Origin of the sequence: Streptomyces sp. NPDC052721 (genome assembly GCF_040678315.1) — a bacterium.
Classification (GTDB): Bacteria; Actinomycetota; Actinomycetes; order Streptomycetales; family Streptomycetaceae; genus Streptomyces.
This window is the reverse complement of record NZ_JBFATL010000016.1, coordinates 1-55,412: the sequence shown is the minus strand read 5'-3', so window position 1 is coordinate 55,412 and position 55,412 is coordinate 1. Positions and strand designations below refer to the sequence as shown.

The 55,412-nt window shown below is 74.0% G+C and carries 51 protein-coding genes, 3 pseudogenes and 1 riboswitch (1 of these 55 running past the window's edge); of the genes and pseudogenes, 28 read left to right on the top strand and 26 right to left on the bottom strand.

All coding sequences use genetic code 11. The features are described 5' to 3' along the window. From AB0L21_RS17565 to AB0L21_RS17555, 3 genes are all read left to right on the top strand, one after another. On the top strand, window positions 1-259 hold the 3' end of the coding sequence (locus AB0L21_RS17565) for a hypothetical protein (RefSeq protein WP_365784894.1). Its footprint begins 956 nt before the window's first position; the window shows 259 of its 1,215 coding nt (coding positions 957-1,215); the start codon falls outside the window, past its left edge; the stop codon is at window positions 257-259. Window positions 260-323: 64 nt separating this feature from the next. Next, window positions 324-611: a YkvA family protein gene (locus AB0L21_RS17560; protein ID WP_365705795.1), complete on the top strand. Its 288-nt coding sequence runs from the start codon at window positions 324-326 to the stop codon at window positions 609-611. Between the two features lie 42 nt (window positions 612-653). Continuing rightward, window positions 654-1,352: a 2-phosphosulfolactate phosphatase gene (locus AB0L21_RS17555; RefSeq protein ID WP_365705793.1), complete on the top strand. Its 699-nt coding sequence runs from the start codon at window positions 654-656 to the stop codon at window positions 1,350-1,352. A gap of 63 nt (window positions 1,353-1,415) precedes the next feature. Here AB0L21_RS17555 and AB0L21_RS17550 read toward each other — a convergent pair whose 3' ends face one another. Beyond that, window positions 1,416-2,615 carry a hypothetical protein gene (locus tag AB0L21_RS17550; RefSeq protein WP_365784892.1) on the bottom strand — a complete coding sequence of 400 codons (1,200 nt, stop codon included), beginning with the start codon at window positions 2,613-2,615 and terminating at the stop codon, window positions 1,416-1,418. Window positions 2,616-2,878: 263 nt separating this feature from the next. On the opposite strand from AB0L21_RS17550, the gene AB0L21_RS17545 reads away from it, so the two are divergent. The 3 genes from AB0L21_RS17545 (at window position 2,879) to AB0L21_RS17535 (ending at window position 9,626) form a co-directional block, all read left to right on the top strand. Further along, window positions 2,879-5,389: a SpoIIE family protein phosphatase gene (locus AB0L21_RS17545; RefSeq protein ID WP_365784890.1), complete on the top strand. Its 2,511-nt coding sequence runs from the start codon at window positions 2,879-2,881 to the stop codon at window positions 5,387-5,389. A 107-nt stretch (window positions 5,390-5,496) separates the two neighbouring features. Further along, window positions 5,497-8,235, top strand: a complete 2,739-nt coding sequence (locus AB0L21_RS17540) for a SpoIIE family protein phosphatase (protein WP_365705787.1) — start codon at window positions 5,497-5,499, stop codon at window positions 8,233-8,235. A 62-nt stretch (window positions 8,236-8,297) separates the two neighbouring features. Beyond that, window positions 8,298-9,626, top strand: a complete 1,329-nt coding sequence (locus AB0L21_RS17535) for a hypothetical protein (protein ID WP_365705785.1) — start codon at window positions 8,298-8,300, stop codon at window positions 9,624-9,626. 12 nt (window positions 9,627-9,638) lie between these two features. Here AB0L21_RS17535 and AB0L21_RS17530 read toward each other — a convergent pair whose 3' ends face one another. The 3 genes from AB0L21_RS17530 to AB0L21_RS17520 form a co-directional block, all read right to left on the bottom strand. After that, window positions 9,639-9,875 (bottom strand): hypothetical protein, encoded by a 237-nt coding sequence (locus tag AB0L21_RS17530; protein WP_030640804.1) that lies wholly within the window; start codon window positions 9,873-9,875, stop codon window positions 9,639-9,641. Continuing rightward, window positions 9,872-10,405, bottom strand: coding sequence for a hypothetical protein (locus tag AB0L21_RS17525; protein ID WP_365784987.1), 534 nt, complete (start codon window positions 10,403-10,405; stop codon window positions 9,872-9,874). The genes AB0L21_RS17530 and AB0L21_RS17525 overlap by 4 nt, the downstream gene beginning before the upstream one ends. Before the next feature lie 66 nt (window positions 10,406-10,471). Next, a complete protein-coding gene (locus tag AB0L21_RS17520; protein WP_365705782.1) occupies window positions 10,472-12,310 on the bottom strand; it encodes a glycoside hydrolase family 15 protein in 1,839 nt (612 codons plus the stop codon). Window positions 12,311-12,530: 220 nt separating this feature from the next. Here AB0L21_RS17520 and AB0L21_RS17515 point away from each other — a divergent pair, with 220 nt between their 5' ends. Continuing rightward, window positions 12,531-12,737: a hypothetical protein gene (locus tag AB0L21_RS17515; protein ID WP_171150396.1), complete on the top strand. Its 207-nt coding sequence runs from the start codon at window positions 12,531-12,533 to the stop codon at window positions 12,735-12,737. A gap of 124 nt (window positions 12,738-12,861) precedes the next feature. Here the strand turns inward: AB0L21_RS17515 and AB0L21_RS17510 are convergent, their stop codons facing one another. The 5 genes from AB0L21_RS17510 to AB0L21_RS17490 form a co-directional block, all read right to left on the bottom strand. Further along, window positions 12,862-13,350 (bottom strand): DUF5709 domain-containing protein, encoded by a 489-nt coding sequence (locus AB0L21_RS17510; RefSeq protein ID WP_365705780.1) that lies wholly within the window; start codon window positions 13,348-13,350, stop codon window positions 12,862-12,864. 81 nt (window positions 13,351-13,431) lie between these two features. Further along, a complete protein-coding gene (locus tag AB0L21_RS17505) occupies window positions 13,432-14,499 on the bottom strand; it encodes a HoxN/HupN/NixA family nickel/cobalt transporter (RefSeq protein ID WP_365705778.1) in 1,068 nt (355 codons plus the stop codon). A 252-nt stretch (window positions 14,500-14,751) separates the two neighbouring features. Further along, the gene (gene prcB / locus AB0L21_RS17500) at window positions 14,752-15,606 is read right to left on the bottom strand and encodes a proteasome subunit beta (protein ID WP_365705776.1); all 855 of its coding nucleotides are present in this window, start codon (window positions 15,604-15,606) and stop codon (window positions 14,752-14,754) included. 72 nt (window positions 15,607-15,678) lie between these two features. After that, complete coding sequence (locus tag AB0L21_RS17495; RefSeq protein WP_365705774.1) at window positions 15,679-16,626, bottom strand: lysylphosphatidylglycerol synthase domain-containing protein; 948 nt, start codon at window positions 16,624-16,626, stop codon at window positions 15,679-15,681. Continuing rightward, window positions 16,623-18,332 carry a hypothetical protein gene (locus AB0L21_RS17490; protein WP_365705772.1) on the bottom strand — a complete coding sequence of 570 codons (1,710 nt, stop codon included), beginning with the start codon at window positions 18,330-18,332 and terminating at the stop codon, window positions 16,623-16,625. Before AB0L21_RS17490 ends, AB0L21_RS17495 begins: the two co-directional genes overlap by 4 nt. A gap of 173 nt (window positions 18,333-18,505) precedes the next feature. Here AB0L21_RS17490 and AB0L21_RS17485 point away from each other — a divergent pair, with 173 nt between their 5' ends. The 3 genes from AB0L21_RS17485 to AB0L21_RS17475 are packed head-to-tail and all read left to right on the top strand — an operon-like array spanning window position 18,506 to window position 19,806. After that, window positions 18,506-18,889 carry a BlaI/MecI/CopY family transcriptional regulator gene (locus tag AB0L21_RS17485; protein WP_365705770.1) on the top strand — a complete coding sequence of 128 codons (384 nt, stop codon included), beginning with the start codon at window positions 18,506-18,508 and terminating at the stop codon, window positions 18,887-18,889. A gap of 24 nt (window positions 18,890-18,913) precedes the next feature. Continuing rightward, window positions 18,914-19,036: a hypothetical protein gene (locus AB0L21_RS17480; RefSeq protein WP_365784889.1), complete on the top strand. Its 123-nt coding sequence runs from the start codon at window positions 18,914-18,916 to the stop codon at window positions 19,034-19,036. Further along, a complete protein-coding gene (locus AB0L21_RS17475; protein ID WP_365784887.1) occupies window positions 19,012-19,806 on the top strand; it encodes a M56 family metallopeptidase in 795 nt (264 codons plus the stop codon). Before AB0L21_RS17480 ends, AB0L21_RS17475 begins: the two co-directional genes overlap by 25 nt. A 228-nt stretch (window positions 19,807-20,034) precedes the next feature. On the opposite strand, the gene AB0L21_RS17470 is transcribed toward AB0L21_RS17475, so the two are convergent. Next, on the bottom strand, window positions 20,035-22,410 hold the full coding sequence (locus AB0L21_RS17470; RefSeq protein ID WP_365711260.1) for a glycosyl hydrolase family 65 protein: 2,376 nt from the start codon (window positions 22,408-22,410) through the stop codon (window positions 20,035-20,037). Next, complete coding sequence (locus AB0L21_RS17465) at window positions 22,407-23,147, bottom strand: beta-phosphoglucomutase family hydrolase (protein ID WP_365711258.1); 741 nt, start codon at window positions 23,145-23,147, stop codon at window positions 22,407-22,409. The genes AB0L21_RS17470 and AB0L21_RS17465 overlap by 4 nt, the downstream gene beginning before the upstream one ends. A gap of 84 nt (window positions 23,148-23,231) precedes the next feature. Between AB0L21_RS17465 and AB0L21_RS17460 the strand changes: the two genes are divergently transcribed. The 5 genes from AB0L21_RS17460 (at window position 23,232) to AB0L21_RS17440 (ending at window position 30,317) form a co-directional block, all read left to right on the top strand. Next, entirely contained in the window at window positions 23,232-23,882 is a 651-nt protein-coding gene (locus tag AB0L21_RS17460; RefSeq protein ID WP_365711256.1) for a nucleoside/nucleotide kinase family protein, read from the top strand. A 423-nt stretch (window positions 23,883-24,305) separates the two neighbouring features. Further along, window positions 24,306-26,033 (top strand): phospholipid carrier-dependent glycosyltransferase, encoded by a 1,728-nt coding sequence (locus AB0L21_RS17455; RefSeq protein WP_365784885.1) that lies wholly within the window; start codon window positions 24,306-24,308, stop codon window positions 26,031-26,033. Between the two features lie 78 nt (window positions 26,034-26,111). Next, window positions 26,112-27,029: a MurR/RpiR family transcriptional regulator gene (locus AB0L21_RS17450; RefSeq protein WP_365711250.1), complete on the top strand. Its 918-nt coding sequence runs from the start codon at window positions 26,112-26,114 to the stop codon at window positions 27,027-27,029. Between the two features lie 342 nt (window positions 27,030-27,371). Next, entirely contained in the window at window positions 27,372-27,752 is a 381-nt protein-coding gene (locus tag AB0L21_RS17445; protein WP_365711248.1) for a hypothetical protein, read from the top strand. A 177-nt stretch (window positions 27,753-27,929) separates the two neighbouring features. Then, on the top strand, window positions 27,930-30,317 hold the full coding sequence (locus tag AB0L21_RS17440; RefSeq protein ID WP_365711264.1) for a SpoIIE family protein phosphatase: 2,388 nt from the start codon (window positions 27,930-27,932) through the stop codon (window positions 30,315-30,317). Window positions 30,318-30,395: 78 nt separating this feature from the next. Here the strand turns inward: AB0L21_RS17440 and AB0L21_RS17435 are convergent, their stop codons facing one another. From AB0L21_RS17435 to AB0L21_RS17420, 4 genes are all read right to left on the bottom strand, one after another. Then, window positions 30,396-30,914: a flavin reductase family protein gene (locus tag AB0L21_RS17435; protein ID WP_365711246.1), complete on the bottom strand. Its 519-nt coding sequence runs from the start codon at window positions 30,912-30,914 to the stop codon at window positions 30,396-30,398. 74 nt (window positions 30,915-30,988) lie between these two features. Beyond that, window positions 30,989-31,660, bottom strand: coding sequence for a peptidoglycan-binding protein (locus AB0L21_RS17430; protein WP_365784883.1), 672 nt, complete (start codon window positions 31,658-31,660; stop codon window positions 30,989-30,991). Window positions 31,661-31,779: 119 nt separating this feature from the next. Continuing rightward, window positions 31,780-33,990 (bottom strand): prolyl oligopeptidase family serine peptidase, encoded by a 2,211-nt coding sequence (locus AB0L21_RS17425; RefSeq protein WP_365784881.1) that lies wholly within the window; start codon window positions 33,988-33,990, stop codon window positions 31,780-31,782. Next, window positions 33,987-35,771 carry an N-acetylglutaminylglutamine amidotransferase gene (locus AB0L21_RS17420; RefSeq protein ID WP_365710016.1) on the bottom strand — a complete coding sequence of 595 codons (1,785 nt, stop codon included), beginning with the start codon at window positions 35,769-35,771 and terminating at the stop codon, window positions 33,987-33,989. Before AB0L21_RS17420 ends, AB0L21_RS17425 begins: the two co-directional genes overlap by 4 nt. Window positions 35,772-36,020: 249 nt before the next feature. On the opposite strand from AB0L21_RS17420, the gene AB0L21_RS17415 reads away from it, so the two are divergent. Both AB0L21_RS17415 and AB0L21_RS17410 read left to right on the top strand, forming a co-directional pair. Continuing rightward, window positions 36,021-36,605: a DUF488 domain-containing protein gene (locus tag AB0L21_RS17415; RefSeq protein WP_365710018.1), complete on the top strand. Its 585-nt coding sequence runs from the start codon at window positions 36,021-36,023 to the stop codon at window positions 36,603-36,605. Window positions 36,606-36,824: 219 nt separating this feature from the next. Beyond that, window positions 36,825-37,133 carry a hypothetical protein gene (locus tag AB0L21_RS17410; protein ID WP_365710020.1) on the top strand — a complete coding sequence of 103 codons (309 nt, stop codon included), beginning with the start codon at window positions 36,825-36,827 and terminating at the stop codon, window positions 37,131-37,133. Between the two features lie 28 nt (window positions 37,134-37,161). On the opposite strand, the gene AB0L21_RS17405 is transcribed toward AB0L21_RS17410, so the two are convergent. After that, window positions 37,162-38,004, bottom strand: a complete 843-nt coding sequence (locus AB0L21_RS17405; RefSeq protein WP_365784879.1) for a hypothetical protein — start codon at window positions 38,002-38,004, stop codon at window positions 37,162-37,164. 210 nt (window positions 38,005-38,214) lie between these two features. On the opposite strand from AB0L21_RS17405, the gene AB0L21_RS17400 reads away from it, so the two are divergent. From AB0L21_RS17400 to AB0L21_RS17390, 3 genes are all read left to right on the top strand, one after another. Then, window positions 38,215-38,961, top strand: coding sequence for a TetR family transcriptional regulator (locus tag AB0L21_RS17400; RefSeq protein WP_365784877.1), 747 nt, complete (start codon window positions 38,215-38,217; stop codon window positions 38,959-38,961). 156 nt (window positions 38,962-39,117) lie between these two features. Beyond that, the gene (locus tag AB0L21_RS17395) at window positions 39,118-39,534 is read left to right on the top strand and encodes a zinc ribbon domain-containing protein (protein WP_365710026.1); all 417 of its coding nucleotides are present in this window, start codon (window positions 39,118-39,120) and stop codon (window positions 39,532-39,534) included. 459 nt (window positions 39,535-39,993) lie between these two features. Next, window positions 39,994-40,242, top strand: coding sequence for a hypothetical protein (locus AB0L21_RS17390; RefSeq protein WP_365784875.1), 249 nt, complete (start codon window positions 39,994-39,996; stop codon window positions 40,240-40,242). 22 nt (window positions 40,243-40,264) lie between these two features. Here the strand turns inward: AB0L21_RS17390 and AB0L21_RS17385 are convergent, their stop codons facing one another. Further along, window positions 40,265-40,651 (bottom strand): PPOX class F420-dependent oxidoreductase, encoded by a 387-nt coding sequence (locus tag AB0L21_RS17385; protein ID WP_365710030.1) that lies wholly within the window; start codon window positions 40,649-40,651, stop codon window positions 40,265-40,267. Window positions 40,652-40,839: 188 nt separating this feature from the next. On the opposite strand from AB0L21_RS17385, the gene AB0L21_RS17380 reads away from it, so the two are divergent. The 3 genes from AB0L21_RS17380 to AB0L21_RS17370 all read left to right on the top strand — a co-directional run bounded on the left by AB0L21_RS17380 (window position 40,840) and on the right by AB0L21_RS17370 (window position 44,374). Further along, complete coding sequence (locus tag AB0L21_RS17380) at window positions 40,840-41,940, top strand: hypothetical protein (RefSeq protein ID WP_365784985.1); 1,101 nt, start codon at window positions 40,840-40,842, stop codon at window positions 41,938-41,940. Between the two features lie 88 nt (window positions 41,941-42,028). Beyond that, a complete protein-coding gene (locus AB0L21_RS17375; protein ID WP_365784873.1) occupies window positions 42,029-42,859 on the top strand; it encodes an SAM-dependent methyltransferase in 831 nt (276 codons plus the stop codon). Window positions 42,860-42,997: 138 nt separating this feature from the next. Continuing rightward, window positions 42,998-44,374 (top strand): S1 family peptidase, encoded by a 1,377-nt coding sequence (locus AB0L21_RS17370; RefSeq protein WP_365784871.1) that lies wholly within the window; start codon window positions 42,998-43,000, stop codon window positions 44,372-44,374. Between the two features lie 105 nt (window positions 44,375-44,479). Here AB0L21_RS17370 and AB0L21_RS17365 read toward each other — a convergent pair whose 3' ends face one another. Both AB0L21_RS17365 and AB0L21_RS17360 read right to left on the bottom strand, forming a co-directional pair. After that, on the bottom strand, window positions 44,480-44,665 hold the full coding sequence (locus AB0L21_RS17365; RefSeq protein WP_030640852.1) for a hypothetical protein: 186 nt from the start codon (window positions 44,663-44,665) through the stop codon (window positions 44,480-44,482). Between the two features lie 170 nt (window positions 44,666-44,835). Continuing rightward, window positions 44,836-45,027: pseudogene (locus tag AB0L21_RS17360) on the bottom strand (MarR family transcriptional regulator); the annotation flags it as partial. 13 nt (window positions 45,028-45,040) lie between these two features. Here AB0L21_RS17360 and AB0L21_RS17355 point away from each other — a divergent pair. Next, a pseudogene (locus AB0L21_RS17355) lies at window positions 45,041-45,193 on the top strand (gfo/Idh/MocA family oxidoreductase); the annotation flags it as partial. Window positions 45,194-45,208: 15 nt separating this feature from the next. Here the strand turns inward: AB0L21_RS17355 and AB0L21_RS17350 are convergent. Then, the gene (locus AB0L21_RS17350; RefSeq protein ID WP_365784869.1) at window positions 45,209-45,904 is read right to left on the bottom strand and encodes a L,D-transpeptidase; all 696 of its coding nucleotides are present in this window, start codon (window positions 45,902-45,904) and stop codon (window positions 45,209-45,211) included. Between the two features lie 203 nt (window positions 45,905-46,107). Between AB0L21_RS17350 and AB0L21_RS17345 the strand changes: the two genes are divergently transcribed. Then, window positions 46,108-46,416 carry a hypothetical protein gene (locus tag AB0L21_RS17345; RefSeq protein WP_365784867.1) on the top strand — a complete coding sequence of 103 codons (309 nt, stop codon included), beginning with the start codon at window positions 46,108-46,110 and terminating at the stop codon, window positions 46,414-46,416. A gap of 3 nt (window positions 46,417-46,419) precedes the next feature. Here AB0L21_RS17345 and AB0L21_RS17340 read toward each other — a convergent pair whose 3' ends face one another. The 4 genes from AB0L21_RS17340 to AB0L21_RS17325 form a co-directional block, all read right to left on the bottom strand. Beyond that, entirely contained in the window at window positions 46,420-47,211 is a 792-nt protein-coding gene (locus AB0L21_RS17340) for an SDR family NAD(P)-dependent oxidoreductase (protein WP_365784865.1), read from the bottom strand. 52 nt (window positions 47,212-47,263) lie between these two features. Then, window positions 47,264-48,178 carry an SDR family oxidoreductase gene (locus tag AB0L21_RS17335; RefSeq protein ID WP_365710044.1) on the bottom strand — a complete coding sequence of 305 codons (915 nt, stop codon included), beginning with the start codon at window positions 48,176-48,178 and terminating at the stop codon, window positions 47,264-47,266. 108 nt (window positions 48,179-48,286) lie between these two features. Then, window positions 48,287-48,916, bottom strand: a complete 630-nt coding sequence (locus AB0L21_RS17330) for an MBL fold metallo-hydrolase (RefSeq protein WP_365710046.1) — start codon at window positions 48,914-48,916, stop codon at window positions 48,287-48,289. Continuing rightward, entirely contained in the window at window positions 48,916-50,004 is a 1,089-nt protein-coding gene (locus AB0L21_RS17325) for an S-(hydroxymethyl)mycothiol dehydrogenase (RefSeq protein WP_365710048.1), read from the bottom strand. Before AB0L21_RS17325 ends, AB0L21_RS17330 begins: the two co-directional genes overlap by 1 nt. Window positions 50,005-50,308: 304 nt before the next feature. On the opposite strand from AB0L21_RS17325, the gene AB0L21_RS17320 reads away from it, so the two are divergent. Together AB0L21_RS17320 and AB0L21_RS17315 are read left to right on the top strand one after the other, a co-directional pair. After that, entirely contained in the window at window positions 50,309-50,674 is a 366-nt protein-coding gene (locus AB0L21_RS17320; protein ID WP_365710050.1) for a nuclear transport factor 2 family protein, read from the top strand. Between the two features lie 76 nt (window positions 50,675-50,750). Then, a riboswitch (ZMP/ZTP riboswitch) is annotated at window positions 50,751-50,831 on the top strand. A gap of 26 nt (window positions 50,832-50,857) precedes the next feature. Further along, window positions 50,858-51,706 carry a bifunctional 5,10-methylenetetrahydrofolate dehydrogenase/5,10-methenyltetrahydrofolate cyclohydrolase gene (locus AB0L21_RS17315; RefSeq protein ID WP_365710052.1) on the top strand — a complete coding sequence of 283 codons (849 nt, stop codon included), beginning with the start codon at window positions 50,858-50,860 and terminating at the stop codon, window positions 51,704-51,706. A 90-nt stretch (window positions 51,707-51,796) separates the two neighbouring features. Here the strand turns inward: AB0L21_RS17315 and AB0L21_RS17310 are convergent, their stop codons facing one another. Both AB0L21_RS17310 and AB0L21_RS17305 read right to left on the bottom strand, forming a co-directional pair. Next, a complete protein-coding gene (locus AB0L21_RS17310; RefSeq protein WP_365784863.1) occupies window positions 51,797-52,771 on the bottom strand; it encodes a CU044_5270 family protein in 975 nt (324 codons plus the stop codon). 766 nt (window positions 52,772-53,537) lie between these two features. Then, window positions 53,538-54,029 (bottom strand): annotated as a pseudogene (locus AB0L21_RS17305) (sigma-70 family RNA polymerase sigma factor); the annotation flags it as partial. Window positions 54,030-54,135: 106 nt separating this feature from the next. Between AB0L21_RS17305 and AB0L21_RS17300 the strand changes: the two are divergent. Then, on the top strand, window positions 54,136-55,412 hold a 1,277-nt coding region (locus tag AB0L21_RS17300; protein WP_365784861.1), incomplete at its 3' end, for a cbb3-type cytochrome c oxidase subunit I.

Below are 55,412 nucleotides of genomic sequence, written 5' to 3'. Positions count from 1 at the left end.
GGCCGCAGAGCAGGCGCTGGAGGCCCTGGCGGCGTACCGCGACGTCCCCGCGCCCGCGCTCCCCCAGCAGCGGCCCGCCTCCCGGACCCCGGGCGCGCTGCAGCAGCTGACGCGGACGTTCGAACGGCTCAAGCTGACGACCAGGGGCAGGGAGCAGCAAGGATCTGCCGCGGATGCCTCACCGCACGGCACGGCGCGGGAGGACGACGGTGGCGGGGGCACGGGCGCCGGCAGCGATGCGGACGGCCGTTCGTCGTAGGAGTTCGCCGGGTACCCGGACGGTCCTGCCGTGCGTAGGCGCCCTACTCGGACAAGGAGCCGGAATGGACACGACCACGACCCTGCTGGTGATCGCCGCCGTCGTCGCGGCGGTGCTGCTCGCCGTCGCGGTCCGTCTGCTGGTACGGCTGGTGCGGGCGCGGCGGACGCTGCGGCGGGCGGGGCTGCCGACGGGGCCCCGGTGGGTGTTCTGGGGCGCGGTCGCGTATCTGGTGCTGCCCACCGATCTGGTGCCCGATCCGGTCTACCTGGACGACATCGGCGTCCTGCTCCTCGCCCTGCGCAGCCTGCGCTCCGCCCGGCCGCTGCCGCGCGGGACGACCGAGCCCTGACCGGCCGGGCGCGGTATGCCGCACCATGGGGCGACGCAACCCGTGTTCACCGGGATACCCGGTGCCCCGGCGGCCCCCGACGTGGCCGTGGTCGTCGACGTGATGCGCGCGTTCACCGTGGCCGCCTGGGCGTTCCGGCGCGGCACCGAGCGGATCGTCCTCGCCCGCACGCGGCGGGAGGCGCTGGCGCTGAAGGCCCGTCATCCCGACTGGCTCGCCTGCCAGGACGGGGCGCCGGTGCCGGGGTTCGACCTCGTCAACTCGCCCGCCCGGTTGCGTGCGCTCGACCTGCGGGGCCGTACGCTCGTCCAGAAGACCACCGCGGGGACGGCCGGGGCGCTGGCCGTGGCGGACGCCGGACTGCTGCTGTGCGCGAGTTTCGCCGTGGCCGGGGCGACCGCCGAGGCGCTGCGACGGATACGCGCGGAGGCGGTGACCTTCGTGGTCACCGGGGGCGGCGGGCGGGCCGAGGAGGATCTGGCCTGCGCGCAGTACATCGCGGAACGCGTGCGGACGGACGACGCCGACGCGGGCCCCTACCTGGCGCGGGCCCGGCGCTCCACCGCCGCCGCACAGCTGGCCGACGGCGCGCGGCGCGGCTGGACCGGTGTCGATCCGCAGGACGTGGCCGTGTGCCTGGAGACGGACACGTTCCCGTCGGCCATGGCCGCCACCCGGGAGGACGGCCACCTGGTGCTGCGCCCATGGGCACCGTGCGAGCGTCCGGCCGCCTTGCCGTAGAGGGATCCCGGCGGCATCGGCCCGGACACCCGTCCGTCGGCAGGGCCGGCCCACGGGCCGGTCTCAACCGGCGTCGTCCGGCTGTGCGGTGCCCAGGGTCAGGGCCGTGAGCAGGACCGCCAGTGCGCCGAGTGCCGCTGCCGCGGCCGTCGGGCCGGCCAGCCACGGCGGTGCCAGGGTCGCCGCCTGCAGCCGGGCCGGGTCCGGCAGGCCGAACCGGCCGCCGAGCACCTGTCCGGCGGCCAGCACCGCCGTGACTCCGACTGCGGCCGCCGCCGCCACGAGCCGGGCCGCCGCCGCCCGCGCGGTGAGGGCGAGCGCCAGCAGGCCGCACAGCGCCGAGGCGAGCAGGGTGACCCCGAGGACGCCGTGGGACGGCCCGGTCCAGTAGCGCGGGGCGTGTGCCGTCCCGCACAGGAACACCAGCAGCGCGGCCCAGCGGGCAGCCCGCAGGCACGCCGTCGGCGTCCGGTCGGCCCCGGCGCGGTCCGCAGCCGCCTGTCGACTTTCCACCCGCCCTTCCGCAACGGACCGCAGTGTCTTCGCCCGCCCTACGACGACGAGCCGCCGCGTCTTCAGCGGCCTTCCCGCAGCCGTCCGTTCCGCCGTCGCCGGCCCCTGCGCGACGGACCGCCCCGCCTTCGCCGGTCCCTCCGGGGCCGACCGCCCCGCCTCCGGTACGACCACCGGTGTCACGGCGGCGGACCCCGACCCCTCGTCGGCCTCCCCCGTCTCCCGTTCCGCAGCCAGCCGACCGATCAGCTCGGCGAGTTCCTCCACGGGCAGGTGCGCCGCCACCGCCCGCACGGCGGCTTCTGCGCAGTGGGGTTCCACCGGGCTGCGGTGCAGCAGCCGCACCAACCGGGACACGTCCTCCAGAGGGCGGCCCTGAGCGGCGGCCCGGATCGCCTCGTCGGCGCTGCCGCTGTCCCGAGGCGGTTCGGTCAGCAGCGTCACCAGACGGGTGACGTCCTCCACCGACCGGTCGACCGCGACCGCGCGCAGCGCGTCAGCTGTCATCCGGGCCAGCTCCGGCGAGCGCTCCAGCAGCGTGACGAGCCGGGCGACGTCCTCCACGGGGCGGCCGGTGACGGCCGCGTGGACCAGGCCGCGCAGGGGGTCGCCGTGCGCGGGTTCCTCCACGGGAAGCGGCCGTACGGGCAGCGTCAGCAGGTGCGGGAACGAGGCGGGGACGCCGGGGGCAGCCGGTGCCGCGGGTATCACCGAGTCGTCGGGACGGGGGGATGAAGAGCAGGTCGTCATCTCGGCTCCAGGAGAAGGGTGCGACCGCACCTGCGCCCCGTCTGCGGTCGCCGAGCTACGGAGTCCATTACTAGGAGCGGGTCCCGGAGCCCGCCACTCGGGTGGGCCACTGGTGTGAGCCGGCCCGGTGCCCCCCCTGCCGTGTCCCTGCCCGCGCCCGCTCCTGCCCGGCCCGCCCACTCCGCCCAGGTGCGTTCCGCGCGTCTCGTGGCGCATTCTTGCTGTGTCATCCACCCGGAGGCGCACGGGACGAGGTAGGGCCGATGGCCGGGAGCGACGAGCAGGCGGTCCGTACGCGGGCCCGGCTGACCGCGCTGCTGGCCGACGCCTCGACCGGCGCCCTCACCGCGGCCGGCGGCCGGGTGGCGGGCGTGTACCTGCGCTCCCGCACGCCGGGCCTGCTGCGCCTCGCGGTGCTCACGGGGCTGCCCGGCCCGCTGTTCAGGTCCTGGTGGCGGCTGCACGTCGGCCGGCCGTTCCCGGTCGCCGACGCCTACCGGCTCGGCGTCCAGGTGGTGCTGCCCAACGCCACGGAGACCATGCGCCGGTATCCCCAGTTCGCGGCCGGTCTGCCCTTCCCGTTCGGCTCGGTGCACGTGCCGGTGCCCGGCGGGACCGAGCCGCTGGGGGTGCTCACGGTGCTGCACCCGGCGGTCACGGACACCGTGGACGACCTGCTCGACCGGGAACTGCTCGGCCGGCTGGCCGAGGGCCTGGGCGCCGAACTGCTCGGCCTGGCCGACGGGGACGAGAGCGGGATCGTCTGGGACGGCGAGCCGCTGTGCGTACGGCCGCCCGCGAGCCGGCCCGCCCGGGCCGCCGTAGGGCGCTTCAGCTGTGACCCGGCGACCTCCGTGGTCCGTGCGGACGACCGGTTGCACGCCCTGCTCAGGCTGGGCCCCGGCGAGTTCGCGGGGACGATGACGGCGCTCGCGAACGCCGTGGCCCCCGCCGACGCGCACCGGGTCCTGGCCGCGCTGCGCGACACCGCCGCCGGGAAACCGCCGAGCGCGCCGCTGAGCCTGCGCGCTCACGACGGCACACCTCGGCTGCTGGACCTGTGGCCGGCCGGCGCGGACCGCGCGGACGGCGCCGGGACGGCGGTCCACGGGGTGGTGTTCGACCCCGGTACGGCCGCCTCCGCCGACGGCGCGGCCGACCTGCTGCCGGAGGGCGTGTTCTGCCTGGACCGGCTGGGGCTGATCGTGTACGCCAACCCGGCCGCGGCCCGGCTCACGGGCCGGGCGCGGGAGCGGCTGATCGGGCAGGCGCTGTGGGACGCGCTGCCCTGGCTGTCCGGGCCTCCGTACGACGACCATCTGCGCGGCGCCCTGCTCTGCCCGGAGCCGGTGCACTTCCACGCCCGGCGGCCGGCCGGCGACCGGGACGAACCCGGTGAGGGCGACTGGCTGGCCGTGTCGGTGCACCCCGGCACGGACCTGCTGACCTGCGTGCTCGTCCCGGCCAGCCGGGTGGACGCCGCGAGTGAGCCGGTCCCCGAGGTCCAGGTCCCGCAGAACACGGTGGCGGCCGGCCACGGGATGACGCCGCTGTACCGGCCGATCGCGCTGGCCATCGCGCTGACGGACGCGGTGACCGCGCGGCAGGTGTCGGCGGTGGTCATGCAGGAGCTGCTGCCCGCGTTCGGCGGCCGGCGACTGGCCATCTACCTGCTCCAGGACCGGCATCTGTACCTGGCCTGGGAGACGGGGTTCCCGCAGGGCTTCCTCGCGGCGTTCGAGGGCGTCGGCCTCGACGCGCACCTGCCCGGTGTGGAGACCCTGACCACCGGCCGGCCGCTGTTCTTCGAGTCCATGGGGCAGATCGCTGCGGCCTACCCGGGGATCGCCCTCGACGCGCACGAGGGGGCGCGTGCCTTCCTGCCGTTGATCGCCTCAGGCCGGCCGGTGGGCTCCTGCATCCTCGGCTTCGACCGCGAGCGCGCCTTCAGCACGGAGGAACGTACGGTCCTCACCGCGCTCGCCGGGCTGATCGCGCACGCGATGGAGCGGGCACGGCGCTACGACGACGAGGCGGCCCTCGCCCGTGGCCTGCAGCAGGCCCTGCTGCCCCGGCGGCTGTCGACGCATCCGCGGGTGGAGACCGCGGGCCGGTATCTGCCGGGGACGCAGGGCATGGACGTCGGCGGTGACTGGTACGACGTGGTGGAGGCCGGGGACGGGCTCGCGCTGGTCATCGGTGATGTGCAGGGGCACGGGGTGCAGGCGGCGGCCACGATGGGCCAGTTGCGCAGCGCCGTGCGCGCGTTCGCGCTCGGCGACCGGCCGCCGGACGAGGTGCTGAGCGGCACCAACCATCTGCTGATCGACCTGGACCCCGGCCAGTTCGCCAGCTGCTGTTATCTGCGCCTGGACCCCGCCACCGGCCGGGCGCGGATCGCGAGGGCGGGCCATCCGCCGCCGCTGCTGCGCTGCCCCGACGGCCGGACCCGGCTGCTGGACGTCTCCGGGGGTGTCGTCCTCGGAGTGGATCCGCATGCCCGGTACCCGGTGACCGAACTGTGGCTGGAGCCCGACGCGATCCTCGCCCTGTACACCGACGGCCTGGTGGAGCGGCCCGGCGCCGACATCGACGAGGGCATCGCGTCGCTGCGGCTGGCGCTCGCCCAGGCCGGTGCCGGCCGGCACGGCGGGCGGTCCCTGTCCGGGGTCGCCGACCGGCTGACGGCCACCGCCCGGCACGCCACCGACCGCCCCGACGACGTGGCCCTCCTCCTGGCCGCCCGCCGCCCGCCACCCCCTCCGGGCCGGTGACCGGCCCGCCCCACTCACCCGACCCCACCCCTTCCCCTCCGCTCCGGCTGTCGTCGCCTCGGGTGATGGTCTCGCCTGACGGCGCCGGGCAGTGTAGACATGGGCACATGGTGCGACTGCCCGGCCGGCCCGTCACTCGGCCGCCCCGATCTTTCGGGTACCCGCGCGCACCGCACAGCCCGCCGCCGGCGGACCGCCGCGCGGGCGACAGCCGGCCGGGGGTGCTCCGGTCGGCCGTGTCCGGGCGCAGCGTGGCCGGGCAGGTGTTCGTCCTGCAAGTGGTGATCGTGCTGCTGCTGGTCGTCTCGGCGGTGGTGGCCCAGGTGCTCCAGGTACGGCACGACAGCGACACCGAGGCGAGCAACCGTTCCCTCGCCGTGGCCGAGACGTTCGCCAACGCGCCCGGCACGGTCGCCGCCCTGCGCTCCCCGGACCCCACGGCCGTGCTCCAGCCGCGCGCGGAGGCGGCCCGCAAGGCGACCGGCGTGGACTTCATCGTCGTGATGAACACCGACGGCATCCGCTACACGCACCCCAAGGCCGACCGCATCGGCAAGAAGTTCGTCGGCACGATCGCCCCGGCCCTGGCCGGCGGCACGGTCACCGAGCACATCACCGGCACCATCGGCCCGCTGGTGCAGGTCGTGGTGCCGGTGAAGGACTCCGGTGGCCAGGTGGTGGGCCTGGTGTCGGCCGGGATCACCACCGCGCACGTGGGCGGGGCCGCCGACCAGCAGCTGCCGCTGCTGCTCGCCGCGGCGGCCGCCGCGCTGGCGCTGGCGACCGCGGGCACGGCCCTGGTCAGCAGACGGCTGCTGCGCCAGACGCACGGCCTCGGGCCGTACGAGATGACGAGGATGTACGAGCACCACGACGCGGTGCTGCACGCGGTCCGCGAGGGCGTGCTGATCGTGGGCGGTGACGGCAGGCTGCTGCTCGCCAACGACGAGGCCCACCGCCTGCTGGACCTGCCGGCGGACGCCGAGCGGCGGCATGTGCTGGAGCTGGGCCTGGACGACGAGACGGCGGGGCTGCTGGCCTCGGGGCGGGTCGCCACGGACGAGGTGCACCTGGTCAAGGACCGGTTGCTGGCGATCAACCAGCGGCCCACGGACCTGCGCGGCGGCCCGCCGGGCAGCGTCACCACGCTGCGTGACTCCACCGAGCTGCGCGCCCTGTCGGGCCGTGCCGAGGTGGCCCGGGAGCGGCTGAACATGCTGTACGAGGCCGGGGTGGGCATCGGCACCAGCCTGGACGTGACCCGGACCGCGGAGGAGCTGGCCGAGCTGGCGGTGCCCCGGTTCGCGGACTTCGCGACGGTGGACCTGTTCGACGCGGTGCTGGGCGGGGAGGAGCCGCGGCCGGGGACGGCGCTGCGGCGCACGGCCTGCGCGGGCATCCGCAAGGACGCCCCGCTGTATCCGCTCGGCGAGCGGATCCGGTTCGTGGCCACCTCGCCGCAGGCGCGCGCCCTGACGACCGGGCAGTCGGTCGTGGTGCCGCGGCTGCGCGACGCACCCGGCTGGCGGGCGCAGGATCTGGAGCGCACCGACCAGGTGCTGGCGTACGGCATCCACTCGATGATCACTGTTCCGCTGCGGGCGGGCAGTCTGGTGCTGGGCGTGGCGAACTTCTGGCGGGCGGAGAAACCGCAGCCGTTCGACGCCGAGGAACTGGCCCTCGCGGAGGAGTTGGTGGCGCGGGCGGCGGTGTCGATCGACAACGCCCGCCGGTACACCCGCGAGCACAGCATGGCGGTCACCCTCCAGCGCAGCCTGCTGCCGCGCACCCTGCCCGAGCAGGGCGCCCTGGACATCGCCTACCGCTATCTGCCGGCCCAGTCGGGGGTGGGCGGCGACTGGTTCGACGTGCTGCCGCTGTCGGGCGCACGGGTGGCCCTCGTCGTCGGGGACGTCGTGGGGCACGGGCTGCACGCGGCGGCGACGATGGGCCGGCTGCGTACGGCCGTGCACAACTTCTCCTCGCTGGACCTGCCGCCGGACGAACTCCTGGGCCTGCTGGACGAGCTGGTCGGCCGGCTCGACCAGGACGAGGTCCCGGCGACGGGCGCGTCCGTGGTGACGGGCGCGACCTGTCTGTACGCGATCTACGACCCGGTGTCCCGGCTGTGCACGATGGCCCGGGCCGGCCATCCGCCGCCCGCGCTGGTGGGGCCGGACGGCGCTGTCGAGTTCCTGGACGTGCCCGCGGGTCCGCCGCTGGGCCTGGGCGGGCTGCCGTTCGAGACGGCGGAGCTGGAACTGGCGGAGGACAGCCGGCTGGTGCTGTACACCGACGGTCTGGTGGAGGACCGGGAGCGGGACATCGACGAGGGGCTGGGCCTGCTGCGCGACGCGCTGCTCCGGACGCCGGGTGCCTCCCCCGAGGACACCTGCCGTACCGTCCTGGACCGGCTGCCGGCCCGGCCGAGCGACGACGTGGCGCTGATCGTCGCCCGCACCCGGGTGCTGGGCGACGACCGGGTCGCGCAGTGGCAGGTGCCGTCCGACCCGGCGGCCGTGTCGGAGGTGCGGGCCTCGGTGACCCGGCGGCTGGCCGACTGGGGACTGGACGAGCTGGCGTTCACGACGGAACTGATCCTGAGCGAGCTGGTCACCAACGCCATCCGCTACGGGCGCGGCCCGATCGGGGTACGGCTGCTGCGCGACCGCACGCTGATCTGCGAGGTGTCCGACCGCAGCACGACCTCGCCGCACCTGCGGTACGCGGCGAGCACCGACGAGGGCGGCCGGGGCCTGTTCCTGGTCGCGCAGGTCGCCGAGCGCTGGGGTACCCGGTACACCCCGCACGGCAAGGTGATCTGGGCGGAGCAGCCGCTTCCCTGAGCGTGCGGAGGCGCGGGGAAATCGTTTGAGGACCTGTCGGCCGGCGGGTGATGATCTCCGGCATGTTCTCGCGCAGGAATCGCCGCACGGCCCGGCCGACGTCCCCCGCACTCCGCACCGCCTGGGAGACCCTGGACGCCGGGGACGTGCCCGGTGCGCTGCGGCAGGTGCGGGCGGCCGGGGAGGATCAGCCGCTCGCTGAGGTGGCCCTGGTGGTGGGGCGGGCGGCGGGCTCGGCCGGGTTCGACGACCTCGCCGGCGCCTCGGCCGCGCTGGCCGCCGCCCCCGAAGACCCCCGGGCCCTCTACGACTTCGGGTACGCGTGCGTCGAGCGCGGGGTGCCGGATCTGGCGATTCCCGCGCTGCGTGCGGCACTTCGCCTCAGCGGCGGGGCGCTGCCGGTGCTGCGGGAGCTGGTGTCCGCGTACGAGGACGAGGGCCGGCACCGGGAGGCGGTGGCCGCGCTCACGCGCCACGAGGAGCGTCTGGCGGACTGGCCGGACCGCTACCTGCTGGTGTTCAACGCCGTGCTGGCGGGCGACCTGGGGCTGGCCCGGCGTCAGCACGCGGTGCTGCCCGACCCGGACGACGCACGGTGGCGGCCGGCACGGGACCGGCAGGACCGGATGCTCGCGCGGGCCGCCGACGCCGAGCGGGCGGGCCGGCTCGACGCGGCCGATCTGCGGGGCTGGCAGTACGTGCTCGGCGGCACGGTCCTCGGCACGCTGTCCCCGTACGGCTACGACGCGGGCATGAACGGCCGCTACGCCTGGCTGCAGGACACCCCGGACCAGTGTCTGCGCGGCCTGGTGCGCCTGCGGGAGCTGCTGGCGGCCACCGGCGTACGGCCGCGGTCGGTGTCGCTGCTGCCGGACCGGGACTCGCGGATCCTCGGGCTCGCCGCGGCGGAAGTGCTCGGCCTGCCGGCGGAGCCGTTCGCGCCGGGCCGGGCGGACACGGTGGTCGTGGCGTACGACCTGGACGGGCTCGCCGGGCACGACGGCGGGCCGGAGCTGATCGGTGAGTTGTTCGAACGCGCCCCGGGGCAGGTGCTGCACGCGCACGCGTGCTGCTGGACGGACCCGCCCCCGGTCACCCCGGACAGCGCCGCCCTGCTGCACCAGTCGGTGGTGGCGCCATGGGGTCCGCAACTGCGCCAGGGAGCGGACGGCGGGGTCGAGCGGGGACCGGCGGACGACCGCCCGGAGGCGGAGATCGCCGCCGGGATCACCGCGGCGGACCCGTCGCCCGACCCCGGGGACGGCGACGGCCCGGCGGACGGCGACACGGAGTTCGCCGCGTTCGCCACGGCCGTGAAGGGCACGTGGCTGCGCGGCGAACGGGCGCGTGTGCGGTCCGCCGGGCCGGTCCCGAGTTCCCGGTTCGCCTGAGCGGGGCGGCGGTCAGCCGCCGTTGAGCCGCGAGCGCAGCAGCTGCTTGCCCAGCTCGGCGCCCTTGCGGCTGTCGGACTGTGCCTTGCGGAAGAGCTCCACGACCTCGTTGTCCTTGTCACGCTCGGCGTCCTGGATGTACTGCTCCAGACGCAGGGCGTTGCTCAGGCACGCCTCGACGTACCAGATCAGGTTGTAGTCCTTGTCGCGGGTGCCGGTGACGTCGCCGGTCTCGCTGGTGCTGGTCATCCGGGGTCTCCTCCTTCTGTCGACCCTGTGTCGATTCCGCTTGCCGTCACCCCGGGTACCCGTGCGACCTGCGGGCACACCGGCCGATCGGACCGTCCCAGGAGCCGTCGGCGAGCAGCCACCGCCGCTCGCGGGCAGCGGCCACACCGCGCCGTCGCCGTCGGCGACCCGCACCTGGGCGCCCCGGCAGTTGCGCGACCACCACCGCGGGGCGGTGCCGGGGTACTGGGTGCCGGCCGGGCCGTCCTCGCCGCCGTGGGAGACGGCGACCAGGCCGCCGGGGCCGCCCGCACGGTACGCCGGCCAGCCCTTGGTGTAGTCGTCGTACGGGGCTGTGGCCGGAGACGACGAGGTCGGCGAAACCGTTGTGGTCGTGGTCGCCCGTGGTGACGTAGCCGGGCTGGAGCCGGTGGCCGGTGCGGTGCGGGGCGCCGGCCCGGCGCAGGACGCCGGCGTGCCAGGGGAACACGGTGACCTCGTCCTCGCCGGGTCGCGCCGGTCATCGCGTCGTCGTAGCCGTCGCCGTCCAGGTCACCGGTGGCGACGGCCTGCCCGAAGTCGTCCGGGGACGGGGGGGTTGTGGCGCGCGGGCGGCGTCAGCCGAGGGCTCGGTCCAGGTTGAAGGCGGCGCTGATGAGGGACAGGTGGGTGAAGGCCTGCGGGAAGTTGCCCTGTTGCTCGCCGGTGCGGCCGATCTCCTCGGCGTACAGGCCGAGATGGTTGGCGTAGGTGAGCATCTTCTCGAAGGCCAGCCGGGCCTCGTCGAGCCGGCCGGCCCGGACGAGTGCCTCGACGTACCAGAACGAGCAGATGGAGAAGGTGCCTTCGTCGCCGCGGAGTCCGTCGGGGCTGGCCTGCGGGTCGTAGCGGTAGACGAGCGAGTCGGAGACGAGGTCCTCGGTGAGGGCGTCCAGGGTGGACAGCCACTTGGGGTCGGTGGGGGCGATGAACTTGGCCAGCGGCATCATCAGCAGGGAGGCGTCCAGGACGTCGCCGCCCTCGTACTGCACGAAGGCGATCCGGCGCTCGGACCAGCCGCGTTCCATGATCCGCCGATAGATGGTGTCCCGGGCCTGGCGCCAGCGGCGATGGTCGGCGGGCAGCCCGCGGTGGGTGGCCAGGCGGATGGCCCGCTCGATGGCGACCCAGCACATCAGCCGCGAGTACGTGAAGTCCTTGCGCCCGCCGCGGGTCTCCCACACGCCCTCGTCGGGCTGATCCCAGTGGTCGCACACCCAGTCGACCAGGTGGCACACGTCGTCCCACTGGCCGCTGGAGATGGGCTGGGCCCACTTGTCGTAGAGGTAGATGGAGTCGATCAGGGCGCCGTAGATGTCGAGCTGGAGCTGGCCGGCGGCGGCGTTGCCGACCCGGACCGGGGCCGAACCCAGGTGGCCCTCCAGGTGCGGCAGGGCGCGTTCGGGCAGCTCGGTGCGGCCGTCGATGCCGTACATGATCTGCAACGGGCCGGAGCCGTCGTGGCAGCCGGGGCTGACGTGCGTGGTCACGAACCGCATGAACGCCTCGGCCTCGCCGGCGAAGCCGAGCCGCAGCAGCGCGTAGACGGCGAAGGCCGCGTCGCGCACCCACACGTACCGGTAGTCCCAGTTGCGCTCGCCGCCGAGCTGTTCGGGCAGGCTGGTGGTGGGGGCGGCGACGATGGCGCCGGTGGGGGCGTAGGTGAGGAGCTTCAGGGTGAGCGCGGATCGGTGCACCATCTCGCGCCAGCGGCCCCGGTAGCGGGACTGGTGCAGCCAGCGCCGCCAGTAGGCGACCGTGGCGTTGAACTGGTGCTCCGCCTCGGCGTGGGCGCAGCCGCGCGGGGAGACCTCGCCGTCGACCTGGTCGAGGGCGAACACGGCGGACTCGCCCTCGCCGAGCTTGAAGTCGGCGCGTACGTCCCGCTCGTCGCACTCCAGGGCGACGGTCGAGGTGAGCGACAGCGACTGGGCGGGCGACTCGAACACGACCATGCCGTCCAGGGGGCGCACGGTGTGCGCGGCGGCGCCGTAGTCGAAGCGGGGGGCGACCAGCATCCGGAAGGGGACGGTGCCGCGGACGCACACCACGCGCCGGATCAGCCGGTGCCGGCCCGCGTCCCCGGGCTCCTCGCCGGCGATCGGCATGTAGTCCTGCACCTCGCCGACGCCGTCCTCGGTGAAGAACCGGGTGATCAGCACATTGGTGTCGGGGAAGTAGAACTGCTTGGTGCGGGCCGTCACGGCGGCGGCCAGCTCGAAGCAGCCGCCGCGCTCGGCGTCGAGGATCGCCGCGAAGACGCTCGGGGCGTCGAAGGCCGGGCAGCAGTACCAGTCGATCGTGCCGTTGCTGCCGACCAGGGCCACCGTGCGCAGATCTCCGATGAGTCCGTGTTCGGCGATGGGCAGGTAGCGAGGGCTGCGGGGTCCGTTCCCCTGGAACGGCGAATCGGCCATCGGCGGCCTCCCGGTGAGCGGGGCGGGGCGGGCGGTATGCGGCTGATGCGAGTGTTTTCCAGCTTAGGCGAGTGGTTCGCCGTGGGGTGGGCAGGCGGTCCTCACCCGCTCCCGAGGCGCTTTCCGGATGCAGGGTGCGCCGGGGAGGGCAATGGTGAGAGTGTGCCCCGTTCGGAGGCACCGGCACGGATGCGGTCATCCGGACCGAGGAGGAGGCATCATGTCGACATCCACACCCGAAGAGTCCCGTTCGTCGGACGACGTCTGCACCCCGGACGCCCTGCTCCACTCCGCGCCCGCCAGGGACGTCACCCCTGAGGACCTGGTGATGGCGGCGGGCCGGGACGTCACACCGAAGACCCTCGACTGGGCGCGTCGCAAGCTGGAGTCGGAGGGCACGGCGGCCATCGAGAAGCTGCTGCCCTAGGGGTCCGGGGAGCACAGGGACACGGACGGGGAGACCGGCCGGGCGCACGTGCGTCCGGCCGGTGCCTTGCGCGGGATGTCACACGGAGGGCAACTGATCCGCTACCCCCCGTCGTTGGTTGCGTTCACTCCGGCAGTCGGGTCTCGTCCGGTACGACGTGCACCGCCGCCTCCTCCGCTCCGGCCGCTCCGGCGTCGATGCCGACGTCCTCGGCGATCAGCTCCTTGGTGGTGTCGGTGTGCGCGCCCTCGTCGGGGGCGACCAGCCGGCCCGCGCGGGCCGCGCCGGCCTCGGGGTCGACCGGCTCGCCCTCTCCGCCGGGGAGGTCGCCGATCTCGTCGCCGGCCGGCGGGGTCACGTCGGGGACCTCCTGGCCGAGCCGTTCGTCCAGGCTCTCCCCCGCGTGCTGTTCGGCGGCGGTGGTTCCGTGCTTGGTGACGCCCAGGGGCCGCTCGGGCGGGGAGTAGCCCTCGTCGAGCATGTCGTCGTAGGAGCGTTCACCGACCGCGTCCTGCAGGTCCAGGGGCCCGGCGTCCTCTTGTTCCTCGTTGCTGCCCGTGGGCTGGTAGGCGTCGTCCGCCATGGGGGTCTGCTCGGACTGCTGGTCGCTCATGGTCGCCTCCTCGGGTTCGCGGGCGGTCCTGGTCCGCGTTTCCCGTGACCGGATCATTAACCCCGCGGGCGCCCGGGCGGATCAGTCGGCGGAGGGATCGGCCAGGCCCGCCGTCCACTTCTCCTCGATGCGGCCCGCCTTCCACACGAGCAGCGCGACGGCCCAGGTGGCGAAGAAGAGTCCGACGATGACGAAGCCGACCGTGTTGAGGTCGAGACCGGAGACCCGGTCCCAGAACGCGCCGCGCAGGTGCAGCTTCCCGGCGAGCAGGCCGAGGAGTTCCACCGTGCCGATGAGGAAGGCGACGGCGACGGACAGGCCGGTGACGGTGAGGTTGTAGTAGACCTTGCGGACCGGCTTGGAGAAGGCCCAGCCGTAGGCGAAGTTCATGAACGTGCCGTCGATGGTGTCCAGCAGGGACATGCCGGCCGCGAACAGCACGGGCAGGCAGAGGATGGCGTACCAGGGCAGGCCGGAGGCGGCGCCCGAGCCGGCGAGGACCAGCAGGGCGATCTCCGTCGCCGTGTCGAAGCCGAGCCCGAAGAGCAGGCCCAGCGGGTACATCTGCCAGGGCTTGCCGATCGAGCCGGTGACCCGGCCGAGGAGGCGGTTCAGGAAGCCGCGGTTGTTCAGCCGCGTCTCCAGGGCGGCCTCGTCGTAGTGGCCGGAGCGCATCCGGCGGAACACCTTCCAGATGCCGGCGAGGATGACGAGGTTGATCCCGGCGATCAGGTAGAGGAAGGTCCCGGAGACGGTCGTCCCGATCAGGCCGGTGACCTGGTGCAGGTGCGAGTCGTCGTCGCGGACCGGCCCGGCCAGCGTCTTCATGCCGAGCGAGAGCAGCAGGGCGAGGCCGAAGACGACGCTGGCGTGGCCGAGGGAGAACCAGAAGCCGACGGACAGGGGCCGCTGCCCCTCCCCCATCAGCTTGCGGGTGGTGTTGTCGATGGCGGCGATGTGGTCGGCGTCGAAGGCGTGCCGCATGCCCAGGGTGTAGGCGGTGACGCCGATGCCGACGCCGAAGGACTCGCTGCCGAGGCTGAGGTGCCGGGGTGCCACGACGCCGGCGAGCGTGCCCCAGCCGACGAGGTGCAGGGCGAGGACGAAGCCGGCCATCCCGCCGACCCTGATCCACTCCTGCCGCGTCATGGAGCCGAGGACGCGGTGCCGGGCCGAGGGCGGGTTGCCGGCCCGGGCGGGGAGGGGCGGAGCGAATCAGGGGCGGCCGTCACGGGAGGTGGTTTCCTTCGGTGGTGCGGGTGCGGCTGCGCTCTACAGCCTTGTGCCATCGTTCCGTACCTGCAACCTCTGTGCAGTAAAGGCCGCGGCAGGCCTTTCCCATGGGGAGGGAAAGCCGGGCCGGCGAGACCCGTGGAGAAGGACATCCCCCGGCGCAGTCCGTCAGGGTGAGGCGGGCGGGCCGTCCGGGCGGCCGGCGCGCTGCCGGACCGTCTCGCGGCTCAGGTCCTCCGTCTCCGTCTCCGGCAGCCGCTCGAAGCCGTCCTCGGTGATGACCGAGACGACGGGGAAGATCCGGCGGTTCAGGTCCGGGCCGCCGGTGGCCGAGTCGTCGTCCGCCGCGTCGTACAGCGCCTGGAGCGCGGCGAGGGCCGCCTCCCGGCGGGACAGGTCCGGCCGGTACAGCTTCTTCAGGGCGCCCCGGGCGTACGGGGAGCCGCTGCCCTCGGCGTGGAAGTGCCGCTTCTCGTAGAGCCCGCCGGCCGCGTCGAAGCTGAAGATCCGGCCGCGTCCGCCCCCGGGCGCGGTGAGGTCGTAGCCGACGAGCAGCGGGACGACGACGAGGCCCTGCATGGCCTGGGCGAGGTTCTGCCGGATCATGGCCGCGAGGCGGGTCGCCTTGGCCCCGAGGGTCATCGCAACGCCCTCGATCTTCTCGAAGTGGGTCAGCTCGACCTGGTAGAGCCGCACCATGTCGAGGGCGAGGCCGACGGTGCCGGCGAAGGCGACGGCCGTGTGGTCGTCGGCGGGGTGCACCTTCTCCAGGTCGCGCTGGGCGATGAGGTTGCCCATCGTGGCCCGGCGGTCCCCGGCTATCAGCACGCCGTCGCGGTAGGTGAGCGCGAGCACGGTCGTGCCGTGCGGGAACCGGTCCGCCGGTACGCGGACGCCGGGCGGGAAGGGGGGCGCGGTGGGCAGCAGCCCGGGGCGGTGGGCGGCCAGGAACTCGGTGAAGGACGACGTCCCCGGTGTGAAGAAGGCCTCGCTCGGCAGGCCCGCGCTGTCGTTCCCCGGCATGACTCCCCCTCCTGTGTCACACGGCAGTACCCGACTCCTACCTGAAGCGGCCCCGCGGGAAACTCCCCGTCCTCACAGGGCCTTGCGGCGCACCAGCACCCCGAGCACCAGCAGACCGGGGAGCAGCGGCAGCCACACGGTCAGCAGCCGGTAGCCGAGGACGGCGGACGCGGCGGCGGCTCCCGGGGTACCGACGGCGGTGAGGGCGAGGGCGAGCGCGGCGTCCAGCGAGCCGAGGCCGCCCGGGGAGGGCAGCAGGGCGGCGGCGCTGCTCGCCGCGAGGTACAGCAGGGCCACCTGGAGCGGCGCGAGCGGCAGACCGACGGCCCGGGTGACGGCGATCAGGACCAGCGCGTGCAGCCCGGCGAAGGCCAGGGAGCCGCCCCACAGGGCCGCCGCGCGGGCCGGGCAGGCGTGCAGCGCCCGGATGTCGGCCACCACGGTGGCGAGCGCTCGCCGGCAGCGCGGCCACCAGGGGGTGGCGAGCGGGACCGCTGCCAGGGCGACGACACCCAGGACGACGGCGACCGCCGCCGGGGAGATGTGCGGGAGGCGCAGCAGCCCCGGGCAGGCGGGGGCGAGCAACGCGATCAGCGCCAGGCGGACGGCGGCGCCCGCGGCGGCCTTGACGGCGAGCGCACCGGCCGAGCGGCCGGCCGGGAGCCCGCAGCGCGTCAGGAACCGCAGGTTCACCGCCCCCGCGCCGAGCCCCGCGGGCAGCAGGTGGTTGGCGGCGGAGGCGGCGAACTGGGCGGCGACCAGGCGGGGTCCGGGCAGCCGCGGTACGACGGCGCCCTGCTGGGCGAGCGCGGAGGCCGCCCAGGTGCCCATGGCCGCGACGGCCCCCACCAGCAGCCAGCCCTGGTCGGCGACCGCCAGCCGCCCGGCGCCGCTCTCGACCGCGGGCCAGTGCCGGTGGGCCAGGTACAGCGCGCCGAGCAGTACGGCGAGACAGACACCCGCCTGCCAGCGGGCGCGCCGGCGGCCGAGGCAGGCGGTGAGCCCGGCCGGGGACGTCATGAGGCGGCGCCCGGTACGACGTAGTAGAGCCGGACCGCGCCGACGGGTACGGACGGCCAGTCGCGGGCGTATCGGGGCGGCGCGGACCCGGCCGGCACGAGCGTGGCGACCGGCGTGCGCCGCGCGGTCCGGGTGATGCCGTCCTCGGTGATGTTGGCGTTGGGTCCGGCGGTCGCCGCGGAGGAGCAGCCGGCGGCGAAGGCGACCGGGATGGCCTCGTGCCCGGTGACCAGACAGGGCGCCCGCACCCCGCGGCGTTGCATCTCGGCCGCGGTGCGCCCCCAGGCGTCATGCGCGGCGGTGGCCCTGCCGACCACATGCAGGAGGACGACGAGCTGCGCGGCGAGATGGACGGCGAGACAGACGCAGACCAGCGCGAGAACCAGTGGGCGCCGGGTCGGGTGGGGTGGGGTGGGTCGGTCGGGGGGCGGGACCGGGCGCGCGTCGGGTTCGGGGGTCGGGTGGGAGGCCGGGGCCGGGTCCAGGGCCGGGCGGTCGGCCGGGGCGGGGGTCGGGTGCTGGGTCGGGCGGCGGTCCGGGCGTGGGCTCGGGTGCGAGGCCGAACGCCGGCCGGGGCGCGGCCACGAGCGTCGGCCCGGACGCGGCAGCAGGCGTGCAGCGGGGCGCCGGGTCGAGTGGCACGATCTCGTGGTCAGGTGTGCCAGTGCGTCGGCGACCGGGATCGCGAGGAGGGCGTAGGCGGGCAGCAGGAAGCGGGGCGCCGCGTAGCCGATCAGGAACAGGTAGGGGAACGCGGCGGTCGCCGCGCAGGCGAGCGGCAGCACCGTGGCCGCCGGGCGCCGGGCGCGGACGGCGACGGCCAGCGCGAGGACGGCCAGCAGGGGCAGCGCGAACCACCAGAGCGTGACCAGCGGGTGCGGCAGGGCGCCGGTGCACGGCCGGCACAGCGTGCGCCCGCCCAGGCTGCGCACCTGGTCCACGACGGCGAAGTGCCAGCCCAGGCCGCCCTGGATCGCCGAGCCGTCGGACAGCCGGCGCGCCAGACCGCCGTAGCTCGCATACGCCTCGATCACCCACTCGGCGGCGCCGGCGGCCAGCCCGGCGAGCAGGACGAGCAGTGCCCGCCGGTGGCGGCGCGACAGGCCGAGGGCGAGCAGCGGCAGGGTCGACCAGACCGCGTCCACCGGCCGCATCCACGCCATCAGCGCCGCGCTCCCCGCCAGTCCCCACAGGGCGCCCCGGTCGGTGGGGGCGCGCAGGAAACAGGCGACGGCGGCCAGGGCGGCGACGGCGACCCAGTAGTTGGGCATGACCTGCGGGCCGTAGAACAGGGTCACCCAGAGGGAGGCGAACAGGGCACCGCCGAAGGCGAGGACCCGGACGGGGAACAGTCCTCGCCAGGCGCGCAGGGCCAGGAACAGGGCGAGGCCGGAGAGGACCGCGAGGTAGACCCGCAGCAGGGCCGTGGAGGACGACCACGCCGCCACGGGCGCGACCAGCAGGGAGACGCCCCGGGCGCGGGGGGCACTGAAGAAGGAGGCGGGAGCGTGTCCGCTGACCTGGCTGACGTACACCGTCTCGTCCCAGCCGAGCCCCAGACCGGGTCGCACGAGGACCAGTTGGGCCAGGCTGAAGGCCGCGGCGACGGCCGCGATCGGCCAGCCGGCGCGCCCGGAGCCGGCGGAAGCGCGGCGCGCGTCCCCCCGGTTCACCGCGTCGACTGTCACGTGTGCACTGCCGGCCATGACCACCCCTCCGTCCCCGTCCCCTACAGCCCGTAGGGCCCACTGTCACCCTACGGCCCGTGGGACCGGAGACGGGAGCAGGGGAAAACACGGACAAACTAACGCGAATGACCCGCCCATGCCCGCAGGCAGGGCCATCCGGCCGACGGCCCTACGCGCTGTAAGGTTGGGGCATGGCTGGCACAGGGTCCCGCGGCAGGGCGGAACGGCGCAGCGCCGGGGAGCTGGAGAGCGAGGTGCTGGCCGCCCTCTGGGCCACCGAGCGACCGCTGACCCCGGCGGAGATCCAGCACGGGATCGGTGGCGGACTCGCGTACAACACGGTCCATACGATCCTCAAGCGGCTGTACGACAAAGGGCTGGTGCTCCGGGACGCCGACGGGCGGCGCGGCGCGTACCGGCCGGCCAAGAACGCGGCCGAGCTGACCGCCGCGGCGATGCACGAGGCCCTGGACCGGGGACCGGACCCGATCGCCGCGCTCCAGCAGTTCGTGACCGGGCTGAGCGCCGAGGAGGAGCGGGCGCTGCGCGAGCTGCTCGCCGGAGACGGCGCGTGAGGCCGGGCTCATGAGGTTCGGCGCATGACGTTCGACGTGTACGCCCCGCCGGCGCTGTCGCTGCTGCTGTCGGCCGTCGCTCCCGTGCTCGCCCGGCGGGCCGCGCCGGCGCCGCCGCGCGCGTGCCGGCCTCGGCCGCCGCGCTGACGGCGGCGGCCACCACCTGGTCGCTCCTCCTGCTGGTCACCGCGCTGCTCGGGGACGCGCCACCGGTGATCCGCGAGGCCCGCGAGGACGGGCACCCGCTGACCGACCCGGTGCCCACGGTGATCGGGCTCGCCGCCTGCCTGGCGCCGGCGGCCGTCGCCGTGCGCGTCCACCGGGCCGTGCGCGCCGAGCGGTGCACGCGGCGTGCGCTACGGCGGCTCGGCGCGGGGCAGCCGGCGGACACCGAGCTGATCGTCGCCGCCTCGCAGGTGCCGCGGGCGTTCGCGATCCCGGGTCGGCCGGGCCGGATCCTGGTCACCTCCGCGATGCTCAGCGCGCTGGGCCCCGCGGAGCGACGGGTGCTCCTCGCGCACGAGCGGGCCCATCTCACGCACCGGCACGGGCTGCTGGTGTCGGCGGTCACGCTCGCGGCGGCGGCCGATCCGCTGCTGGAACCGGTGCGTGCGGCGGTCGCCTACCTCGTGGAGCGGTGGGCCGACGAGCGGGCGGCGGCCGTGGTCGGGGACCGGCGGACGACCGCGCGGGCGCCGGCCCGGGCCGCGCTCAGCGCGGGCCGGGCGCCCGTGGGCCGCGCCCTGCAGTTCACCGACCGGGCCGTCACCCGCCGGATCGCGGCCCTCCGGACGAGCCCGCCCCCGCGTATGCGGTCCGCCGCCCTGGCCGTCCTCGCCCTCGGCACCCTCCCGGCCCTGCTCGCCGCCGACGCGACCAGCGACCTGCTGCACCTGCTGTCCGGGGTGCTCGACTGAGGGACCACGGGCCCGGCACGGCGGCGCTCCGCGCGCGAGGGCACGCTCAGCACGCGTCGGACAACCGGCGACACCGGCCGTCGTCCGGTGCGCGGGGGTCCCGAGTCGCAGCCGGCACCCGACCACCGTCCAGCGCGCGGCACCGTCAGCCACCGCCACACCCCCCATCACTCAGCCATCACCCGGCACCCGGCACCCGGCACCCGTTGAGCCCCAGCCGACAGCCGCTCACCCCCCGAACGCGCCCCCTTCCCCACCGCCCGGCCCCCGATGCAGCGGCTGCTCCGGCGTGGGGCGCCGCGGTGCCGGTGGTACCGCGCGGACGGCCGGGTCGTCGGTGCTGACCGTGAGCGGCTCGCCGTGGTGGCGGAGCGAAAGCGGCGGGCCGTCCAGGAGCGCGTACGTCACCTTGTCCGCGCCGATGTCCACGCGCAGCCGGCGCCCGCGGAACTGGACGTTGAAGGCGAGGCGGCGCAGCCGCTCGGGCAGGCGGGGTGCGAACCGCAGCCGGTCGCCGTCGCGCCGCATGCCGCCGAAGCCCGCGACCAGGGCCATCCAGGTCCCGGCGAGGGACGCGATGTGCAGGCCGTCCCGCGTGTTGTGCTCCAGGTCCTGCAGGTCCATCAGCGCGGCCTCGGCGGTGTAGGCGTAGGCGAGGTCCAGGTGGCCGGTCTGGGCGGCGACGACGGCCTGGCAGCAGGCGGACAGGGATGAGTCGCGGACGGTGAGCGGCTCGTAGTAGGCGAAGTTCCGGGCGATCTGCTCCTCGTCGTGCTCCTGCTCGAAATAGTCGCCGCAGGTGTACATGGCCAGCACCAGGTCGGCCTGTTTGACGACCTGCTTGCGGTAGAGGTCGAAGTAGGGGAAGTGGAGCAGCAGCGGGTACTGGTCGGGGCGGGTGCCCTCGAAGTCCCAGCGCTGGTAGCGGGTGAAGCCGGCGTGCTGTTCGTGGACGCCGAGTTCGGCGTTGTAGGGGATGTGCATGGCGTCGGCGGCGTCCCGCCAGGCCGCGCTCTCCTCCTCGTCCACTCCGAGCCGCCGCGCCTGGTCCGGGTGGCGTTCGACGGCGTCGGCGGCGGCGCGCAGGTTCTGGCGGGCCATCAGGTTGGTGTAGGTGTTGTCGTCGGCGACCGCGCTGTACTCGTCGGGGCCGGTGACGCCGTCGAGGTGGAAGACGCCGTGGGTGTCGTGGTGGCCGAGCGACCGCCACAGCCGGGCGGTCTCCACCAGCAGTTCCACGCCGGTCTCCCGCTCGAAGGCGGTGTCGCCGGTGGCCTCGACGTACCGCAGGACGGCGTCGGCTATGCCGGCGTTGACGTGGAAGGCGGCGGTGCCGGCCGGCCAGTACGCGGAGCCCTCCGGGCCGGCGATGGTCCGCCAGGGGAACGCGGCGCCGGCGAGCCCGAGCTGGGCTGCGCGTTCGCGGGCCTCGTCCAGGGTGTTGTACCGCCAGCGCAGGGCCTCGGCGACGGCCTGGGGGGCGGTGTGGGTGAGCACGGGCAGCACGAACATCTCGGTGTCCCAGAAGGCGTGCCCGTCGTAGCCGGAACCGGTCAGGCCCTTCGCCGGGATCGCGCGCTGCTCGGCGCGGGCGCCGGCCTGCAGGACGTGGAACAGCGCGAACCGGACGGCCTGCTGGATCTCCTCGTCGCCCTCCACCTCGACGTCGGCGCGGGCCCAGAAGTCGTCCAGGCAGGCCCGCTGGTCGTCGAGCAGGCCCTGCCAGCCGTCGTGTCCGGCGGCGGCCAGCGCGGCGTCGACCTGGTCGGCCATCGCGGGCAGCGACCGGGTGCCGGACCAGCCGTGGGCGACCAGCTTCTCGACCCGCAGGGACTGTCCGGGTTCGAGCACGGAGGTGACGGTCAGCCGGGCCACGTCGATGCCGCTCTCACTGCGGCTGGTGGTGCGTTCTGGTCCGGTGACGAGGTGGTCGGCGGCCACGGCGACCCTCAGACCGCTGCGCCGGGTGCGGTGCACCAGCCGCAGCCGGCTGCCGGAGGCGAAGCCGTCCTCCTGCTCCAGCGGGGACTTCAGCGCCTTCGCCGCGCGCGGGTCGCCGTCGGGGCCGGGCAGGCTCTCGTTGGCGACCAGCTCGGACTGGATCACCACCCGGCTGCGGCTGCCGACGGCCTCGACCTCGTACGCCACGGCGGCCACCGCCCGCTGGGTCAGCGAGACCAGCCGGGTCGAGCGCACCCGGACCGTGGAGCCGGCCGGGGAGGTCCACTCGCAGGTCCGCTCCAGCACCCCGCGGCGCAGGTCCAGGACGCGTTCGTGGGCGACGAGCCGGCCGTAGCGCAGGTCGAACGGCTCGTCGTCCACCAGCAGCCGGATGATCTTGCCGTTGGTGACGTTGATGACGGTCTGCCCGGACTCCGGATAGCCGTAGCCGGCCTCCGCGTACGGCAGCGGGTGCACCTCGTGCACGCCGTTGAGGTAGCTGCCGGGCAGGCCGTGCGGTTCGCCCTCGTCCAGGTTGCCGCGCCAGCCGACGTGCCCGTTGGACAGGGCGAACACCGACTCGCTCTGGGCGAGGACGTCGAGGTCGAGAGCGGTCTCCCGGACGGCCCACGGTTCGACGCCGTAGGAGCGGTCGGTGATCACTGCTTGCCTCCCAGTTCGGCCAGGTCCTTGACGACGATGTCGGCGCCGTGCGCGTACAGCGCCTCGGTCTGGCCCACCCGGTCCACGCCGACGACATGGCCGAAGCCGCCCGCGCGGCCGGCGTCCATGCCGGCCAGCGCGTCCTCGAAGACGGCCGCGCGGGACGCCTCGACGCCGAGGTCCCGGGCGGCGGCGAGGAAGGTGTCGGGGTGCGGCTTGCCCGGCAGGTTCCGCTCGGCCGCGACCACGCCGTCGATCCGTACGTCGAAGAAGTGCTCGGCGCCGACCGCGCGCAGCACGTCCCGGCAGTTGGCGCTGGAGGAGACGATCGCGGTGCGCAGCCCCGCGGCGCGGACCGCCTCCAGATACCGCAGGGTGCCCTCGTAGGCCTCGACCCCGCCGGTGCGGATCTTCTCCAGCAGCAGGTCGTTCTTGCGGTTGCCGAGGCCGTGCACGGTGCGGGCGTCCGGCGGATCGTCCGGGCCGCCTTCGGGGAGGCGGATGCCGCGTGAGGCGAGGAAGGCGCGGACGCCGTCGGCGCGGGGGCGGCCGTCGACGTACTCGTCGTAGTCGGTGACGGCGTCGAACGGCCGCCCCTGTTCCCCCTCGTAGTCACGCAGGAAGGCGTCGAACGTCTCCTTCCAGGCCGCCGCGTGCACGACGGCGGTCCTGGTGACGACCCCGTCGAGGTCGAAGAGACAGGCCTGGATGGTGTCGGGCAGACCGAGCTGAGTCATATCCGGACTGTTCCCCGCGAAGTGGCCCTCCAGTGGGTGGCGCACGCCACACTCCTGGCGGACAGGGGGTGTCACACTCTCTGTGTGCCGCTGACCTTCGACGACCTCCTCGGCCGTGCCCGCGCCCTGCCCCGGGACGGCCGGCGTGCCCTGCTCGGCATCACGGGCAGCCCCGGTGCGGGCAAGACGACACTGGCCGAGCGGCTGGTGGACGCGCTGAACGGCGACGGGTCGCCGTGGGCGGCGCACGTGCCGATGGACGGCTTCCATCTCGCGGACGCCGAGCTGGACCGGCTGGGCCGGCGGGACCGCAAGGGCGCGCCGGACACCTTCGACGCGGCCGGGTACGCGGCGCTCCTGCGGCGGCTGCGCGAGGAGACCGCCGAGGTGGTGTACGCGCCGGGGTTCGAGCGGGTGCTGGAGCAGCCGCTCGCGGGCGCGATCCCGGTGCCGCCGCAGGCCCGGCTGGTGGTGACCGAGGGGAACTACCTGCTGCTGCGGGAGGGTCCGTGGGCGCGGGTGCGGCCGTGTCTGGACGAGGTGTGGTTCTGCGAGATCACCGAGGACGAGCGGATCCGCCGGCTGGTCGCCCGGCACGAGGAGTTCGGCAAGGAGCACGAGGCGGCCGTGGCCTGGGTGCTGGGCTCGGACCAGCGCAACGCCGACCTGGTCGCGGTTACACGACAGTGGGCGGACCTGGTGGTGCCGGCCGGCGCGCTGCTCCCCTCGGGCTGACGTTCCGCCGCCGGCCGGCGGGGCCGTGGCCCGGTCGCGTTCGATCCTGTGGCCCCGTCCCCCGCGTTCACCCTCCGCGCACCAGGACGCGGGCACGCTGAAGGTCACGTGCGGGCCGGCGGCAAGGCACCGCTGACCGTCGGGCACCGGGCCGCGCAGGCGCTGCGGCTGGACCCCGAACGGCCGCCTGCGGCGGGCGGCACGCCTGCCGGTGCTCGCCGCGCCCCGGCTCGCCGGACGGTTCCAGCGGATCGAGGTGAACTTGGACCGGCTGCGGACCGTACCCGTGTACACGGCAGAAGGTCTGTCGGTGCGACTCGTGCGGCGGTGACGGCCGCGGGGGCGGCAGCGGTGCGACGGTAGGGCCATGACCAGGCCCCCGAACCCTCCCGCCCCCGCACGGCCGGTTCCGCCGCGGGACGGATGATGGCGCGCGAACAGCAACCGGTCCTCACCCCCGCCGCTCCCGCCGCGGGCCCGGTACGACAGCGCCCGTCGTGGCGGTGGGCCCTGCTGCGCCGGCAGCGGCGGTGGCTGCCGCCGCTCCTGGTCGTCCTGCTGCTCGGGCAGATGGCCGCGGCGATGGTCACCACGGCGGTGCGGCAGACCCCCACCATCGACGAGCCGGTGTACGTCGCCACGGCCACCGACTATCTGCGCGAGCACCGGCTGCGCTACAACCCCGAGCATCCGCCGCTCGGGAAGCTGCTGATCTCGGCCGGGGTGGCGGTGGCGGGCCCCCACTACGATCCGTCGGGCAGCGGCAGTCAGGGGCAGGTAGGCCGGGATCTGCTGTACGCGTCGGGCAACGATCCCTGGCGGCTGATGCTCTGGGCGCGATTGCCGGTGATCGCGCTGACGCTGCTGTGCGGGCTGGTGGTGTTCGCGTTCGCCCGGGACCTGACGGGTACGGCGGGCGGCCTGGTCGCGCTCGCCCTGTACGCGTTCTCGCCCGACGTGATCGCGCACGGTTCCCTGGCCACGCTGGACCTGCCGGCGGCCGGATTCGTCCTGACCTCGGCCTGGCTGACGTGGCGGGCCCGGCACCGCCCCGTCCTGTACCTGCCGCTCGCGGGGGCGGCGCTGGGCGCGGCCACGGCGACCAAGATGAGCGCCCTGCCCGCGGTACCGGTGCTGATGGCGCTGGCGGCGCTGTCCGCCCTGACCGCCCACCGGTCCGCCCCGGCCTCGCGGCGCCGGCCCCTGCCCTGGCTCAGCGCGCGGCGTCCGGCGGTGTCGGCGGTGGTGGGTGCCGTCGTCGTCGCGGTCGTGGCCGTCGTCGTCGTGTGGGCCGCGTATCTGGTCGTCGACCCTCGGTTGCGGTTCGAGCCCGCCGAGCCGGTGCCGGGTGTGCACGGGCCGCGGGCGCGGCTGGTGGAGCTGTTGCCGGTGCCGCCGGCGTACCGGGCGGGGATGCGGGTGCAGTTCGGGCTGGAGGAGCAGCCCTGGCAGGGGTATCTGTTCGGGCACCTGTACACCGGCTCGCTCTGGTACTACTTGCCGGCCGCGCTGCTGGTGAAGACCCCACTCGGGCTGCTGGCGCTGGGCGCGGCCGGTGCCGTCGCCGTCGTGGCGGTACGGCGGCTGCGCCCCGCGGCGCCGTATCTGCTGGTGCCGCCCCTCGTACTGCTGGCGGCGGCGATGACGGGGTCGCGGGACTTCGGCACCCGGTACGCGCTGTTCGTACCGGCGTTCCTTGCGGTGGCGGCGGCCTGCGTGCTCACCCTCCGCCGGCGGTGGCGCGGCCTTCTGACCGGCGCACTGGTGCTGTGGGTGGCGGTGAGTTCGCTGCGGACGTTCCCGTACTACCTGCCGTACGCCAACGAGGCGTTCGGCGGCCCGGCGCGCACCCACCGGCTGCTGCACGACTCGAACGTGGACTGGGGCCAGGACCTGGGCCGGCTCGCCGACCGGCTCCGGGAGCGGTACCCGGGCGAGCGGGTGTGGCTGGTGTACAAGGGCAGCGGCGTCCCGTCGTACTACGGCATCCGGGCGGCGGATCCGCGGACGGTGCCGCAGGAGCGGGTGCACGGGCTGCTGGTCGTGTCGGACTCCGCCGCCGCCAAGGCGCGCGGCCGGCTCGCGCGGCTGCTGGCGAGCAGCCGGCCGGTCGGCGAAGTGGGCCATTCCATCGGCCTGTACCGGCGGTGAGCCCGCCGTCTCAACCCCCTGGTCACGACGGTCGGTGAGCTATGTTGAGTCCTCGTGGCAGACAAAGGAGGCCGACCGGTGCCCTCGCCGCAGCAGGCACGCGCACAGGCATCAGCGATCACGTCGGGCAAGACGGTGCCCGCGGCCGAGGCCGCCCCGACCTCCCGGCTCAGGGAACTGTTCGACGGCCCGCGTCTGTCACCGGGGCAGCGGCGCATCGCCCAGTACCTGATCGAGCACATCACCGAGGCCGCGTTCCTGTCGATCACCGAGCTGGCCGACCGGGTGGGGGTCAGCCAGCCCTCCGTCACCCGCTTCGCCGCCGCCGTCGGCTTCAGCGGCTACCCGGCGCTGCGCGAGAAGCTCCAGGCGATCGCGCTGAGCAGTCTCGCCGGCGGGCCCGCCGAGGAGAACCGGGCCAACGAGCTGCAGGCGGCCGTCGACGCCGAGATCGAGAACCTGGAGAACCTGCGGCGCGACTTCGCCGATCCCGACCGGGTCATCCACGTCGGCCGCGAGCTGTCCCGTTCCACCCCGCTGACCGTGCTGGGCCTGCGCATCTCGGTGTCGCTCGCCGAGTACTTCGGCTACGCGGCCCGCCGTATCCATCCGGACGTGCGGCTGGTGACCCGCGGCGGCAGCGTGGCTTACGACGCGCTGTTGCAGTCCCGGGAGGCCGGCGGCAGCTGGGTGCTGGCCTTCGCCATGCCCCGGCACTCGCAGGAGACGCTGCACGCCGTCCGGGTGGCGCGCGGCGCGGGTCTGAAGGTCGCCCTGGTGACCGACCTGGCGCTCGGGCCGCTGGCCGACGAGGCCGACGTCACCTTCGCCACGGGCACCGGCTCCCGGCTGGTGTTCGACTCCTATGCCGCGCCCGGCGTGCTGGCCGCAGCGCTGCTGCAGGCCATGACCGACGCCGATCCGGAGCGCACCCAGGGCCGGCTGGAGAAGTACGAACAGCTCTCGGAGCAGCACCAGTTCTTCCTCAAGGACTGAGCCGGGGCCCGTACGGCCGATCCTTCCGCCCGCTCCGGGCATCCGTGAAGATCCTGCGGTCACCCCTGCCATGGACAGGGATGATTCACCGCATATCGCGCATGAATGTTTTCATACGTCTTGCAAACGGGTCGGCATATATAAATACTGCTCGGCGGGCTCCCCCGCTCGTCCGGGGCCCGCGCACGGACACCCTCTGCCGCCGTCCCCTACCCACGTCGGCGCCCGGGGTGTACCGGGGCGCGTCGTCTGCGCGACGCGCCCGTGGCGGCCCCGGTCATCCCCTAGACCGGGGCCGCCCCGAACCCGTCGACCACCCTCCGACGCCGCATACCGGAAGCGATGAACATGCCCCTGACCAGCACGCGCATCAGCCCAGACTGGCCCTGTCAGGTCAAGACGCCGGGTTCGTACGACTGGGAGCGCTCGGCCGCCAAGTGGCTGCGCGAGCTGATCCCCGCGCGCTACGCCAGCTACCCGGCGCTCATCCGGCACCCGGTCCTGCTGGCCCGGCACGCGCAGATCCAGGTGCAGCAGGAGATCCGGGTCGCGCGGACCGCCCTGCAGACCGCGCGGGCCGAACTGCCCGTGCTGGGACTGCCCGAGTCGGTGATCGAGCACACGATCAAGCTGTACGCGGCGGAGGTGTTGCAGCTGCAGCACATCGCGCGCAGCGTCCGCGTGGTCAGCGAGGCCCTGGCCGCCCGCGGCACGGCCCGCTGACCTGGCCAGGCCCCTGTCTCACCGCCCCCTCGCCCTGCCTCGCCCGCCGCCTCACCTGCCGCTTCCCCAGCCGTCGATCTTGTACACCGGTCGTGTGAATTCCGACCCGGCAGACGAGTGATCGGACGGGTGCTGATGTGCAATGCTCATCGCGTGACGAGCGAGCCCCTGCCTCCTGTGGACCGCGGAGCCAGCGCCGATCTTGCGGCGCTGGCCAAGGTCGTGGCCCGGCAGCGCGCCGAGATGGAACGGCTGCGGGACCTGGCCGCCACCTCCGCGGTGGTGGAGCGGGCCAAGGGCGTACTGATGGCCGTCACTTCCTGTACCCCGGACGCCGCCCACCAGGAGCTGGTCCAGCGCGCCAAGGACGGCAACCGCACCCTCCTCGAACAGTGCTGGCTCACCCTGGGCGCCCTGCCGCCCCGGCAGCAGCCCGCCACATCCGCCGCCCCGGCCGCCGCCGTCCGCTCCTGGGAGAGCGTGCCCACCGGCACCAAGGACCTGACGGGCGTCCTGGGGCACATCGGCCGCGATCTGCTCCGGGTCGGCTCGCCGCACGAGCTGGCCGGATGCCTGCTGGACCACCTCGCGTCCGAGGCGGGCGCCGACGCGGTGATGCTGTACGAGCGGCTGCCCGAGGGCGGCCTCGGACTGATCGGGCACGCCGGCATCGACCCCACCCTCGCCGCCCAGTGGCGCCAGCTCCCCCCGGTGACCGGCGTGGCCGCGCTGGACGCCCTGGAGTCCGGGGAGCCGCGCTGGCTGGAGAACATCGCCCTGGACCGCACCCGGTACCTGCTCATCGGGGATCCGCCGGAGCGGTGGCTCACCCGGGCCTGGCTGCCCGTGCCGGACGGGGACACCGCGTGCGTCGCCCTCGGGGTGCTGCGCCGGCGCGGCGAACCGTTCGCGGGTCGCGAGCGGGAGCTGCTGCGGGCCGTGGCCCGGCTGTGCGCGGGCCGGCTGCGGGCCTTCGACAGCCCGCGCGGCGGCGCGCCCGCGGACGTCTCCCAGACCGTGCAGGCGGTGTTCGACGCGCTGCCGGGCGCGGCGATCCTGCTGACGCCGCTGCGCGCCCCCTCCGGCGAGGTGGAGGACTACATCATCGACGCCGCCACCCCGGAGGCGGTCGACGTGTTCGGCCGCACCGGCCGGGACATGGTCGGCACGCGTGTCCTGGAGAGCTATCCGTCGGTCGCGGGCGAACCGCTGTGGCGGGGCTATCTGCAGGCCCTCGAAACCGGAGTGCCCTTCGAGGGTGAGCCGTTCGCCTACCAGGACGTGGTCGGCGAGGTGCCGGTGACCGCCACCTACACCGTGCGGGCCGCTCCGCTCGGCGAGCGTCTGGTGGTCACCTGGCTGCGGCACGATCCGGTGGAGCGCCAGGAGCAGCGCCTGGCCGACGTGCAGCGGCTCGGCAACCTCGGCTGGGCGAACTGGAACCTGATCACCCAGGAGACCTCCTGGGCCACGCAGACGTACGCCGTGCTCGGTCTGCACCCCGGGCAGCGGCCGGTCCGCCTGGAGGAACTGCCCGACCTGGTACTGCCCGAGGACACCGGCCCGCTGGCCCACGCGATCGCGGAACTCGTCTCCCACGGCCGCCCGTTCGACGTGCCGTTCCGGGTCGAGACGCCCGAGGGGGTCCGGCATCTGCGGATGGTCGCCGAGGCCGTCACGGCGCCCGACGGCGCCCCGGTCGAGGTGCACGGCTTCGTCCAGGACCTCACCGCGCAGCGCAGCGCGGAACTCGCGCTGGTGGAGAGCGAGCGCGCGATGCTGCTCCAGCGCGGCATCCTCCAGGCCGAACGGGCACTGGCGGCCCGGCTCCAGCACGCCCTGCTGCCGCTGCCCAGCAAGCCGGTGCGGCTGGCCGGGCTGCGCGTCGAGGTCGCCTACCTGCCCGCGCAGGCCGGTATCCACGTCGGCGGCGACTGGTTCAGCGCCATCGAACTGCCCGACTACGACGCCCTGTTCGTGGTCGGCGACGTGGCGGGCCACGGCATCGACGCCGTGGCCACCATGGCCCAGCTCAGGTTCACCGCGAAGGGCATGGTCAGCACCGGCTCCTCGCTCACCGGGGCGCTGGCACGGCTCAACCAGCTGCTGCTGCACTCCCGCGACAGCCAGATCACCGCCACCATGGTCCTCGCCCGCTACGACCCCGACCAGCAGGTTCTCGCCTGGGCGCAGGCGGGGCACCCGCCGCCGCTGCTGGTGCGCCGCGGCGAGGTCCGTTTCCTCGACCGGCCCGGCGGCATGCTGCTCGGCGCGACGGCCTCCCCCGCCTACGAGTCGCGGGAACTGCGGCTGGAACCCGGCGACCGGCTGCTGCTCTACACCGACGGCCTGGTCGAACGCCCCGGCGAGGGCCTGGACGCGGGCTTCACCCGGCTGGCCGAGGCGGTGCGCGCCCACGGCCGCGGCGAGCCCGGCTCCCTGGACGCGCTGCTCGCGGCGATGCTGGCGGACGAGCGGCGCGACGACGTGTGTGTGCTGGACATCCGGATGCCGGTGGAGGACGTGCAGGACGTGCAGGACTCGGCGGACGGCGCGGAGGGCTAGGCCCTGTCGTCAAACTCCCGTCTGCCCGGGCGCGCTCTGCCCGGGGGCGGTCGCCGCACGGTCCAGGGGTGGCCGTGTTCAGTCCGCCGGGTGGCCGGCGTCGATGGTGACGGCGTCGGAGAGCCGCAGCAGGGGCCCGCTCCGGCCCTCGCCCCACTCGACCGGGTCGAGCACGAAGCCGACGTGGTCGCCGCCGTCGGTGCGCTGCAGGATGGCACCGACGAACCAGGCCGCCGTGTCCTCCAGGACGGCGGCGCCGCCGTGCCCCTCCCGCCAGGCGAGCCGCGCGAACTTGTCGACCTCGTCGCCCGTCTCGCCACCGAAGAGTTCCGCCAGGTCCCGCTGGTCGCGGGTGAGCAGATGGACGGCGAGGAACTGCGCGGCCCGGGCGACCCGGTAGGTCCGGTTGACCTTGGACAGCCATACGGCGAACCGGGGCGGCTGGATGGAGCACTGCGAGGCGAATCCGACCAGACAGCCGGCGCGCCTGCCGCTCGCCACGGCGGTGACCACGCACATGTCCGGGTCCAGCCGGTCGAAGAAGCCGTCCAGGTCCGGTCGTGCCTGCCGGCCCCGCGTGCCGCTCTCGTCCGCCATGCCGCTCCGCTCCCGTCCGCCGCCGCCCGGTCCGCGCCGGCCGCGCGGTGGTCCTCGTGTGCCCGGTGTGCCGCTCATGAATCGTCGCCGAAGCCGGTGCGGGACTCCAGCGCACGGCGCGTGTCGTTCCCGTAGACACCCGTCTCGTCGCCACTGACGCCGTACCAGAGCTGGAAGCGGGCCACGGCCTCGGTGAGCGTGGCGTCGTAGGTTCCGCTGGTGGAGCCGTCGCGGTAGACGTCGGGGACGCGCAGCAGGCGTTGTTGCAGGTCGGCGACCTCGGGACCGGTGTCGCCCTGGCGGAGGGTGCCGGGGCCGTCGGGGTCCGGCGCGGGGGTGGGGGCCGTGGGTTCGGCCGGTGTGGTGGGGGCCGGCGGACCGCCCGGTGCGTTGGCGGGCGGTGCGGTCGTGGCCGGCGGGGCCGGGCGGGCGGGCGCGGCGGCCTGCTGGCGGCCGGGCAGGAGCAGGGCGCAGCCGAAGCCGACGAGGGCTGCCGCCACTACGGCCGCAGCCACCGTGGCCCGGCGCGGGCCCGGGCCCGCGCTCGGGCCGGCGGTATCCGAGGGGGGAGAGACCGAGGCGGGCACGGGCGGGAGTTCCCGGGTGTCGTCCTCGTGGGTCACCGGATCGGGCCGGATCTCCCGCATGAGTTCCGCGAGGGCGTCGAACCGGCGTAGGCGCATGACCCTGACGGGCTCCAGGACCGGTCCGGGCGGCGGCCGTTCGGGGTCGGGCGGTGTCGGCACCTGGCTCTCCTTCCGTCCCGCGGGCGGGGGCGCGGCTCGCGCAGCCCGCGTGCTCAGATACGGCGCGCACCGCGGCCTCGTTCAGCCATCACCGCTCACCCCTGACGGAGGCGGTGGGTTCACGTGTGGAGGTGCCGTTGCATCCAGTCGGCCGCGGCGCGGCGGAACAGGCGCCGGTTGTCCGCACGCAAGAAGTCGTGCCCTTCGTCGCGCAGGGTCAGCAGTTCCGCGTGGATGCCCCGTTCCCGCGCGGCCCGTACGAACTGCTGGGACTCTCCCGGCGGCACGTTGGTGTCGTGCTCGCCGTGGACGGCCAGCACCGGGACGCGCAGCGCGTCGATGCGGCTCATCGGCGACAGGGCACGGAGCAGTTCACGGTCGCGCTCCGGGTGGCCGTACTTGTACGCCGCCGATTCCGCGATCCACGGCTCCGTACCGGCGAAGAAGGTGAGGAAGTCGGACATGCCGCAGACGGCGACTCCGGTGCGGAACAGGTCCGGGTGCCACACGAGGGAGGCGAACGTCAGATAGCCGCCGTACGAGCGGCCCATGACCGCGAGCCGCGTCGGGTCGGCGGGGCCCGCGGTGACCGCGTGGACCGCGCAGTCCGCGACGTCGTCGAGGGCGGCGAAGCGGCCCGCGCCCAGGTCGGCGTCGACGAACGAGCGGCCGTGCCCCAAAGAGCCCCGGACGTCGGGTGCGAAGACGTCCAGGCCACGCCCGACCAGCTCGTGGTAGAGCGGGTTGAACACCGGGCGTTCCTGCTCCTCCGGACCGCCGTGCAGGTGGATCACACAGGGTGCCGGTTCGTCGGGGGCGCGCCCCGGCGCCCGGTAGTACCAGCCGCTCAGGGGCAGCCCGTCCCGCGCGGTCAGGCGCACGGGGACGGGGCGTACCGGCGGGCGGCCCGGCGGGACGGCGTCCTCGTCCAGGGAGGACCACGGGGTGCGCAGCAGGGACACGCCTTCGTGGGCCCACCAGACGCCCGGCCGGCGCTGCGACCCCGACAGCGCGAGCAGCAGGCGCCCGGCACCGGCGGCGGTCACGCGCGTGACGACCTCGTGGGGCAGGTGCAGCGGCCTCGCCGGGCCCGTGCCGTCCGGGGCCCGCCCCGTCGAGAAGGTCTCGACGAGTTCCAGCTCGCTCGCGCCTCGCGTGTTCCACGCGAGCGCGGCGGTGCGGCCGTCGTGAGCCAGCGCCAGGAGTTCGAGGTCGCTACCCGCACGCTCCGCCGCGACCGACACCTCGTGCGGCACGCCGTCGGCGTCCAGAGCCACCGCGAGGAGTGCCGCGTACTCGCGGTCGCTGTTGCTGCGCAGCCACAGCGTCCGCGCGTCCGGGGAGAACCGGCCGATCCATGGGTCGCCGTCGGCGACCGGCACGGCGAGGGTGGTCACCGAGTCGGCGGTGCGCAGGACGACCGCCTCGCGCCGTCCGCGCGGCCCCCGGCGCAGCAGCGCGAGGCGGCCGTCATGGCTGAGGTCGCACGCGCGCAGGGAGGCGGCGTGGGTCTCGGTGGTGAGCAGGACGGGCGAGGCCAGGGCGTCGGGATCGATCAGGTAGACCGACAGGTCGCCGTCGGGCCGGGCCGCCGCAGCCGTGGTGCCGTTCGGCGTCCCGTTCGGCGCTGTCCCGGAGGCGGCGTCGTAGGCGGCCGGGCCGAGGAGCGTGGCGTGACCGTCCCGGTCCGCCCAGTCGGCCGCCGGGCGCATCCCGGCGAGCCAGTCCTCTGCCGGGGCGGAGTCCGTCAGGGCCTGCCTCCCGAGGCCCCCGTACGCGTCAGCGGCCGGAGCCGCGACGGTGACGGCGATGGCCGAGCCGTCGTGCGCCCAGCAGCCCAGGTAGGCGGAACTGGCCGGGTCGGCCCCGGCCAGGATGCGGCGGCCGGTGCCGTCGGGCCGCACGCAGAGCACCCGTGAGTGCTCACCGCCGCCCGGCGCCGTGGTGTAGGCGATCCAGTGGCCGTCCGGTGACCAGGACACCTCCTTCACCGGATCCGGTGAGGCGTCCAGCAGCCGCACCTCGTCGCCGTCGACGGGCCCGGCCCACAGCTGGGGGACGCCTCCGCGGTCGCAGATGAACGCCGTCTCGCTGCCGTCGGCGTTCGCGGAGGGGTACCAGCAGCCGTGCGCGCGCAGCCGTGTCACCGCGTCTCGCGGGCCGCCCGCCTCGGGCAGCGGCACCGGCGCGGGGGCGGCGGCACAGGCAGCGCCGAGAAGGTCGCCCGTCCGGCGGTCCGGGGGGCGGGTGGGGCTCGGACCGCGTGGTCCGGGGCCGGTGAGGGCGGATGCCGGGCCGTGCGTCGCCCGCGTGCCCCGGTCGTCGGTCACCTGATTCCGTGGGTCTGCAGCCATATCTCCAGCGCAGCGATCTGCCACAGGGCGTTCGCGCCCCGCCTGGTCCGGTGCTCGTCGGGCGCCTTGAGGAGTTCCGTGACGTACGCGTCCCGGTACACACCGCGGTGCCTGGCCTCCGGTGCCTCCAGGGCCTCACGCACGCGCCGGAGGACGGGACCCGCCATGTGCCGGATGGCCGGCACGGGGAAATAGCCCTTGGGGCGGTCGACGACCTCGTGGGGCAGGAGCTTGCGGCCCGCCTCCTTCAGCACACCCTTGCCGCCGTCGGCCAGTTTCAGTTCCGGCGGGCAGGCCGCCGCCAGCTCGACCAGTTCGTGGTCCAGGAACGGCACCCGCGCCTCCAGGCCCCAGGCCATGGTCATGTTGTCGACCCGCTTGACGGGGTCGTCGACGAGCATGACGTGCGTGTCCAGCCGAAGAGCGGCGTCCAGCGCCGTCTCCGCCCCCGGTTGCGCCATGTGCTCCTGTACGAAGCGTCCCGAGACGTCGTCCTGGGGCAGCATCTCGGGCCGCAGGACCCGGGCGAGGTCGGCGTGCGGCCGGTCGAAGTAGGTCGCGGCGTACCGCTCCGGCTCGTCCTCGCGGGAGACCGACGCCAGCCGCGGGTACCAGTGGTAACCGGCGAAGACCTCGTCGGCGCCCTGCCCGCTCTGCACGACCTTCACCTCCTTGGACACCCGCTCGGACAGCAGGTGGAAGGCGACCACGTCGTGGCTGGTCATCGGCTCGCTCATCGCCTCGAACGCCCCGTCCAGAGCCGTCGACACCCGCTCGGAGGGAACCATCAGCCGGCGGTGGTCGGTGCCGAACTCCCGGGCCACCAGGTCCGAGTAGCGGAACTCGTCGCCCTTCTCGCCGCCCTCCGTCTCGAACCCGACGCTGAACGTCATCAGGTCGCGCCGGCCCTCGTCGGCCAGCAGCGCGACGATGAGGCTGGAGTCGAGGCCGCCGGAGAGCAGGACACCGACCGGCACGTCGGCCACCGTCCGCCGGCGCACGGCCACGCGCAGCGCGTCCAGCACCGCGTCACGCCATTCGTCCGCCGTCATGCCGGCGTACTCGGCCCGACGGGTGTAGGACGGCTGCCAGTAGCGGTGGTCCCGGTACGTCCCGTCCGGTTCGACGACCCGCACGGTGGCCGGGGGAAGCTTGCGCACGCCGTTGAGGACGGTGCGCGGCGCCGCGACCGTGGCGTGCCAGCTCAGGTACTGGTGCAGGGCCACCGGATCGAGGGAGGTGTCCACGTCACCGGCGGCCAGGAGAGCGGGCAGCGTGGAGGCGAAACGGAGCCGGCCCGGCGTACGCGCCAGGTACAGGGGCTTGATCCCGAGCCGGTCCCGGGCGAGGACGACGCGGCCGGTCCGGTGCTCGACGATCGCGAAGGCGAACATGCCGCGGAAACGCTCCACGCACGCGGTGCCCCACTGCCGGTAGGCGTTGAGCACCACCTCCGTGTCCGACGTCGACCGGAAGCGGTGCCCGAGACCGCGCAGCTCCTTCCGCAGCTCGGGATAGTTGTACACGCAGCCGTTGAAGACGCCGGTGATCTCGCCCCGGGCGTCCGTCATGGGCTGCGCTCCGCTGTCCGAGAGGTCGATGATCTTCAGGCGGCGATGTCCCAGCGCGACCGCGCCCCGTCTCCAGGTGCCCTGCCCGTCGGGTCCGCGCGCGGCGAGCCGCTCCGTCATGCGTCCGACGGCCGCGAGGTCGGGTGACCGCCCGTCGAAGCGGACCTCTCCGCTCAGACCGCACATGACGCCCCGCCTCCGTCCGGCGCACCGGCGTGTCCTCCGGTGCGGAGCTGGGCGGTACTGCGATACATGACGCCCCCTTCTGAAGACGACAGAAACGTGTCGCGCGGCTCACTGAAGCGGCGACTGCCACCGCGACGGAGACCGGCAGTGGCGGCTGCGGCGGCTTGTGTCGTGTTCGAGTGCCCAGGCCCTGAGCAGGTAAGCCCCACGCGGCGCACTCGACGCGCCGGTACATGGTGCACTCGGTGTATGAGCCATCTCCGGACCGGTCCCGTGGGCGGGATTCCCGGGTCGCACCTGGAACTGATCACCTTCGGTCACGGCACGGCCGATCGGACGACGCTGGCCGAGCTTCTGCGGCAAGCCGGCGTGGCCGCCGTCGTGGACGTCAGGACCGCACCGGGCAGTCGCCGCGATCCGGACCTGTCACGCCAGCGGCTGGCCCAGTGGATGCCCGAGGAGCGGATCGCCTACCGGTGGGAGCCGCGGCTGGGCGGATGGCGCAAGCCGTCGCCGGACTCTCCCGACACCGTCTGGCGCAACGAGTCCTTCCGGGGCTACGCCGCTCACACGCGCAGCGCGGAGTTCGTGACCGCGATGGACGGCGTGCTGCGGCAGGCAGGCGAGACGCGTACCGCGGTGATGTGCGGTGAGGCGGTGTGGTGGCGATGCCACCGACGCTTGATCGCCGACTTCGCCGTCCTGGCCCGCGGCGCGGTCGTCCTGCACCTGATGCACGACGGGCGCCTCACGGCGCACAGCCCGACGCCAGGTGCGCGCCTTCGCGGTGACGGCCTCCTGGTCTACGACACCGGTCCGCGGGCAGCCGGGTGAGGTCATCCGTGGGTGTGGCGGGCGCCCAGCGGGGCACGCGTAGTGCGGTCCGGCCGAGTCGAGGACGGTGCCACGATGACCGAGTACGAGCGTTCACGCGTCCTGCCCGCTCGCCCCCCGGCACGCAGGGCACGCGGTGCCACCGACGGACCGCGTGCCGGCGGCACCGGACGGCCTCGCGTCGCCGTCACGGTCGGCTGACCAGCTCCGGAGCAGGCCATGGGACGCCGAAAGCAGTACGCCGTCGCCGCCTCCGGGCAGTGGACGGACGAGGAGGACGGCCGGCGCCGGCTGCCCGCCGGCGAGGTCCACGCGTGGGAGCCGGGTCTGAACCAGACCGTCTGCGGACTGTCCCTCAGCCGCTCCCAGCTGACGCGCTTCCCGCACGTCAGCTGGCCGGACACCTTCCCGGAATCCGGAGGCGCGGCAGACCGGGTGCGGCGCGTGTGCCCACGCTGCGCGTCCGTGGCCGGACGCCGCGGCGGTGACGCACGGCCACGGTGGCACCGCACCCGTCCCCGACCGTGAAGCGTGAGCCGCACGCATCGGACCACCGTCAGGCCGGGATGGGCACCCCCTGCGCGAACCGGCTCAGGGACGCCGTGAACGCGGTGACGAAGGCGTCCCTGGCCTCCTCCGGCAGCGCGTCCAGGGACAGGTACGGGTTGAGGTCCTCCAGCTCGACCAGCAGCAGGCTTCCGTCGGGGGCGCGGCAGGCGTCGACGCGCTGGATGCCGTAGCCGAGGTCGTTCCAGTCGATGAACCGGCGGGCGAACTCCAGGTCGGCGGCGGTGGCCGGGTACGGCCGCAGCTCCCAGCGGCGCTCGGGGTCGGGGGCGTACAAGGCGTACTGGAAGTCGTCGTCGACGAAGTAGAAGGACACCTCGTAGGCGAACTCGACGCACGGCTGGACCAGGACGTCCCCGGTGGCGAGTCCGGCGACCCTGCCGCCGGGGACGATCCGCAGGCCGAGGGAGTCCGCGCCGTGCTTCGGCTTGACCACGTACCGCTCGGCGGCCGGCAGCCGGTCCAGGTCCTCGGCGCGGTCGACGGTCGGGATCACGGGGAAGCCGGCGGCGGTCAGGTCGAGCAGGTACTGCTTCCCGGCCATGTCGGCCTTCCCGCTGAGCGGGTTGTACACCCGGGTGCCGGCGGCGAGCGCCTGCGCGCGGAAGGCGTCGTACTCCTTCTGGTAGCCGAGGACGGGCCCGCTGTTGCGGACGACGACGGCGTCGAAGCCGTCCATCAGGGCCGCCGCGTCCAGCGGATGGCACAGGGCCAGGTCGAAGTGGGCGCGCAGCCGGGAGGTGAGGTGGACGTCCTCGTCGCCGTAGCGGCGCCCGCGCGCCTGGTACGCCAGGTCGGTGACGTAGAGAAGGCGGGGGCGGGCGGCGGGCATGGGGGCTCCTCGGGGCGGCGCAGGGTACGGCGTGGCGGTGGCGGTGGCGGTGGCGGTGGCGGTGGCGGTGGCGGAGAAAGGTTACGCCGCAGGCGTGCAGCCCTTTTCGGCCACCCCTGCCACCGGCACCAGGAGCACTCAGTTCCCCCATAAGGACGCTCACGCTGCACTGAGTGTCACGGATCCGGTCCGGGTGCTACGTTCCCGTCCATGAGCTCCAGCAGCGCGGTGCCGGCCGCGAAGCCGCCGATCCGGGACGCCCTGGTGGCGGCGGCCTTCCGGCTCTTCCTGGAACGCGGGTACGAGCAGACCACCGTGGACGACATCGTGGCCCTGGCCGGGGTCGGCCGGCGTTCGTTCTTCCGCTACTTCCCCTCCAAGGAGGACGTGGTCTTCCCCGACCACGAGCGCTGCCTGGCCGACATGACCGCCTTCCTCGCGGCCGGCGGCGCGGAGCACGAGCCGGTGCGGCGGGTGTGCGACGCGGCCCGGCTGGTGTTGCGGATGTACGCCGAGAACCCTGCCTTCTCCGTGCAGCGCTACCGCCTCACCCGGCAGGTGCCGGGCCTGCGCGCGTACGAGCTGTCCGTGGTGTGGCGCTACGAACGCGCGCTCGCCGAGTACCTGCGCGCCCGCTTCGCGGGACGCCCCGACGGGACACTGCGCGCCGACGTGATCGCAGCCGCGGTCGTCGCCGCGCACAACAACGCGCTGCGCTCGTGGCTGCGGTCGGACGGCGAGGGTGACCCGGGGGCCGCCGTGGACCACGCGCTGGGGTACGTACAGAAGACGTTCGGCCGGTCGGCGGACGTCCCTGCGGCCCCCGCCCGGGCGGGCGTGGTGACGGCCGGCGCACAGCCGGGGCAGCCCGACGACGTGGTGGTGCTGGTGTCCCGCCGGGACGCCCCGCTGTGGCGGGTGGTGCAGGAACTGGAGACGGCGCTCGGCCGGGACTGACCGAGAACTGGGGTAATTAGGGGTACGGAGTGCCTTTACGAGTGACACTCAGTGCCATACTCTGTCGGCGTGCACGGTGGCACGGCAACCGCGCACACGTGTGCCCGGTCCGCCTGGGCACGTGGGATTCCGGCCGAGCGCAGGGAGTTGACCAGCGTGTACCACCACTCAGCAAGCACCTCGCATCCGGTGGCCGGCTCCGCGGCGGGCGTTCTCGATCCCGCCGCCGCGGACTCCAAGGACGCCATCCTCTTCCAGCGCTGCACCTGGTGCGGCACCGCGATGTACCACCGGCTGCTGTGTCCGGTCTGCCAGGGCAGTGAGCTGCGGACGGAGCGCAGCGAGGGCGTCGGCACGGTCCGCCACTCCACCGTGGTGCACCGCAACACACCGGCGGCGCGCAATGTGTCGCTGATAGAGATGGCCGAGGGGTTCGTCGTACGCGGCCGGGTCATGGGTCCGCCGATCGGCATCCACAGCGGCGACCGGGTGCGGCTGTCCACCGCCAAGGACCCGGTGCGCGGGGAGCCGGTCTTCCAGCTGCTGGACGAGCCGTACCGGGCCTGGACCTGAGCGCCGTTCACGGCTGTACGGGGGTGGGCACGGTGACGGGCCGTCCGGTCGGCCATTCCGTGTCGAGGGAGACGGGCGTGCCGGTCACCCCGGTCGAGCGGGAACCCCGGCCTGCCGTAGGGGATGACCGGGGACTCGTTCGGCCGGCACCCTCCCCGGCTGACAGGAGGCCGGGCGATCGTGCCGGTAGGTCGGGAGGAGTTGCCGCGCTCGGAGCGGCTGTCGGCGGCCAGGTAGCCCACGCTTACGGGTGACGGCCGGCCGGCGAGGGTTCGGCGCCGCAGCCGGGAGGTCGCACCGGGCCGTGCCCGTCGGGGACGCACGGGTCGAGTTCCGGTCGGCAGGACCGCTGTTGGGGGTGCCGGACGCGGCCGGCGCGGCGTCGGCGGAGCGGTTGCCGGCAGTCCGGGGTACGGTCGCCGGCTGCAAGGTGGCCGGGGGCAGACGCCGAAGTGGCGGGTGTCGCTGTCCGAGGCGGTGGACGTCGACACGGCCGCGCTGTTCGCCGCTCGCGCCGGCCGCCGGCCCGGAGCGGTCCACGAACGACGTACCGGCGAGGAGGATCAGCGCGGAGATCACCCTGCCCACGGTGGAGAACCGGATCCGGAGGCCACGGAGTCCGTGCTGTTCCGGCAGGTCGCCCTGTGGGCCGGTGAGCCGCACACCGGGGGCCCTGAGCTGTCCTGTTCGGCGCTGAACGCGTCGTAGGACGCCGGTCCGGGGGTGGCCCTCACTTCCCGAGGGTCACCCGGATGCCGACGGTGCCGTCCAGGCCGCGCCGGAGCCGGCTGCCCAGCAGGGTGAGGCGGCCGAGGAGGCCGTACTTGCGGGCGATCAGGCTCCGGTAGTGGGCGGTGGTGGCCGGATCGGCGACCTCGGCCGTGGCCGGCACCTGGTCACCGGTCGGATTGCCGCGCGCGTCGCACGGGCCGACGAGGACGTCCGGGCGGCGCCGGATCCGCTTGACCTTCCAGCTGTCGGCGGCCGTCCACACCCCGAGCGTGCCGCCGTCCCGGACCACCCACACCGGGGTCGCGACGGGGGTGCCGTTCTTCCGGTAACTGGTCACCAGCAGATACGTGCCGGACCCGAGCCGGTCGAGCCGCGTGTCGTCCATGCCCGCAGTGTAGGAGGGCGGCCCGTGCCCGGCGAAGCCCGGTGACGGCCGTCGGCCCGACGAGCGGGCGGTGTGCGAGATGCTGGTCATGAGGCTCGGTCGGGACGAAGGGCTGTGACGTGGGCGCAGACGGAGTCGGCGGAACGCGGGAGCGGTGGAGGGCGGCGGCGCGGGGCCGCGTCCGGGAGGTGGCCTGCGACGAGTCGGGAGCGGACGGGGAGAACCTGCTCGGCGGGAACACGGACGTGTTCGCGCACGCGAGCGTGGCTCTGCCGGTGGACGTCGCCGCGGAGTGCGTGCGGGAGATCCGGCACCGGATCCGTTCGCCCGCCGAGGAGTACAAGGCGAACCACCTGCTGCGCGAGAAGCACCGGGCGGTGCTGGTGTGGCTGCTGGCCGCCGGCGGGCCGATCCACGGGCGGGCCCATGTGCACCTGACGGAGAAGGCGTTCCTCGTGGTGGACCGGGTCGCGGCCCTGCTGCTCGGGGACCCTACGGACGCCGTGTCCCTGTACCGGCAGGGGCCGGAGGTCTTCGGGGCCGCCGCTTGGCGGCAGTTCCTGGTGGCCGCGAACGCCCTGCTGCGGGTCCGCCCGGGCGGGCCGCGGGACACGGGCGGAGAGGGGGCCCCCGCGGCCGGGGACGCGCCCTGCGCGGCCGGGAAGGGGTCCCCCATGACCGGCGAAGCACCCCCCGCGGCCGGAGAGGCCCTCCCCACGGTCAGGGAAGCGCTCCACGCGCCCGAAGACGCCTTCTTCGCGACCGTCGACGCGCTCGTCCGGGCCGCCCCCGGATCCGAGGCCGCCGGGATCCTGCGCCGGCTCGCCGCGCACCGGCAACGGGCGGACGCCTACCGGACCCGGATGCGGGCGGCACCACCCCTCTTCCCGGTACTCAATCCGCTGTTCCCCGCGCTGCGGCACACAGCCGCGCACTGGAGTGCCGACGGCCGGCCGGTCGTGCTCGTGCACGACCGGCAGAACGCGCTGACGCCGGGCCGGATCGCCCGGATCGTGCAGTCCGCCCATCGGGACGGGATCGCGCTGCACGGGCTGCGGCTGGTCGACTCCCGGGACGACGCCCGGGTGCAGATCGCCGACTTCCTGGCCGGGATCGCCCGCAAGATCGCCTCTGACGAACTGGCCGGCACGGGTGACCCGGAGCTGACCGCGTGCCTGCGGCCGTACGTGGCGGAGCAGTCCGTGTGGGGCGACGCGCGCAGCTGGGCCCGGCTGGCTCCGGCCGGAGAAAACCCGGGCCGGGCGGCAGAGATCAACTCGGGCGTCTAGATTGCGTCTTGCACGGTGCAATCCCCGTCAGGCGTCCTCGCCGGACACCCCGTCCGGCCTCTCATCAGGCACCCAGGAGCTGACCCACGTGACCGACAACCCGGCAGCCACCAACGACGTGGCCGTGTCGTTGCGCGCCCGTATCAACACCGGCCAGCCGCACACGGCCCGGATCTGGAACTACTGGCTCGGCGGCAAGGACAACTACGAGGTCGACCGAGCGGCCGGCGACCAGATCCGCCAACTGCACCCGGGCATCGGCGAGTACGCGCGCGCCGACCGGCTGTTCCTGGGCCGCGCGGTGCGCCATCTGGTCGGTGAGGTGGGCATCCGGCAGTTCCTGGACATCGGCACCGGGCTGCCCACCGCCGACAACACGCACGAGGTGGCGCAGCGGATCGCACCGGAGTCCCGGATCGTGTACGTCGACAACGACCCGCTCGTCCTGGCGCACGCGCGTGCCCTGCTGACCAGCACACCGGAAGGCCGTACCGACTATCTGGACGAGGATCTGCGCAACGTCGACGCGATCCTCGAACACGCGGCGAAGACGCTGGACTTCAGTCAGCCGGTGGCCCTGATGCTGCTCGGCGTGGTCATCTTCATCGGCGATGACGAGGACCCGTACGACCTGGTACGGCAGTTGACGGACCGGCTGCCGGCGGGCAGCCACCTGGTGCTGTCGCACACCATCACCAGCCCGTCGATGCCGGACGTGGACGAGGCGGTGAAGTTCTGGAACGAGCACGGCACCCCGAAGCTGAAGCAGCGCACGCCCGAGGACGTGGCCCGGTTCTTCGACGGCCTGGAGCTGCTGGAGCCGGGCGTGGTGTCCTGCTCGCGGTGGCGCCCGGAGGACGGCGGCGGCGCCGAGCCGGAGGAGGTCGCCATGTTCGGCGGGGTGGCCCGCAAGAACTGACCGCGCACGGGAGTTCACCGGCGCCGGTGAACGCCGTGGCCCCGGCCCCCGTATGGAGGAGCGGGCCCTCGACGATCCGGGGGCCTCGCGGTGCCGGTACGGGCAGCGCGCGTTCGGGTTCGGCTTCGGGAGCCATGCATGCGGCACGCACGACGACGGGTCGTCCGGCGAGTGACACGGCTGGCGGCGGTCGGCGGTCTCCTCCTGGGGGGCGCGATGGTCGCCCAGGCGGCCATGGCGAGCGAGACTCCGCCCGCCTCCGCCAGACCGCTCGCCGCCACCGGCGACACCGGCGCCGCGCTGGTGGCGCGGCTCGGCACGGCCCGCACGGCGGGCAGCTGGATCGGCGCCGACGGGCGTACGGTCGTGGCGGTGACCGACGACGCGGCGGCGCGGGAGGTGCGGCGGGCCGGGGCGGAGGCGAAGGTCGTGTCGCACAGCATGAACGAGCTGAAGTCGGCGACGTCCACGCTGCGTTCGGCCCCGCGGGTGCCGGGCACGGCGTGGGCGGTGGACTACCGGACCAACCGGGTCGTGGTGCGGGCGGACCGCACGGTGTCCGCCGGGGACTGGTCGCGGCTGACCCGGGTGGCCACGGAGATCGGCGGTTTCGTGCACATGGAGCGCACGAAGGGCACGTTCACCACGCGGCTGAACGGCGCCCAGCCGATCCTGTCGACGGGCGGTCGCTGCTCGGCCGGGTTCAATGTCACCAACGGGCAGTCCGACTTCATCCTCACCGCGGGCCACTGCGGGCCCTCCGGGTCCACCTGGTTCGCCGACAACCAGGGGGATCGGCAGCTCGGCAGGACCGTGAACAGTTCCTTCCCGGGCAGTGACTTCTCGCTCGTGCAGTACGCCGGCGGCAAGGCCGGCGCGGGCGCCGACGTCGTCGCGATCGGCGGCGGCAAGGGGGTGCGGATCACGGGGGTTGCCGATCCGGCGGTGGGGCAGCGGGTGTTCCGCAGCGGCAGCACCAGCGGTCTGCGCGACGGCCAGGTCACGGCGCTGAACGCGACCGTCAACTACCCGGAGGGCACGGTCACCGGGCTCATCGAGACCACCGTGTGCGCCGAACCGGGTGACAGCGGCGGCCCGTTGTTCTCCGAGGGCATCGCGCTCGGCGTCACCTCGGGCGGCAACGGCGACTGCACCACGGGCGGGACGACGTTCTTCCAGCCGGTGACCAAGGCGCTGACGGCGCTCGGGGTCCGGCTGATCGTGTCGGCGCAGAACGCGGGAGGCGCCCCGGCAGGCACCCCCTCCCCCGCGCCGTCGGCCTCCGCGGTCCAGGGCGCGATGGCGCCGAGCGCGGCCTCGCCGGGTTCCTCGGCGCCGGTCACGGGTGTGCCGGAGGGCAGCACTCTGCTGGCGCGGCTGACGGACACCCGGAACATCGGGCCGGGGCTGCTGGTCATCGCGGGCAGTCTGATCGCGCTGGTGGCGACCCGGTACATCCGGGCCGAGCAGGACCGCAAGGCGTATCAGCGGTACTACTCGGCGACGTGGGGCTGACGGGAGGCCCGGGGCTGCGGCGAGAAGAGCCGGAGGGTACGACGAGAAGGACACCCGTGCGTTCACGGGTGCCCGGACGGTTCGGCGCGGTGTGCGCGGGGTCGGTCAGGCCGCCCGGTGCGGCTGCGGGGCCGCGGCGGCCCACTCCATCACGAGGCGCTGGTACTCCGCGCGCTGCTCGGTGGTCAGTGTCCCGCCCGACCGGCGCCACAAGGCCCGGATCTCCTCGTTGACCTCCGCGGCCGATCGCTCGGAGACGGCTTCAACAGTGGTGGACATGCTGTGAAGCATATGCCGACCGAGGTGAAGGCGTTGTGAGCAAGTACCCGCGATACGGACATTTCGGACCGTGTTACTCATCACGTCAATGTGTCAAGCGGAAGCGGGAGTTCACCACTCGGTTCACCCGCCGCGCCATGCCCCGACCCACGCCCCGGTCCGGCCGGGCGCCAGTACCTGCCCGGGGTGGCCGGCGGGTGCCGGCGGGAGCGGATGGTGTCGCGGACCGTGTTCCCCGCCACACCCATGAGGCCGACACCCTCTCCGGCCAGCAGGAGCTTCCGCGGCATCGCGAAGTCGGCGATCTGCGCGACGGCGCCGGCGAGGATCCCCTCGTAGCCGGCGTCCCGGCCGGTGACGGCACGGACCTGGTGACCGGGCCGTACCTTCGTCACCGCCGTCACCACGCGGACACCGCCGCCGGTGAACACGTGGGTGGCCGCTCGCCGCACCCCGCCGGGCGTCATCGCGCACGAATCGGCACGGCAGGGCGGCGTCCGGCTGCGGATCCCCGGCTTCGGGGACGCGCCGGAGGCGTGACGGATCCCGGCGGGCTCAGGTGCCGGGCTTGCGGCCGTAGACGAAGACGTCGTCGCCGTTCTTCAGCAGCGACCAGTACTTCTTGGCGACCGTGGTGGTCATGTTGACGCAGCCGTGCGAACCGGGCGGGTTCCACATGCTCAGGCCCACCGAGTGGAAGGCCTGGCCGCCGTCGAAGAACTGGCTGTAGGGCATCGGCACGTTGTAGATGGTGGAGACGTGGTCGATGTCCCGCCAGTAGATCTTCTTGAGGCCGGTGCGGGTCTCGTAGCCGTCGCGTCCGGTGCGCACCGGCACCGGGCCGTAGACGAGCCGGCTGCCGTCCTGGATCCAGCTGAGCTGGAGCGTGAGGTTCACGCAGGCGATGCGGCCCTTGTTCACCGGGCACTTGCCGTCCTTGTTCGGCTTGTTCCCGACGGCCTTCTGCTTGTTCATCAGGTCCATCACGCCCCACGTGACGGGACCGGCGTAGCCGATGTTGGGCGTGATGCCGTGCTTGGTCTGGAAGGCCTGGATGGCCTTGCAGTCCGCGGCGGACTGCTTGCCGTCGACCGGCCGGCCCAGGAACTTCTCCACCTGCTTCTGGTACGGCCCCGTCCGTGTGGTGCAGCTCGCGGCCTGGGCCGGCGTCGCGGTGAACGCGAGCGCCAGCGGCGCCACCAGTCCCGTGACGCCCAGTGCGACCGCACCTCTTCTGCGTATGACCCCCATGGCGGCCTCTTCCCCTTCCCCTTTTGCCCGTTTCGTTCGCCCGGGCCTCCCCGGTGCTCTCCAGCGCGATTCCCGCGATGTCGGACCACTAGACCCGGCCGGGCCGCAGATGGTTGTGGTTCCGGTCAGGCTGTGACGAAACGGTGAACTTCCGGCCGTACGGCACCTCGGGCGGTGGGCGGTGACCGTCTACGCTGCGCCGCATGCACCCTGCTCTCGCCGACGACCTCGCCCGGCTCCCCGAACTCCTCCAGGCCGCCCGTGATCTCGCCGTCCGGGAGGTGGCGGGGCTCGCCGAACGACCGGTCGCCGCGCCCGGGCCGGTGCCCGGCCGGGACCCGCTCCCGGCCGCGGGCGCGGGCGGTGACGGCGCCCTCGCCCGGTTCGCCGAGCGGTGGGCGCCCGGTTCCTCCGGTTGCGCCGGTCCGCGCTGGCGCGCCGCGTTCAGCAACTGGCGGACGACGGAAGCCGACGCGGAGCGGGTGCTCTCGGTGCTGGCGGCCTCGGGCTGAGGGTCAGGAGGTGTGCCGGACGGCCGCGCGGAAGCCGGTGCTGACGGCGGTGAGGCCGCCGTCGACGACGAGGGAGGTCCCGGTGATCCAGGCGGCGTCGCGCGAGGCGAGGAAGGCGACGGCGGCGGCGATGTCCTCCGGCTCGCCGACCCGGCCGAGCGGGTACAGGGGGCGGACGGCGTCGAGTTCGTCGTCGCGCCCTTCCCACGCCGAGGTGCGGACCGTGCCCGGCACGACCAGGTTGACCCGCACGCCCCGGGGCGCCGCGTGCCCGGCGAGGGTGCGGGTGAGCGAGCCGAGGCCGGCCTTGGCGGCGCTGTAGCCGTGGTTGCCGAAGTCCTGCAGGCCGTTGACGGAGCCGATGCCGACGATCGCCCCGCGTCCGGAGGCGGCTAGGTGCGGCAGGGCGGCGCGGCAGCAGCGGTAGGCGCCGGTGAGGGTGATGTCGAGGTCGCGCGCCCAGGCCTCGTCGGGGTCGTCCTCGAAGAACGGGGCGTCCGAAGTGCAGTGGGCGGCGCTGTTGACCAGCACGTCGAGCGAGCCGAACGCGGTGACGGCGTGGGCGACGGCCGCCTCGACGGCGGCGCGGTCGGCCACGTCACAGGCGAACGCCTCAGCGGCCAGGCCCTGTCGGCGCAGGGCGGAGGCGGTCCGTTCGGCCTCGGGCAGGTCCCGGTCGGTGACCAGCACCCGGCCGCCCTCCTCGGCGAGCCGCCGGGCGACGGCCGCACCGATGCCGCGGGCGCCGCCTGTCACGAGAACTCCGTGTCCAGCGAAGCGAGTTGGATCAGTCATGGGCCGACGGTACGGCTCCCCGGGCGCCGTTTCACCGGTTCGGCACCCGGTTTCACCGGTATCCGGTGACGTCCGCGGGCTTGCCCGCGTCCTGCACCTCGACCAGGTACCGCCAGGCGTCCGGCCGGCTGCCGTCGAGGTCGGTGAAGCCGTACACCCGGGCGAGGCCGCCGCTGGACAGCGACCGGCCGTTGAACCGGGCCACGTCGGGGTCGGCGGCCAGGGCGGCGACGGCCCGGCCGGTGAAGCGGGGGGTCTCGGAGATGGCGAAGTGGGGTTCGCGGGCCAGGGCGTCCCGCCAGTTCTCCTCTCGGACGCCGTACGCGTCGAGCATGTGCTCGGAGCGCATCCAGCCCGGGGTGAGGGCGACGGCGGTGGCGCCGCGCGGGCCGAGTTCGTGGCCGAGGGCGAAGGCCATGCGCAGGACGGAGGTTTTGGCGAGGTCGTAGAAGAAGTTCACCCGGTAGGTGTCACGGTTGTAGTCGGCGGTGCCGTCGGTGACCTCCACGACCAGGCCGCCGGGCCGGCGGAGCAGCAGCGGCAGGGCGTAGTGGCTGGTGATGGCGTGTGTCTCGACCGCGAGGCGGAGCAGCCGGAGGCCGTTGTCGAGGTCGTGCTCCCACACGGGGGTGTCCCACTCGAAGAGGTTCTCGCCGCCCCAGATGTCGTTGACGAGGACGTCGAGGCGGCCCCGCTCGTCCGCGACGCGGTCCACCAGGTCCCGTACGGCGGACGTGTCGAGGTGGTCGGCGGCCACGGCGATGCCCTGCCCGCCGGCCGCGGTGACGAGGTCGGCCGTGTCCTCGATGGTCTCGGGACGGTCGTACTCCGAGCGGTGGGCGCGGGTGCTGCGGCCGGTGACGTAGACGGTGGCGCCGGCCGCGCCGAGTTCGACGGCGATGCCCCGTCCGGCGCCCCGGGTCGCCCCGGCGACCAGCGCCACCTTGCCTTCCAGCGGTCCTGACATGTCCGGCCTCCCGTGCGGTGCGACTGCTGTCGTCGTCCACTGTCGCCGGTAAGCCGGACATCTCCTGTCGGCTTTTACGCTGAGTCCCGCGGTGTGTCGCCGCCGGGCTCAGTGGCCGCGGGCGATCCACTCCTCCAGATGGGGTGCCTCGTCGCCGATGGTCGTGCCGTCCCCGTGCCCGGTGAGGACCTTCGTCTCCGGCGGGAGGGTGAGGAGACGGTTGCGGAGGGAGTCGATGATGGTCGGGAAGTGCGAGTAGGAGCGTCCGGTGGCTCCGGGGCCGCCCTTGAAGAGGGTGTCGCCCGTGAACACGGTGCCGAGGCCGGGGTCGTACAGGCAGACGGCGCCGGGGGCGTGTCCGGGGGTGTGCAGGACGGTGAGGTCGGCGCCGGCCGCCTCGATGACCTGGCCGTCGAGGAGGTGCCGGTCGGGGTCGCGGTGCGGATGGGTCTGCTTCCACAGCGCCAGGTCGTCGGGGTGCAGCCAGATCGTCGCGCCGGTGAGGTCGGCGAGTTCCGGTGCCGCGTTGATGTGGTCGTTGTGGGCGTGCGTGCACACGATGGCGGTCAGGCGCCGGTCGTCGACGGCGCGGGCGATGGCCTCGGCGTCATGGGCGGCGTCGATGACGATCACCTCCCGCTCGTCGCCGACGATCCACACGTTGTTCTCGACGTCCCAGGTGCCGCCGTCGAGGGTGAACTGCCCGGAGGTGACGAGGCGTTCGATGCGCACGGTCATCACAGCACCACCACCGAGCGCAGCACGTCCCCGTGGTGCATCCGCTCGAACGCCTGCTCCACCTGGTCCAGTCGGACCGTCTCGGTGACGAACGCGTCGAGCGGCAGGCGGCCCTGGAGGTGCAGGTCGATCAGCATGGGGAAGTCCCGGCTGGGCAGGCAGTCGCCGTACCAGGAGGACTTGAGGGCGCCGCCGCGGCCGAAGACGTCCAGCAGGGGCAGTTCGAGCTTCATCTCGGGCGTGGGGACGCCGACGAGGACGACGGTGCCGGCGAGGTCGCGGGCGTAGAAGGCCTGCTGGTACGTCTCCGGGCGGCCGACGGCCTCGATGACGACGTCCGCGCCGAAGCCGCCGGTCAGCTCGCGGATCGCCTCGACCGGGTCGTTCTCCTTGGAGTTGACGGTGTGGGTGGCGCCCAGCGTGCGGGCCTTCTCCAGCTTGCGGTCGTCGATGTCCACCGCGATGATCTTCGCCGCGCCGGCCAGGTTCGACCCGGCGACGGCCGCGCCGCCGACACCGCCGCAGCCGATGACGGCGACCGCGTCGCCCCGGCCGACGTTCCCGGTGTTGATCGCGGCGCCGATACCGGCCATCACCCCGCAGCCGAGGAGGCCCGCGACCGCCGGGGAGACGGCCGGGTCGACCTTGGTGCACTGGCCGGCCGCGACGAGCGTCTTCTCGGCGAAGGCGCCGATCCCCAGGGCCGGGGACAGCTCCTGGCCGGTGGCGGCGAGGGTCATCTTCTGCCGCGCGTTGTGGGTGTTGAAGCAGTACCAGGGCCGGCCGCGCAGACAGGCCCGGCACTGCCCGCACACCGCGCGCCAGTTGAGGACGACGAAGTCGCCGGGGGCGACGTCGGTGACGCCCTCACCGACCGACTCCACGACGCCGGCGGCCTCGTGGCCGAGCAGGAAGGGGAAGTCGTCCGAGATGCCACCCTGCTTGTAGTGCAGATCGGTGTGACAGACCCCGCAGGCCTGGACGCGTACGACGGCTTCGCCGGGCCCCGGGTCCGGCACCACGATCGTCTCGACCCGTACGGGCTCGTCCCTGCCCGGTGCGATCACGCCGCGGACTTCCTGCGCCATGGTCTGGTCCCTTCCTTCGTTTGCCTTCGCCGCCGACACTACGCGCGACCGATCGGTAGCGGGGCGGGCCACGAGGAGCTTCGTGGATCTTTCCGGACACGCGCGGGGCATCACCCGGCCGGGCAGCGGCGGCGGGCGAGTCCGGCGTGCTCAGCGCGCCGGCCGCGCCCACCCGGGAGGCGGACCGCGGCCGGGCTTGCCGGGGCCGCCGGGGCGGAGGAGTCTCGGAGATGGGCCCGTGCGGCCCGCTCCTGGCCGGACCGTACGGGCACCTGGACCACACGGGCACTCGAAGGAGGTCATCATGGGTACCGCGGCGGGGTCCGCTTTCGACACCGAGACACTGCGCCGGGCCATCGAGGGCAACACCGGCAACAACCTTCTGTCGCTCTACGCGGACGACGCGGAGATCCGCATCGTCGACCGCAACAACCAGCCCAGTCATCCCACGGTCCTGCACGGCCGGGGCCAGATCGCCGAACTGCTGGACGACATCTACAGCCGCGACATGACGCACAGGCTGGACCAGTGCGTCGTCCAGGGCGAGCACGCCGCCTACAGCGAGTCCTGTGAGTACGGGGACGGCACCCGGGTCCTCGCCGAGTCGATGGTCACCCTGCGGGACGGCAAGATCGCCGATCAGCTGATCATCCAGGCCTGGGACGAGTAGGCCCCCGGCCGGGTACGGCGGGAGCGGAAGGAGGCCGAGCGGGATCCGGAGGTCGTACGCACTCTCGGTTACGCTGTACGCGGGCCGTGACTGGCGCTGAGGTGGAGCACCACCGGGGAGCGGTCCGTGGTGGCTGCCGCGCGCCTGGGCGAGGAGAGTCGATCCAGCTCAGGAGTGTGCAGCATGACCCAGGCCCGTCTGATGGACGGCACCGCGCTCGCCCGCCGCATCGTCGCGGACACCGCGGAGAAGGCCGCCCAGCTCACCGAACGCACCGGTACCGCGCCGTGTCTGGCGACCGTGCTGGTCGGCGAGGACCCGGCGTCCGTGACGTACGTCCGGATGAAGCAGAACCGCAGCCGCAAGGCCGGCATCGAGTCCCGGCACGTCGCCCTGCCCGCGACCACCACGACCGACGAACTCGTCACGACCCTGCGGGAGTTGTCGGCCGACCCGGGGGTGCACGGCATTCTGCTCCAGCACCCGGTGGGCGGCCACATCGACGAGCGGGCCGCGTTCGAGGCGATTGCGCCGGAGAAGGACGTGGACGGTGTCACCTTCGCGTCGTTCGCCACGATGAGCTTCGGGCTGCCGGGCTTCGTGTCCTGCACGCCGGGCGGCATTCTGCGGCTGCTCGACGAGTACGGCGTCGACCCGGCCGGGAAGCGGGCCGTGGTGGTCGGCCGCAGCGCGATCCTCGGCAAGCCGGTGGGCATGCTGCTGCTCGCCCGCGACGCGACCGTGACGTACTGCCACTCCCGCACCCGTGATCTGTCGGCGGTGGTCCGCGAGGCCGACATCGTCGTGGCCGCGGTCGGCCGGCCGCGGCTGATCCGCGGGCAGGACCTCAAGCCGGGCGCGGTCGTCATCGACGCGGGCTACAACCCGGGGAACGTCGGCGACGTCGACTTCGACTCGGCCGTGGAGCGGGCCTCGCTGATCACCCCGGTACCGGGCGGCGTCGGCCCGATGACGATCGCCATGCTCCTGCAGCAGACGGTGACGGCCGCCGCCCGGCAGCTCGGGGTGTAGGGCGACGGGGCTCACGGCGAGCGGCGGGGGTCACCGGCAGGCCTCGCCGGTCAGCGCCGGGCGGCGGGGGTCACCGGCAGGCATCGCCGGTCAGCGCATCCAGGCGCTGTAGTCCATGACGTCCCCGGCCTTGACGCCGTATGCGGGGGCGTCCCGCGTGAAGGTGGTCTCCAGGCCGAGGACGGTGCCGGTGCGCGGGTCCAGGATCAGCATCCGCCGGCCGCCCCCGCCCTCGTACACGTACGCCTGCCCGGGGCGGCCGAGGCGGTCGGTCACCTGTCCCACGGGCCGCAACCCCTCGGCGTCCGCGAGGACCCGGACCAGTGCCGCCGACTCGCGGGCGCCCAGCGTCCAGTGATCCAGCAGCTCCGCCACCGCATCGAGGAGCTGGGGGGTGCCCAGGGAGTCGGTACGGACGGTCTCGGCGAGGTAGGCGCGCAGGGCGGCCGGGGTGTGCGGCGGCGGTGCCTCCGGCGGGGCGTCGCTCCAGCTCGGCGGGTAGGTGGTCCGGCTGAGGACGTGACCGTCGGCCACCACGCGGGGGTCTCCGCCCGCGTCGGTGAGGACCGGGCGGCCCGGACGGCGCGGGTCGGTCGCCACGACCAGCTCGGTGTGGCTGTCGTCCGCGCGCCAGCGCACGACCCGCTCCTCGGGCAGGGTGACGGGCGGTTTCCCGTCGGCCATGCTCAGGCTCCACGACTGCACGTGCGTGCCCTTGCGCAGGCGCGGCGAGCCGTCGGCGGCGGCGGTCGCGGCCAGTTCGGCCATCTGCGTCAGTGGGACGGGTGTGGAGTCGACGCGGACGGTCAGCGGCCGGGGCGCGGCGAGGGCGGGCTGGGTGTTCGGCCCGCCGACCAGCGTGGCGAGTGCGGTCGCCAGTACGACGCCCGTGGCGGCGAGGCCCCACAGCAGCCGGGCGCGGGGGATGCGGCGCGTCGGGCGGGGTTGATGCAGGAGCCGCTCCAGCCGCCACTCGGCACGCTGGTCCAGGGGCCCGTCACCGAAGTACGGCCCGTCGTCCGGTAGGGGGTTGGCGCGCCGGAGGAGTTCGAGTTCGTCAGGCATGTCGGGGGTCCTTGCGCAGGCATGCGTCGGTGAGGGGCGCGGGGTGGGAGGATCGCCGGTCGGGGCGGGCGTCGCCGGCGGGCGTCGGGCCCTGGACAGGGGCGGGCTCAGCCGACCGCCACCCCGAACCGGCCTCATCGACAGGTGTCAGGGGTTGGGGAGAAGCGGACTCTCTTATCGCCGGCCGCCCCGGGCCGGTCTCATCGGCGGGCGTCAGTCCCTGGGGACGAGCGGACTCGACCGAACGCCGCCCGGAACCGGCCGCACCAGCGGTCGAGCCCTGGAGGCCAACGCACTCCACCGGCCACCGCCCCGAACCAGCCTCACCAGCGGTCAGGCTCTGGGGGCCAGCGGGCTCGACCGGCCACTGCCCGGAACCGGTGTCGCGGGCGAGCGTCCGGGTCTCGGGACGAGCGGACTCGGCCAGCTGCCGACCCGAACCGGCCGCACGGGCGGGCGTCCGTCCCTGGGGACGAGCGGACTCGACCGAACGCCGCCCGGAACCGGCTTCACCGGCAGGCGTCGACGGCGAGGCGAGCGACAGCGCCCCGGGACCTGGGCGCGGCTCCGGCACGGTATCGGTCGACGGTGCCGGAGGGCGCAATCGCGGCTCGGGCGCCGCGTCGATCGCCGGTTCCTCAGGGCGCGGCTTGCGCACTGTGCCGGTCGACGGTGCCCCGGCGCGCGGCTCGGGCGGTTCTCCGGTCAGCGGTCGCGGGGGGTGCGGCTCGGGCCGTGTGCCGGTCCACGGTGCCGCCAGGCGCTGGCGGTCGATCTCTGTGCGCAGGCGGCGGCGGGCGCGGTGGAGGCGCATGGCTGCCGCGCGGCGGCCGCAGCCGAGGGCGACCGCGATCTCCTCGGCGCCGAGTTCCTCCCAGGCGGCGAGGCGCAGTATCTCCTGGTCGGCCGGGGACAGCCGGTCCAGGGCCTCGTGCACCCAGGCGCCCGGCGCCTCCGCGTCGGGGCCTGCCGCGATGTGCCGGCCGTGCGCGGCCTCGTCGTTGCCCAGGCGGTCCACCAGCCGGCGCCGGCGCCCGTAGCCGCGTACCGCGTTGGCCAGGCAGTTCCGGGCCACCCCGTACAGCCAGGGCAGCGGTGCGGCGGGCAGGTCGGCCCGGCGCCGCCAGGCGACCGTGAACACCTCCGCCACCACTTCCTCCACCTCGTCGGTCCGCCCCTGAAGTCGCCTGGCGACATAGCGGCTGACCGCCCAGTAGTGCTCGCGATAGGCAGCGGCGAAGATCTCGTCGTTGCTCATGCTCGGTTGGTGTCCGGCATCCCCCGCATCGTCACACCCTTCTCGCGTGATGCTCCTCGCGTCCCCCGAGTGTGACCTGCGGGCCGGGCGCGGACACAGGCGGGGCGTGAAGAGGATCCGAGACACCAGAGCCGTGCAGTGGCTCACCAGCACCGATCACAAGACCATCGGCACGCTCTATCTGGTCACCGCGTTCGCGTTCTTCCTGATCGGTGGCGTGATGGCGCTGATCATGCGCGCCGAGCTGGCCCGTCCGGGCCTGCAGATCATGTCGAACGAGCAGTTCAACCAGGCGTTCACGATGCACGGCACGATCATGCTGCTGATGTTCGCGACGCCGCTGTTCGCCGGCTTCGCGAACTGGATCATGCCGCTGCAGATCGGCGCGCCCGACGTGGCGTTCCCCCGGCTGAACATGTTCGCCTACTGGCTGTACCTGTTCGGCTCGCTCATCGCGGTCGGTGGCTTCCTCACCCCGCAGGGAGCGGCCGACTTCGGCTGGTTCGCCTACTCCCCGCTGTCGGACGCGGTCCGTTCGCCGGGCATCGGCGCCGACATGTGGATCATGGGTCTGGCCTTCTCCGGCTTCGGCACCATCCTCGGCTCGGTCAACTTCATCACCACGATCATCTGCATGCGCGCCCCGGGCATGACCATGTTCCGCATGCCGATCTTCGTGTGGAACGTGCTGCTGACCGGTGTCCTGGTCCTGCTGGCCTTCCCGGTGCTGGCCGCCGCGCTGTTCGCCCTGGAGGCGGACCGCAAGTTCGGCGCGCATGTGTTCAACGCGGCCAACGGCGGACCGATCCTGTGGCAGCACCTCTTCTGGTTCTTCGGCCATCCCGAGGTGTACATCATCGCGCTGCCGTTCTTCGGCATCATCAGCGAAGTCATCCCGGTGTTCTCCCGCAAGCCGATGTTCGGCTACATGGGTCTGATCGCCGCGACCATCGCGATCGCCGGTCTGTCCGTGACGGTGTGGGCCCACCACATGTACGTCACCGGCGGTGTGCTGCTGCCGTTCTTCTCCTTCATGACCTTCCTGATCGCCGTACCGACCGGTGTGAAGTTCTTCAACTGGATCGGCACCATGTGGAAGGGCTCGTTGTCCTTCGAGACACCGATGCTGTGGGTGATGGGCTTCCTCATCACGTTCGTCTTCGGCGGGCTCACCGGCGTCATGCTCGCGTCCCCGCCGATGGACTTCCACGTCTCCGACTCGTACTTCGTGGTGGCCCACTTCCACTACGTCGTCTTCGGCACGGTCGTCTTCGCGATGTTCGCCGGGTTCCACTTCTGGTGGCCGAAGTGGACCGGCAAGATGCTCGACGAACGCCTCGGCAAGATCACCTTCTGGACGCTGTTCATCGGCTTCCACGGCAC

Coding starts and splice junctions, on each gene's coding strand:
- AB0L21_RS17560 (WP_365705795.1), top strand. CDS start 324: ATGGACACGACCACGACCCTGCTGGTGATCGCCGCCGTCGTCGCGGCG.
- AB0L21_RS17550 (WP_365784892.1), bottom strand. CDS start 2,615: ATGACGACCTGCTCTTCATCCCCCCGTCCCGACGACTCGGTGATACCC.
- AB0L21_RS17545 (WP_365784890.1), top strand. CDS start 2,879: ATGGCCGGGAGCGACGAGCAGGCGGTCCGTACGCGGGCCCGGCTGACC.
- AB0L21_RS17540 (WP_365705787.1), top strand. CDS start 5,497: ATGGTGCGACTGCCCGGCCGGCCCGTCACTCGGCCGCCCCGATCTTTC.
- AB0L21_RS17535 (WP_365705785.1), top strand. CDS start 8,298: ATGTTCTCGCGCAGGAATCGCCGCACGGCCCGGCCGACGTCCCCCGCA.
- AB0L21_RS17530 (WP_030640804.1), bottom strand. CDS start 9,875: ATGACCAGCACCAGCGAGACCGGCGACGTCACCGGCACCCGCGACAAG.
- AB0L21_RS17520 (WP_365705782.1), bottom strand. CDS start 12,310: ATGGCCGATTCGCCGTTCCAGGGGAACGGACCCCGCAGCCCTCGCTAC.
- AB0L21_RS17515 (WP_171150396.1), top strand. CDS start 12,531: ATGTCGACATCCACACCCGAAGAGTCCCGTTCGTCGGACGACGTCTGC.
- AB0L21_RS17510 (WP_365705780.1), bottom strand. CDS start 13,350: ATGAGCGACCAGCAGTCCGAGCAGACCCCCATGGCGGACGACGCCTAC.
- AB0L21_RS17505 (WP_365705778.1), bottom strand. CDS start 14,499: ATGACGCGGCAGGAGTGGATCAGGGTCGGCGGGATGGCCGGCTTCGTC.
- prcB (WP_365705776.1), bottom strand. CDS start 15,606: ATGCCGGGGAACGACAGCGCGGGCCTGCCGAGCGAGGCCTTCTTCACA.
- AB0L21_RS17495 (WP_365705774.1), bottom strand. CDS start 16,626: ATGACGTCCCCGGCCGGGCTCACCGCCTGCCTCGGCCGCCGGCGCGCC.
- AB0L21_RS17490 (WP_365705772.1), bottom strand. CDS start 18,332: ATGGCCGGCAGTGCACACGTGACAGTCGACGCGGTGAACCGGGGGGAC.
- AB0L21_RS17485 (WP_365705770.1), top strand. CDS start 18,506: ATGGCTGGCACAGGGTCCCGCGGCAGGGCGGAACGGCGCAGCGCCGGG.
- AB0L21_RS17480 (WP_365784889.1), top strand. CDS start 18,914: ATGACGTTCGACGTGTACGCCCCGCCGGCGCTGTCGCTGCTGCTGTCG.
- AB0L21_RS17465 (WP_365711258.1), bottom strand. CDS start 23,147: ATGACTCAGCTCGGTCTGCCCGACACCATCCAGGCCTGTCTCTTCGAC.
- AB0L21_RS17455 (WP_365784885.1), top strand. CDS start 24,306: ATGATGGCGCGCGAACAGCAACCGGTCCTCACCCCCGCCGCTCCCGCC.
- AB0L21_RS17445 (WP_365711248.1), top strand. CDS start 27,372: ATGAACATGCCCCTGACCAGCACGCGCATCAGCCCAGACTGGCCCTGT.
- AB0L21_RS17435 (WP_365711246.1), bottom strand. CDS start 30,914: ATGGCGGACGAGAGCGGCACGCGGGGCCGGCAGGCACGACCGGACCTG.
- AB0L21_RS17420 (WP_365710016.1), bottom strand. CDS start 35,771: ATGTGCGGTCTGAGCGGAGAGGTCCGCTTCGACGGGCGGTCACCCGAC.
- AB0L21_RS17415 (WP_365710018.1), top strand. CDS start 36,021: ATGAGCCATCTCCGGACCGGTCCCGTGGGCGGGATTCCCGGGTCGCAC.
- AB0L21_RS17410 (WP_365710020.1), top strand. CDS start 36,825: ATGGGACGCCGAAAGCAGTACGCCGTCGCCGCCTCCGGGCAGTGGACG.
- AB0L21_RS17405 (WP_365784879.1), bottom strand. CDS start 38,004: ATGCCCGCCGCCCGCCCCCGCCTTCTCTACGTCACCGACCTGGCGTAC.
- AB0L21_RS17400 (WP_365784877.1), top strand. CDS start 38,215: ATGAGCTCCAGCAGCGCGGTGCCGGCCGCGAAGCCGCCGATCCGGGAC.
- AB0L21_RS17385 (WP_365710030.1), bottom strand. CDS start 40,651: ATGGACGACACGCGGCTCGACCGGCTCGGGTCCGGCACGTATCTGCTG.
- AB0L21_RS17370 (WP_365784871.1), top strand. CDS start 42,998: ATGCGGCACGCACGACGACGGGTCGTCCGGCGAGTGACACGGCTGGCG.
- AB0L21_RS17365 (WP_030640852.1), bottom strand. CDS start 44,665: ATGCTTCACAGCATGTCCACCACTGTTGAAGCCGTCTCCGAGCGATCG.
- AB0L21_RS17350 (WP_365784869.1), bottom strand. CDS start 45,904: ATGGGGGTCATACGCAGAAGAGGTGCGGTCGCACTGGGCGTCACGGGA.
- AB0L21_RS17345 (WP_365784867.1), top strand. CDS start 46,108: ATGCACCCTGCTCTCGCCGACGACCTCGCCCGGCTCCCCGAACTCCTC.
- AB0L21_RS17340 (WP_365784865.1), bottom strand. CDS start 47,211: ATGACTGATCCAACTCGCTTCGCTGGACACGGAGTTCTCGTGACAGGC.
- AB0L21_RS17335 (WP_365710044.1), bottom strand. CDS start 48,178: ATGTCAGGACCGCTGGAAGGCAAGGTGGCGCTGGTCGCCGGGGCGACC.
- AB0L21_RS17330 (WP_365710046.1), bottom strand. CDS start 48,916: ATGACCGTGCGCATCGAACGCCTCGTCACCTCCGGGCAGTTCACCCTC.
- AB0L21_RS17325 (WP_365710048.1), bottom strand. CDS start 50,004: ATGGCGCAGGAAGTCCGCGGCGTGATCGCACCGGGCAGGGACGAGCCC.
- AB0L21_RS17320 (WP_365710050.1), top strand. CDS start 50,309: ATGGGTACCGCGGCGGGGTCCGCTTTCGACACCGAGACACTGCGCCGG.
- AB0L21_RS17315 (WP_365710052.1), top strand. CDS start 50,858: ATGACCCAGGCCCGTCTGATGGACGGCACCGCGCTCGCCCGCCGCATC.
- AB0L21_RS17310 (WP_365784863.1), bottom strand. CDS start 52,771: ATGCCTGACGAACTCGAACTCCTCCGGCGCGCCAACCCCCTACCGGAC.